This window comes from Paracoccus liaowanqingii (genome assembly GCF_004683865.2).
In the GTDB taxonomy this organism is placed as follows: domain Bacteria; phylum Pseudomonadota; class Alphaproteobacteria; order Rhodobacterales; family Rhodobacteraceae; genus Paracoccus; species Paracoccus liaowanqingii.
This window is the reverse complement of record NZ_CP038439.1, coordinates 2110001-2166926: the sequence shown is the minus strand read 5'-3', so window position 1 is coordinate 2166926 and position 56926 is coordinate 2110001. Positions and strand designations below refer to the sequence as shown.

The following is a 56926-nucleotide window of genomic DNA, read 5'->3' as shown; positions in this document are numbered from 1 at the left end:
TCTTGTAACGCACCAGCGCCTGCGAGCTGACCCGGCCAGTGGCCTGATCGCAGGCTTCGAACGGTGCGGCCGGCTGGTCGGACATCGCAGCCAGATCCCGCCCAAGGCGCTGGCCGATCGTCTCGGACTGGCCGCGCAGGACATCCCCCTGACGCCTGCGGCATTGCGCCTCCAGATGGGCGTTGAACGCGTCCCAAGTCGCAAACTGCGGGATCGGCACCATGAAGTTGCGGCGAGAGTAGCCAACCAAGCCCTCAGCGTTACCTTTGTCGTTCCCCTTGCCCGGGCGGCCGTAGCGGTCGCGGAACAGGTAATGCGACAGGAACCCGTTGAAGAGCGTGGCTCGCTGGCGCGCCCCGTCCGGCAGGATCTTCGCAACCAGGCAGCGGTCGTTGTCGTAGAGGACCGATGCGGGCACCTTGCCGAAGAATGCGAAGGCCTGGACGTGACCGTCAACCCAGGCTTCCGCGGTCGCCGCTGGATAGGCCCTGACATAACAGGCATCGCCGTGCGGAAGGTCCATGACGAAGAAATGCGCCTTCTGCTCGACACTGTCGATGATGGCCACCGCCTCGCCGAAGTCGGCCTGGGCATGTCCGGGCGGGTGTGCCAGCGGCACGAACATCTCGCGGCCGCGCCGTTCGCGCTCCCGCATGTAGTCCTTCACGATCGTGTAGCCGCCGGCGAACCCGTGCTCATCGCGAAGCCGCTCGAACACCCGCTTCGCCGTATGCCTCTGCTTGCGATGGACCTCCCGATCGCCCTCCAGCCAGCCGTCGATGATCCCGGTGTAGGCATCCAGCTTCGGCCGCTTCACAGGGGCCGTCCGCCGATATCCGGGCGGAACCGAGAACGTCATCATCTTGGCTACGCTGTCGCGCGCGATGTTGAAATGACGCGCTGCCTCGCGCTGGCTCATCCCCTCGGCACAGGCCAATCGCACTCTACGATACAAGTCCACGGTGAAAATCCTCCCGCCCTCCCTGTCGCCAGAAAGGGTAAAGGCGGACGACTTTTACGCCGCCCGCAGCAGGGTCATCCCGCCGCTACCGTGGCCGATTTTTGCACCGCCGTTCTCAGGTCAAGCAGAGGAGGCCTTCTATGCAAACTTGAACGCTGTCGAAAAAGTAGCCTGATCCTTGAACCAGAAACTCTCCGACAAACCCGGGGCGGTTCATCTCGCTGCCGGTCCATACTCCTTCGCTGCGTCGCGCGGGTAGTCCCCCCGCTTTTCACGGGACGTGATCGTATTTTCGCAGCCGTTTTCAATTTCATCGCGGGCGTTATGCCGTCAATGCTCGTGTTCGAGCGGTCGTTGTTGCAAGTCCATGACCACTCCGTGGCAAAGCCCGCGATCTTGAGATAGATCGCGGCATGGTCCAGCCGCCGCAGGACAGGGCTCCAGGCATCCGGATGCTTCATGTTGTAGAGCGCCGAGCACAGGATCATCCCGATCAGCGTCGCGCCATAGACCGACACGCCCACGAGGGCCGATGCCTCGCCGCCCAGGGACCATGTCCGCGAGATGAGGATCGGGACCGCCAGCAGGGCCGCGCCCAAGCCGATCGCGTGCACGAGAAGGTCCGAGACGGTCTCGGAGCGGCTGTAGCCGATGCGCCGGGGCAGCAACAGTGTCATCTTCCCATCCTTCAGCCGCCGGGGACCGTCCATTCCGCCTCGCGGATCGCCAGCTTGGCCATGCGGGAGTACAATGTGGTGGCCGGAATGCCCAGCAGGATGGCCGCGCCCCCGGCACCTGCGACCTTTCCCCGCGTCTCGCGCAGGGCGTTCAGGATGTTGGCCCGCGCCATGGCCTGCACCTCGGCCTCGGTCAGCACCGCGCGCCCCGTTGCGGGCAGGGGCGCGGCCTCCTCACCCATGTCCAGGACCAGCTTGTCATGGCCGGTGGACAGGATCACCGCGCGTTCGATGACATTGCCCAGTTCGCGGACATTGCCGGGCCAGTCATAGGCCAGCAGACGCTGCATCGTGCGGGTCGAGACGAGGGGGCAGGGGCGGTTCATCCGCTTGCAGGCCAGACCAAGCAGGTGATCGGTCAGGGGCGGGATGTCCTCGGGGCGGTCGCGCAGCGGGCGGCACTGGATGGGAAAGACGTTGAGGAACAGCGCCAGATCGTCGCGCAGGCGGCCCGCGTCGATCTCGACCTCGGGGGGGCGGGTCAGGGCGGCGATCGCGCGGATGTCCAATGGCCGCGCGCGCAGATCGCCAAGCCGGGTGACCTGCGCGGTCTGCAGCGCATGCAGCAGGCGGCCCTGCAGCTCCAGCGGCATCTCGGCCAGATCGTCCAGGAACAGCGTGCCGCCATGGGCCAGCTCCAGCTTGCCGGGGCGGTCGCGCTGCGTGCCCAGCTGATGGCTGCGCATCTGGCCGAACAGCTCGGCCTCGATCATGTCGGGGGCATGGGCGCTGCACTTGAAGGCGATCAGCGGTCGGCGCTGGCGGGGGCTGTCCTTGTGGATCGCGGTGGCCACCAGCGCCTTGCCCGTGCCCGCCTCGCCGGTGATCATGACCGGCGCATCGGTCGGCGCCACCAGCGCGATGCGGGTCAGCACCTGCCGTGTCGCCCCCGACCCGCCGATGATGTCATGATGCGCGCGCTCGCTGGTGATCGCTTCCTGCAGATAGGCGTTCTCCTGCTCCAGCCGGTCGCGCAGCGCATCGACCTGATCCAGCGCCTCGCGCAGCCGCCGTTCGTTCTCGTAGCGTTCGGTGATGTCGCGAAAGATCACCACTGCGCCCGCCAGCACCTTGTGGTCGTAGATGGGCGTCGAGACATATTCGACCCGGATCGGGCGGCCGTCCTTGCGCCAGAAGACCTCGTCCTCGATCCGGTGGATCTGCTCGAAACGGAAGCTGCGATAGATCGGGCAGTCATGGGCGGGATAATGGTCGCCGTTCAGGTGATGGTGATGGATCACCGAATGGATGTCGCGACCCAGCAGGTCGGCGGCGGTCCAGCCCAGCATTTCCTGCGCGGCGCGGTTCAGGAAGGTGGTCTTGCCCTCGGCATTGACGCCATAGATCCCCTCGCCTGCGGCATTCAGGATCAGCTGGTTCTGGCGTTCCAGATCGGCGAAGAAGGCCTGCGCGTGCTTCCATTCCATCAGGCCGGACCGGAAGGTCTGCGCCGCCTCGGCGGCTTCGGCCCGCAGGTCCAATTCGCGCAGATCCAGCAGCGTCAGCAGCAGATGTCCGGGCCGGCCGGGCAGGGGGGTGGCGCGCAGCTCGACCGTCAGGGGCTGGTCCCGGGCGTCCGACAGGGGGATGTCGCGCGCCCAGGCCTGACCCCGATGCGCGACCTCGTCGGCGAAGACGATGAATTTCGGCAGCGCCCGGCCCAGAAGGGTCGAGAAGCGGGCACCGGAAGGGCGGGACAGGGTCAGAAGCTGCGCGGCCGCCCTGTTAGCCCACGCGATCCGATCCTGCTGCGTGTCCAGGATTAGCGCGGCAAGGGGCAGGTGGCCGAGGAGGGAATCAATGTCGTCATCCATGCGGCATGACTGCCCGCCAGGTTAACAAAGCGCAAACGAAATATCGTATTTTATGAAAATTCGTAACGCAACGGTTGGTTCGCTGCAACCTAAGTATATATTTTATAACAGTAAAATAAAACCGTCACGAGCCTGTCCCGACCGTTTTCCCCTCACCTGCTCCACGTCAAACTGGATCCAACACAATCAGAGAGGTCCGACATGACGATCAGAGCCCTGGGTGATCCCTTCTCGGCACAGACCGACCTGCGCCATGGGGCCGGATGCGCCTGCACCGGCTGCCGCGCGACCCCGCAGTCCCTGCCCGCATCCCCCGAGGCAATGATCGAGCGGGCGGTCGAAAGCGCGATCGTGCGGTCGATGTTCGGACACAGCGACGTGTCGCGCCGGTCCTTCATGGGGATGCTGGGGGGCGGCACGATGGCCGCCGCGCTGGCTTCGGTCCTGCCGCTGGATCAGGCCAAGGCGGCGGTGCTGGAAAGCCTGGGGCCCTTGGAAAAGACGGACCTGGCCATCGGCTTCGTGCCGATCACCTGCGCCACGCCGATCATCATGGCCGAGCCGATGGGCTTCTATTCCCGCTATGGGCTGAACGTGTCGGTCATCAAGACGGCGGGCTGGGCGGTGGCGCGCGACAAGTCGCTGTCGGGAGAATACGACGCCAGTCACATGCTGACGCCGATGCCCTTGGCGATGACGATGGGGGCGGGGTCGACGGCGCAGCCCTTCATCATGCCGGCGGTGGAAAACATCAACGGCCAAGCCATCGTGCTGTCGAACGAGCATCTGGACAAGCGCGACCCCGCGCAATGGAAGGGCCTGACCTTCGGCGTGCCCTTCGAATACTCGATGCACAACTTCCTGCTGCGCTATTACGTGGCCGAACACGGGCTGGACCCCGATCAGGACATCCAGATCCGCGTGGTGCCGCCGCCGGACATGGTGGCCAACCTGCGCGCCGGAAACCTCGACGGCTTCCTGTCGCCCGATCCGTTCAACCAGCGCGCCGTGTGGGAGGGGATCGGCTTCATCCACCTGCTGACCAAGGAGCTGTGGGAGGGTCATCCCTGCTGCGCCTTCGCCGCGCCTGCGCGCTTTGCAACCGAGATGCCCAACACCTATGGCGCCCTCTTGCGCGCGATCATCGACGCCACGCAATATGCCAGCGATCCGTCCAACCGGACCGAGATCGCCGCCGCCATCGCGCCCGCCAACTATCTGAACCAACCTGTCCCGGTGATCGAGCAGGTGCTGACCGGCACATTCGCCGACGGGTTGGGCGAGGTGCGCCAGGTGCCCGACCGGATCGATTTCGACCCCTTCCCGTGGCAATCCATGGGCGTCTGGATCCTGACCCAGATGAAGCGGTGGGGCTATATCGAGGGCGACGTCGATTACCGCGGCATCGCCGAGCAGGTCTATCTGGCCGCCGATGCGCGCACCGTCATGCAGGATCTGGGTTACGAGGCCCCGGCCGAGAATTACCGGACCCATGACATCATGGGCAAGACCTTCGACCCTGCCGATCCCGAGGGTTATCTGTCCAGCTTCGCCATCGGGCGCGGCGCATGACCAGCACCTGGTCCGACAACCGCCGCGCGGCCCTGCTGTCGGTGCTGATCCTGGCGGTGGCCCTGCTGGCATGGGAGATGGCGATCCCCGCCCAGCAGCTGGCCACCGAGATGACCGAATACGAGCGCCTGATGGGCGGCGGCTCGGCCCGCGCGGGCATTCCCGCCCCGTCCGAGGTCGCCGTCAAGGCGTGGGAACAGCTGAGCAACCCCTTCTATGACGCGGGCCCCAACGACAAGGGCATCGGCATCCAGATCGCCTATTCGCTTGGCCGGGTGCTGACCGGGTACGGCATGGCCGCGATCATCGCCATCCCGCTTGGCTTCCTGATCGGCATGTCGCCGGTGGCCTACAAGGCGCTGAACCCGTTCATCCAGGTGCTGCGCCCGATCTCTCCGCTGGCTTGGATGCCGCTGGCGCTGTTCATCATCCAGGACAGCGAAGCGAGCGCGATCTTCGTCATCTTCATCTGCTCGATCTGGCCGATGCTGCTGAACACCGCCTTCGGCGTGTCGGGTGTGCGGCAGGACTGGGTCAATGTCGCCCGCACCCACGAGTTGGGCAGCTTGCGCACCGCGCTGACCGTGATCCTGCCCGCCGCGGCGCCCACCATCATCACCGGCATGCGCATCTCGATCGGCATCGCCTGGCTGGTCATCGTCGCGGCCGAGATGTTGGTCGGCGGAACCGGCATCGGATATTACGTCTGGAACGAGTGGAACAACCTGGACCTCGCCTCGGTCATCTTCTCGATCCTGCTGATCGGCGTCACCGGCATGCTTCTGGACAGCGTCTTCGCCGTCCTGCAGCGCCGCCTGACCTATGCGGAATGAAAAAGGACATCTCATGAGCAAACCCTTTGTCAGCGTCGAGCTGCTGTCGCAGCGCTTTCCCGACGGCAAGGGCGGCCAGATGACCGTCTTTGAAAATGCCAGCTTCGGGATCGAGAAGGGCGAGTTCGTCGTCATCCTGGGCCATTCCGGCTGCGGCAAGTCCACGATCATGAACATCCTCGCCGGGCTGGCCCAGCCCACATCGGGCGTGGTCACGATGGACGGGGCCGAGGTCAGCGGCCCCAGCCTCGATCGGGGCGTGGTCTTTCAGAACTATTCGCTGCTGCCGTGGCTGACCGCGCTTGGCAACGTGCGCTTCGGCGTGCGCGCCCGCCACCCGGACTGGACCCGGGCCCGGATCGACGAGGAATCGACGCGCTACCTGTCGATGGTCGGCCTGACAGGCGAGGCGATCCACCGCAAGCCCAGCCAGCTGTCGGGCGGCATGCGCCAGCGCGTCTCCATCGCGCGGGCCTTCGCCAACCATCCCAAGCTGCTGCTGCTGGACGAGCCCTTCGGCGCGCTGGACGCGCTGACGCGGGGCACCATCCAGGACGAGTTGCTGAAGATCTGGGGCGGCACGAACCAGACTGTCTTCATGATCACCCATGACATCGACGAGGCGATCCTGCTGGCCGACCGCATCCTGCTGATGACCAACGGTCCCTTCGCCCGCGTGGCGGAATCGGTGCAGATCACCATCCCCCGGCCCCGCACGCGGACCGAGATCGTCGAGCATCCGAACTATTACGCGATCCGCAACCATCTGGTGCAGTTCCTGGGCAAGCGGTCCAAGGACCTGGCGGGGCAGGCCTCGGGCGGCGAGGCGCAGCGCCCCGAGACGGTGCGCATCGACCTGACGCAGCCCACGACTCCGGCCCCCGCCCATCTGCGCGCGATTGCCGAATGACCCGGCCTCCGGTCCCGCCGTTCACGCATGACGCCGCCGTTACCAAGGTCCGCATGGCCGAGGATGCCTGGAACAGCCGCGACCCGGACCGGGTGGCGCTGGCCTATACGCCCGACACGGTCTGGCGGAACCGGTCCGAATTCCTGCGCGGCCGCGACCAGGTCCGCGCCTTCCTGACCCGCAAATGGCAGGCCGAGCACGAGTATCGCCTGATCAAGGAGATCTGGTGCCACGCCCCCGACCGCATCGCCGTACGCTTCTGCTATGAATGGCACGATGCGGACGGCCAGTGGTTCCGCGCCTATGGCAACGAGAACTGGCAGTTCGACGCCGAGGGGCTGATGGCCGTACGCCACGCCTCGATCAACGATCTGCCGATCGCGGAGCCCGACCGCCTGTTTCACTGGCCCCAGGGCCCGCGCCCCGACGACCATCCCGGCCTGACCGGGCTTGGCCTGTAACCCCTTCGACAACCCGAGGAGACCCCCATGAAAGACCAGACCCAGATCGCCCCCGCCCTGACCCGCGAGGATGTCACCGCCCTGATCCTGACCGCCAAGAAGGCGGGCGGCCTGTCCTGGGAGGGCATCGCCGAGATGATCGGCATGTCCCCCGTCTTCACCCATTCGGCCTGCATGGGCATGAACGCCTTTCCCGCCGAGAAAGCGCAGGCGCTGGTCGCGGCGCTGGACCTGCCCTCGGAGGCCACCGACCTTCTGTCCGAACCCCCCACCAAGATCTGGAGCCAAGCCGTCCCCACCGACCCCTGCATCTATCGCCTCTACGAGATCGTCGGCGTCTATGGCCCGACCATCAAGGCGCTGATCGAGGAGAAGTTCGGCACCGGCATCATGTCCGCCATCGATTTCGAGATGACCCTGTCGCGCGAGCCGAACCCCAAGGGCGACCGCGTCAAGCTGGAGATGTCGGGCAAGTACTTGGGCTACAACGCCTGGTGATGACGCCCGCGCCCCTGATCCGGTCGGGGGCGCGGGGACTTGCCTGGCCTGCGCGTCTGATACTTGGAGAAGCAAACCGCAGGTCTTTGCTAATTCGCGGATCGGCGCGACCGGCCAAGCAATCGGTCGAAGAACCCCGGTTCCGCGTTTGCGCCGTCGGGTGCATCTTACGCCACCAGTTGCATCTTCGTGGTGCCTATCTGGAAGACTTGGTCAAGCGGCAGTGGGGTCCAGTGCTCGCTGGAGATGCGTCCATCATGAACGAAGGTCCCGTTGGCCGAGGGATGCCCTGGCTCTGCCCCATCGCGGATCTCAACCTGCTGTCCCTGCACACGCAGCAAGCAATGCCGGGCTGAAACCTTGGGATCGTTCAGCACAATGTTCGCCCACCCCTCGCCCCGTCCGATCCGAAGGGTTTTCTGGTCTGAAAACCCGGGTATCCGCAGGAGCTGGATCGAGCGTCCTGCATAGGTTCCATTGATGAATTTCAAGCGCCACTGCTCGGGGGGCGTCAGGGGAACGCGCGACATCGCCGACAGCCAGACCGTGCCTGTTGCACGATCGTATCCTGCAAGCCGCCCGACACGCAGTCCCGACAGTCCCAGTGTGCTCAGCTTGCCCAGCAGACGCATGCTGCGACGCGCGACGGACAGGGATCCGCCGCTCTTGTGCGCCATCTCGAGGCCCATGGACAAGCGACCTGGCGAGGTTCCGGGCAGAAGCAGGTCGCAGATGATCCACATGATGGGAACCAGCAAGGCAAAGATCACGATTTCGGCGTAATCCACGCGCAGGGCCGGGATCTCGTCTTGCAGCAGCGGCGCAAGGGATCTTGCGGCCACAAAGACGATCATCAGGTCTAGAAGGCCCGCGGCCATCAGCAGCCGTGCTGCGACGTGTTCCTTCAGGATACCGCGCAGGCTCATGTCAGGCCCAGTTCGACAAGGACGTTGATGAGGGCAACAGCAATGACAAAGGTCAGCAGGACGCTGGCGCGGTCCAGCATCTGCCGCGCGCTGCGTTGGCCGCGCCCCGTTTCGAACTGATAGCCGAAGAGGCGGCAGGTCACCATGGCGCCGATCAAGCTCATGACGAGCGTCTGCGATGTTCCGCCAGATGCGCGACCCGCGCCGACAAGCCAGTCGCAGGTTCCAGCCATCAGTCCGGCAAACAACACAGCCAGAAGATTGGACAACAGAGATTGGAACTCTCGCGGCAGCCGGGCCGCGAGGCCGACAAGAACACCGAGCGCCCAGCCAAGCCCGGCCGTACGCTTTGCATGATTTACGCCCTGCAAGGGGCCTGAAAGATGAGCATGCTTTTGGCCGACGAACGCGCAATCCTCCCGCCTTCAGCCCTTCTTCCTGAAAAGCAACGGCCAGTTCCGTGTCGATGACCGGCATTTTTTGCGGCATGATCTTCATCAAACGCAAGGCCTTGCGCTGATGTGATGCCTTCAGGAACGGGCGACCTCGCGGCGGCGCGGCGACGGGGCCGACCCTGCGCCCTGAGGTCCGCCCGGGGGATCACGCCATCGCGGTCGAGCGTTCGGTGATCATGGCCAGGAAGTTGCGCAGTTCCAGCGTCCGCCGCGCGGCATCCGTCACCTCGGCGTCCAGTCCCAGCTGCCAGGCAAGGTCGCGGCGGTGGGGGTCGTCGTTCAGCGCCTCCAGCCGGGCGGCGTGATCCTCGATCGCGGCGCTGTCGCGCGCCAGACCCTCGTCGACCAGGTCCTGCGCCTGTCGGCGCAGCGAGGCGGCGATCTCGGCCAAGGTGATCTCGGGGTGGTACTGCACGCCCCAGAACAGACCCGCGCCATGCCGGATCTCGACCGCCTCGACCGGGGTGTCGGCGTTGCGCGCCAGAAGGACGGCGCCGGGGGGCAGGGTCGTCACCACGCTGGAATGCATGGCCGGGGCGGACCAGACCGCAGGGCGGCCCTGCAGCAGCGGATGGGTCCGGCCGGCATCCGTCATGGTGATGTTGCGCGCGAAGGCGGCCTCGGTCCCGCTGGTGCGGGGCCCGGTCGCGCCCCCCGCCGCCACCGCCGCGATCTGCAGGCCCGCGCAGGATCCGAAGGACGGCACCCCGGCCTGGAACACCCCCGCCATGAAGCGCGCCGCCGCCCGCGTCTCGGGCGTGTCCTCGTGCATCTGGATCGGCGATCCGGCGAAGAAGACGCCGTCGTAGCGGGACAGATCGGGCAGCTCGGCATCGCCGCCGTCGACGCAGGACAGGCTGTCCACCGACAGGTCGTCCCGCAGCCCGCGCAGGGTCCGGGCATAGCTTTCGTCCGAGGAGGTGCCCGCGGATCGGCGCCGGGTGCTGCGTTGGGAGGGGGTCTCGCTGGCGACGATCAGGACGCGAAGGGGCACGTTGAACAGGTCCGTGGCTGGGGAATGGGCAGGGGTAACGGGGCGGGCGCCCTTCCGTTCGCACACGATCCCGACATCCCGGGCGCGGGGGGCCGCGCGCAGGACCGGCTTGCACGGCGCGGATGCGCATGATCCAGATGGAGCGATGACACGGGGCCGGCCGGATGGCGGCCCGAGCGGACAGGGGCGCCCGAGGCGCGGAACGGAGGGTGACATGGTCGATCTTCAGGGAAAGGTGGTGCTGATCACCGGGGCAAGCCGCGGCATCGGCGCCGCCGCAGCCCGCGCCTTCGCCGCGGCGGGCGCCCATGTCGGCGCCATGGCGCGGACCGAGGCGGCGGTGTCGGACCTGGCCCATGAGATCGGCGGCACGGCGATCTGCGGCGATGTGGCGCGGGCCTTGGACCTGGAGCGCGCGGTGGCCGTCCTGCACGACCGCTTCGGGCGGCTGGACGTGCTGGTGAACAATGCGGGCCTGATCGGACCCATCGCGGATCTGGCGGCCGTCGATCCCGAGGCGTGGGGGCAGGCCATCGACGTCAACCTCAAGGGCGTCTTTCACGGGATGCGCGCGGCGCTGCCGGTCATGCGGGCGGGCGGGGGCGGGACGATCCTGACCGTGGGTTCGGGCGCGGCCCATGCCCCGCAGATCGGGTGGAGCGCCTACTGCGCCGGCAAGGCGGGCGCCCTGATGCTGACCCGCGCGCTGGACCACGAGGCGCGCGCCGAGGGCATCCGCGCCATCAGCCTGTCGCCCGGTACGGTGGCCACCGACATGCAGCGGACGATCCGCGCCAGCGGCATCAACCCGGTCAGCCAGATCGACTGGTCGGTCCACATCCCGCCCGAATGGCCCGCGCGCACGCTGGTCTGGATGTGCACCCCTGCGGCGGACAGCTTCCTCGGCTCCGAGATCTCCCTGCGCGACGAAGCGATCCGCCGGAAGGTGGGGCTGGGGTGATGGCCTTGCACCGGCGCCTGCGCGGTCCGGCCAAACCCCATCGACGGGCCTCTCCCGCGCACCCCCGACATTGACCTCGGGGCCTCGGCCATATCAAGTGGCGCGCAGAAAACAGAGGAGAATCTTCCGCCATGGCCGATACCGACACCCCGCAGATCATCTATACCAAGGTGGACGAGGCGCCCGAACTGGCCTCGGCCTCGCTGCTGCCGATCATCCGCCGCTTCGCCTCGGCTGCGGGGATCTCGGTCGCCACGCGCGACATCTCGCTGGCCGGGCGCATCATCGCGGCCTTTCCCGAACGCCTGACGGAGGCCCAGCAGCAGGATGACGATCTGGCGGGCCTGGGCGCATGGGTGAAGACGCCGGAGGCCAATGTCATCAAGCTGCCCAACGTGTCGGCCTCGGTGCCGCAGCTGGTGGGCGCGATCACCGAATTGCAGGCGCAGGGTTTCGATCTGCCCGACTATCCCGTCGATCCCGCGACCGAGGCCGAGCGCCAGATCCGCACCCGCTATGACGCGCTGAAGGGCTCCGCCGTGAACCCGGTCCTGCGCGAGGGCAATTCCGACCGCCGAGCGGCAAAGGCCGTCAAGAACTATGCCATGGCGCATCCCCATTCGATGGGCACCTGGTCGGCGGACAGCAAGACCCGCGTGGCGTCCATGTCCACCGGCGATTTCCGCCGCAACGAGACCTCGGTGACGCTGAGCGCCGCGCAGGCCGGTCCGGTGCGCATCCTGCTGACCGGGGCCGACGGCGCCGAGACGGTCCTGAAGTCCGGCCCCGACCTGCCCGAGGGCACGGTCGTCGATGCCAGCTTCCTGTCGGTGGCCGAGCTGACCCGCTTCATCGCGGACGAGATCGAGAAGACGCAGGCCGATGGCACGCTGTTCTCGGTCCACCTCAAGGCCACGATGATGAAGGTCTCGGACCCAATCATCTTCGGCCATGTGGTCCGCACCTGGCTGGCCCCGGTCTTCGAGCGCCATGGCGCGGCCCTGGCCGCGGCGGGAGCCGATCCGAATGGCGGTCTGGGCACCGTGCTGGCCCGCGTGGCCGAGATGCCGGACGGCGCCGCCATCCGGGCCGAGATCGACGCGGTCATGGCCGAGCGCCCGCCGCTGTACATGGTGAACTCCGACAAGGGTATCACCAACCTGCACGTCCCCTCGGACGTGATCATCGACGCCTCGCTGCCGGCGCTGCTGCGCGCGGGCGGGAAAAGCTGGGGCCCCGACGGGGCCGAGGTCGACACGACCTGCATCATCCCCGACACCTCCTATGCCGATGTCTATGACGAGAGCGTGCGGTACTTCAAGGAAACCGGCGCGCTGGATCCGCGCACGGCGGGCACGGTGCAGAACGTCGGTCTGATGGCCCAGAAGGCCGAGGAATACGGATCGCACCCCACCACCTTCGAGATCCCCCATGCCGGCACCGTGACCGTCATCGCCGCCAATGGCGACGAGCTGCACCGCCACACGGTCGAGGCGGGCGACATCTGGCGCCTGTGTTCGACGCGGCGCGCCGCGATCGAGGACTGGGTGCGCCTGGCCATCGACCGCCAGCGGCTGGAAGGCTGCCAAGCGGTCTTCTGGCTGGACGAGACCCGCGCCCATGACCGGGAACTGCTGGCTTATGTCCGCCCGATCCTGGCCGATGCTGGCGCCACCGACAGCTTCACCGTGCTGGCCCCGCGCGACGCGACGCGGCTGTCCTTCGAGACGATCCGCGCCGGCCGGGACAGCATCGCCGTCACCGGCAACGTGCTGCGCGACTATCTGACCGACCTCTTCCCGATCCTCGAGCTGGGCACCTCGGCCAAGATGCTGTCCATCGTCAAGCTGATGCAGGGCGGCGGCATGTTCGAGACCGGGGCCGGCGGATCGGCCCCCAAGCATGTCCAGCAGCTGGTGCAGGAGAACCATCTGCGGTGGGACAGCCTGGGCGAGTTCTGCGCCCTTGGCGAAAGCCTGAACTTCCTGGCCGAGGCGACCGGCAACGACAAGGCCCGCACCCTGGCCGCCGCCGTCGAGGCCGCGACGCAGGGGGTGCTGGATCACGAGCGCTCTCCGGGCCGCAAGGCCGGCCAGCCCGACAACCGCGACAGCCACTATTACTTCGCGCTGTACTGGGCGCAGGCGCTGGCCGCGCAGGACTCGGATGCCGCCCTGGCGCAGGAGTTCGCCCCCATCGCGCAGCAGCTGACCGATCTGGAGGATCAGATCCTGACCGAGCTGCGCGCCGACAGGGGCCAGGCGGTCGATCTGGGGGGATACTATCACACCGACCCCCTGAAGGTCGCGACGATCATGCGCCCGTCGAAGACCCTGAACAGCATCCTGGGCTGACGGGGCGCCCCGGCCTCTTGGCCGACGGGATACCGATTGACCGGCCCCCCATCGGGGGCCGGTTTTAGGACTGACGCCTGGCGGGCCAAGGTGCCGTCATGGGCGTCAGCCGAAAGGGCGACGCATTCCACCCGCAAGCCGTGCCGTCAGGCGCGTGCCGCGACATGCGTGGCGACGGCGGTGTAGAAGACGGCGCTCGCGACGACGACGAAGAGATGCCAGATCGTGCGGTGGAACCGCAGGCGCGGCGACACGAAGAAGGCGAAGCCCGCGGTGTAGAGGATCCCTCCGCCCAGGATCAGCGCGAAGACCCGCGACGACATCTCGCCAAAGAGCGCGCCGCCCGCGACGGCGCCCGACCATCCCATGACGAGATAGAGCCCGATCGCCATGCCGCGCCAGCGGTCCGGCGCGATGGTGCGAAGTCCGACGCCCAGGGCCGCGCAGCTCCAGATCCAGACGAGGAACCAGCCGGTCGGATAGGGCGAGAGAAGCGCGAAGGCCGTGTAGGTGCCCGCGATCTTGAGATAGATCGCGGCATGGTCCAGCCGCCGCAGGACCGGGCTCCAGGCGTCCGGATGCCGCATGTTGTAGAGCGCCGAGCACAGGATCATCCCAATCAGCGTCGCGCCATAGACCGACACGCCCACGAGGGCCGATGCCTCGCCGCCCAGGGACCATGTCCGCGAGATGAGGATCGGGACCGCCAGCAGGGCCGCGCCCAAGCCGATCGCGTGCACGAGAAGGTCCGAGACGGTCTCGGAGCGGCTGTAGCCGATGCGCCGGGGCAGCAACAGTGTCATCTTCCCATCCTTCAGCCGCCGGGGACCGTCCATTCCGCCTCGCGGATCGCCAGCTTGGCCATGCGGGAGTACAATGTGGTGGCCGGAATGCCCAGCAGGATGGCCGCGCCCCCGGCACCTGCGACCTTTCCCCGCGTCTCGCGCAGGGCGTTCAGGATGTTGGCCCGCGCCATGGCCTGCACCTCGGCCTCGGTCAGCACCTGCCGCGTGGCGCCAATGACACGGACAGGGTCTCTGGCGCCAGCGCTTCGCGGTCGGCAGCTCTCCGAAGTCTATGTGGATCGCGCCACTGCCCGCCTCTGGTCCCCGCAGCGGGACTTTCCCCTGCAGGTCCCGTCCGAAAACGGCTTGGACCCCACCTGGCGGATGGCGGGATGGACACCAAGCGCGAACAATTGGCGTTACCCCCGTGACCTCGGGCCCAAATTAGATTACGCGCGTCGAAACGACGTAAGGAAGGCAGGGACTGCGTGACCATATCCTCGGAACTTAGGGCTGCCCATTTCCCTGCATCCTTCTCTGCGACGGGCACGGCCGCGCGCGTGCTGCGTCAGGAGGGTGAGGCGCTTAGTCGCTTCGCCGAATCCCTGCCCGTCGATTTCGACGCGGCCGTCGAGAAGATCCTGGCCACGACCGGCCGCATCATCGTGTCGGGTATGGGCAAGTCCGGCCATATCGGACGCAAGATCGCGGCGACGCTGGCCTCGACCGGGACGCCGTCCTTCTTCGTCCATCCGGCAGAGGCCAGCCATGGCGACCTTGGCATGGTCACGCCAAGCGACATCTGCATCCTGATCTCGAACTCGGGCGAAACGGCAGAGCTGTCGGACCTCATCGCCCATTGCGCCCGCTTCAGCGTGACCCTGATCGGGATCTCGAAGCGTCCGGACAGCACGCTGATGCGGGCCGCGGACCTGCGCCTGACCTTGCCCGACCTTCCCGAGGTCTGCTCGATCGGCATGGCGCCCACCACCTCGACCACCCTGACGCTTGGCCTGGGCGATGCGCTGGCCGTGGCGCTGATGGAGGCGCGGGGGTTCCAGTCCGACGAATTCCACGTCTTTCACCCCGGCGGCAAGCTGGGCGCAAGACTGTCGCGCGTCATCCAGCTGATGCACGGTCCGGCCAAGCTGCCGCTGGCCCGCATCGACACGCCGATGAGCGAGGCGATCCTGGAAATGAGCGCCCATGGCTTCGGCATCGTCGGCGTCACCGATGCCGCCGGCAGACTGCACGGCGTGATCTCGGATGGCGACCTGCGGCGCAACATGGTCGGGCTGATCGAACGTCAGGCCGGTCAGGTCTGCACCCGCCAGCCTGTGACCGTGACCCCGGAGACGCTTGCCGCCGAGGCGCTGGCGATCATGAACGCGCACAAGATCAGCGCGCTTTTCGCCGTGGATCACGACGAAAGGCCCGTGGGCATTCTGCATATCCACGATTGCCTGCGGGCCGGGATCGCCTGAAGTCGCGAGGCCTGGCGCGGCGGTTATCCTGTGATCGGAGGGTCCCCTAGGGGGAAACCATCCGATCGGGGATCTGCGGCCTTCTGGCAGTCGGGTCGCGCCAGGGTTGATCCGGCCGCCATTCCATGGTCGGTATCGAGCGGGCGATTGTCGCCACCGGCCGATGCGGGATTGCCATGATCCGGCGACATGCCGGATCGCATTGCACAAGGTCCGGGATGTCTCTGATCAGTCTGAATGTCTCACATCGCCCATCGGGTCCGCTTGCGCCTGTTCGTGACGCGCCTCCCGTGGTGGTCATCGGGGGATCGAACTCGCTGTTGCGCGACGGGTGGGTGGATCAGCTGAAGCAGCTGCATCCGGATCCGGCGGGGGTCCTCAATCTGAGCATCGGGGCCGCCACCACGGCAATGGGGCTTTTCCGGCTGCTTGGCGCCTCCGATCTGCCGCCCGGCTCCGTCATCTTCTGGGAATATTCGCTGAACGAATCGAATTACCTGGCGCATGGTCAGACGGCAGAGCTGCTGATGCACCATACGTCCTGGCTGTTCGAGATCTGCGCCCGGCGCCAGATCCGGGTGCTTCCCGTCCTGCTGTACAACCGGGCCGAGGCCGCCGGGGACGAAGAGAGTCCCTATCGCGCGCTGCTGGCCGATCTGCTGGCCCGGCGCGGGCTTGCCGCCCTGGATGCGCAGGCGCTGTGGAAACGCGACTTCGCGCATCTGCCGGTCGCGCAGCTGTACCGCGACAACCCCCACTATGCGACCGATACCGGATTTCCGGCGGCCCTGGCCCGGGCCGCACTGACCCATGCGGCATCCGCCCGGGTGCCGCGTCCCGATCCTTCGACCTTCGCGGGCAAGGACCTGCGGATCGTCGCCCCGCAGAACGTCGCGCCGGTGCCGTTCGCCAACCGCATCCTGTCCTGCGACATGTTTCCGCTGCGACAGGACCTGCATGTGCCCCTGACGGGCCGGCTTCTGGCCTGCTTCCTGATCTCGTCCCCGTCCGGTCCCGCCATTTCCTTCCGGGCGGGCAGGGACAGTCGCGGCCCTTATTCCACCCGGATCAGTTCCCGCGAAAGCGGCCCCCCTCGGCAGCTCAAGCATCTGCTGCTCTGGTCGCCCCAGTCACCGCCGCTGGTCGCCACGGGCGATCTGGTCGTCACGCTTCACGCCAGCGTCCGGGGAAGGCCGATCGTTCAGCACACGATGGCCTGGAGCAGGCGGGACGAGGATGCGGAGGCCTCCTCGCCTGCGGGGCCGGGAGGATTGATCGGCGTGCTGACGGAAACCGACGATCAGGGCGGCCCACCGGGACTACCGTCCTGACAGTGTTTCGCCTATAGATCCGTCGAAACAGCAGCAGCATCCGCTCATCTCCTGCGCCAGTGTCGGAAGGAGATCGCGGCAAAAGGTGGCCATGCCCATGACGACGACGCCGAAGGACAGCCGGAAGACCCTGCGCGGGATGCCCAAGGCGACCCCCGTGGGAGGAGAGCTTCACCGTCAGTTCCTGCAGCTGCTGGACCGATCCCATCCCGACGGGGCGGAAGGGGCAGAGGCCGATTTCCGTCAGTCGCTCTGGGCCCGTCGCGAACGGCCCCACCGGATCGGCTTTCAGCGCAGCAACCTGCAGACGGCGTTTTCGGCCAACCTGTCGCGCGTCTTCCCGAACCTGATCGCCATCGACGATCCCGAGATCGACGGCGATGCGCCGGTGCTGATGTACGGGGCGGTTCTGGATGACCTGTCCAAATCCCATGACAGCACCAAGGCCCTGCTGCCCCATGTCCGGCCGACCGATTCGGTCACGTTCTTCGAGATGGGCTTTCTCGCCTCGACCACCAGCTGGTCCGAAGCGCTGGCGTCGCGCAGCCCGCAGCAGGCCTGCCTGGGCTACATCTTCGACGACCGCGCGCAATACTACATGTCGGATTACGAAACCCGGCTGGACGAGAAGCTGAATGGCGATTTCGAACTGTCGCCGGCCGAACGCGACCGGGCCGAACGTGCCATGCGCCGGATCGTCGAGGCCGGCATCTCGAAATACAATTCCCAGCCCTTCTACCGGCCTGCCGTGTCGCCCGGCTATGCCCGCCGCGTGCTGGTCGTGGACCAGAACTTCTCGGATGCGTCGACCTTCTACGGGCGCGCCAGCGAGACGGACTTTCAGGCGATGCTGCAGGCAGCCATCGCCGAGAATCCCGATGCCGAGATCCTGGTCAAGACGCATCCCGACCTGAACTGGGTCAAGGGGGGCACCCGGCGGGGCTACTTCGACCGGATGACGTCCTCGGGGCGGGTGCGGATGGTCCGCGACAGCGTCAACCCGTTCGAACTGTTCGATCTGGTCGACAAGGTCTATGTCGGCACCTCCGGCATGGGGCTCGAGGCGCTTCTGGCTGGCAAGCAGGTGGTCTGCTTCGGTGCGCCGTCCTATGCGGGCTGGGGTCTGACGGATGACCGGACCGAGGTGCCTCACCGTCATCGCAGGCGCGATCTGGCCGAACTGTTCCACGCATTCTACATCTGGTACACGATCTATCACCTGCCCGAGGGTCCGGTGCCGGCCCGGATCGAGGATGTGCTGGACTTCATCGAGCAGCATCGCCCCGTCCGCCCTATCCCCAGGGTCGTTTCGGCCGAGCCGGCCATCTCGATCATCATTCCGGTCCACGGGGTCGAGAACTATCTGGCCGAATGCCTCATCTCGATTCAGAAGCAGACATTCCAGGATTTCGAGGTGATCCTGATCGATGATGTCAGCCCGGACCGCTCGGCCGAGATCGCCGAAGGCTACGCCGCGCGGGATCCGCGCATCCGGCTGATCCGGCGCACCGAGAATATCGGACCCGGCTTCGCCCGCAATCAGGGCGTGGAGGTTGCGCGCGGGCGCTATGTCCTGTTCATCGATCCCGACGACTACATGCCCGATGCCGACCATCTGGGGCGGATCGTGACCATGGCCGACGAGGACCAGGCCGACATGGTCCGCTATCGCAAGCGCCGCGAGCAGGTCGAGGATGCGGACGGCGTCCTGCTGCAGATGCGCCCGGATGCGACCGAAGCCTTCTTCCCGGACGAGATGCGCGGCGTCAGCGTGGCCAGCCATCCGCAGATCGCCCATTCCCGGCATTTCTGGAACTGGCTCTATCGCCGCGATTTCCTGGCCCGACATGACGTCCGCTTCCTGACCACCTATCGCGAGGAACGCGCCTTCCTGCTGCAGGCCTACATGGCGGATCCGCGGATCTCGATCTGCGACAGCGACGGCGTCGTCTACCGCATTCGTCAGGACAGCGCGGTCCGGCGCGCGCAGACCATGACGGATGTCGACGACCAGCTGCACAATTTCGATCTGGTCATCACCCATCTGCAGCAGCATGGCGCGCTGGACCCCGCCTCGCCGCATGCGTGGCTGGCCCGGTTCCAGGTCTCGCAGTTCATGCACTACCTGTATTTCGGCTTCGCCTGGAAAACGGCGAAGGCAGAGAAGGGGACGGCGCGGTTCCTCGACAGGCTGGCTGCCACGCTGGAGCGCAGCGACATGGGGCCGCGCGACCTGATCCCCGATCCCTCGCAGCTGTCGCGCCCGCATCTTCAGGCCGGCGCCTATGGTCTTCTTCTGGCGGCCACCCGACTGCAGCGGGCCGACCTGATCGAGACTGCCCTGGCCCTGGAGCCGATCGCCGCCGCCGATCTTTATGCCGAATATCTGCGTCTGCCCGAAACCCCTGCCCAGCAGCATCTGCAGGAGGCGCTGAACGTCTATGCCCGTAACGAGCGGGTCGCGGCGGACCCGTCGCCGGAGGCCATGGCAACCCCCGCGACGCGCCCGCGCCTGATCATCCATCTGGGGGCGACCAAGACCGGCAGCACCGCGCTGCAGCATCTGCTGGAGGACAATCGTCCCGCCCTGCTGCGCGACGGGGTCTGGTATCCCGAGGTCGGGCTGTTCTGGCAACTCAACCGGCCCCACAAGCAGGCCGGGCATTCCCGCTTCATGGCCGAAGCCATGAAGAACGGGCAGAGCCTGCGCCAGCATCTGCTGCAGGGGCTGGCGTTGATGCCGGGGCGGATCCATACGATCGTCCTGTCGTCGGAGGCCTTCTTCCTCAGCCGGAATTCCGCGGCACTGGCCACGCATTTCAGCGGTTTCGATGTCGAGATGGTCGTCTATCTGCGACGCCAGGACGAATGGGCCAATTCGCAATATGCCGAATTCGTGGCGGGCGGCGCCATCAATTCCACGTCGCAATCCTTTGACAAATGGCTGGGAACGCCCGAGACCAAGACATTCCTCGACTATGACAAGCTGATCCGCAGCTGGGAGCAGCTTCTGCCTCGACAGTCGATCCATGTGCGCCGCTATCTTCGCCAACCCGGATCGGACTGGGAGATCGTCCGGGATTTCGCAAGCGCGACGGGACTGGCGCAGATCACGGCTCTGCCGGCGCCGTCCCGCATCAAGGCCAACGAGGCGCGGCTCTCGGGCACCCATGTCGAGCTGATCCGCCTGTTCAACAAGCGGAAGTTTCCAAGCAAGAACGCCTATCTGAGCTTCGTCGAGACGGCAGCCTCGCGGCTGACCGAATGGCGGCACGCGAACGGCCTGCCCATGCCGGCCCCCTGGCTGCTGTCGGAAGAGACCGCCGACCGGATCATGGACAGGGCCGCCTCGGGGAACGGCCGGATCGCGCGGGACTATTTCGGCCTGGACGCCGGCAGCCTGTTCCTGCCGCGCGCGCAGCCGCCTGCCGAATGTCCGCTGCACCTGTCCGAGTTCCGCATCGTCGAGACCGCCTATGCCGATGCCGTCCAGCAACAGCCCAAATCGAAGGCGCGGCGCCTGGCCAATTACGGCCCCTTGAACTGGCGGCTGTGGTCCTCGATCCCGCTCCTGGCAAAGGCCTACCGCCTGCGCGGCAGACCGGATCTGGCCAATGACCTGCGCAGCGATCCGACCGCGTTTGCCCGCGCGCATTGGACGGGGCGCCATCCGAAGCTGCGGTGGCTGGCCTATTCGACCGCCAAACCGGGTGGTCCGCGCAGGATCCTGAAGACGTATCTACGCGGTCTGGCGCCGCTGGTGCGGCGCGGATAGCGGGACATGGGCACTGGCGGGTCGGGCAGGCGGCGAGTGATCCTGGAGGTTCCCGAAGCCTGGTTCGCCAATCCGAGCGATGGCGACCGGCACCGGATGTTCTATACCTCGACGCTGGCGGCTCTGGCGGAACTGGGGCTTCTGATCGACCCGGTCTGGCTGCCGCGGGGGGCCGAACGCGCGCCGCGCCCCGGCGCCGACCGGTCGGACCTGATCATCAGCTTCCACTCTTACGGCGATGCGGCGGGGAACCTGCTCCGCTGCAAGGAATCCTATATCCCGCCCTTCTACAGCCTCGACCCGATGGGCTATGCCTGCTTTTCGCAGCTTGCGACGCAGCCCGAGCTGTTCCAGGCGGCGATCGCCGCAAAAGATCAGGGGGCGGCGACCCGCTTCCGCGAGACCCTCTCGCAGGACCTTCGCCGTCACAACCGATCCAAATATCCCCAGCCCGATCCGGTGGACGCGCCCGAAGAGGCCGGCTACGTCTTCGTACCCCTGCAGGTGCTGAACGACTCGGTTGCAAAGGGGGCCTTCCTCGACCCGGGCGAGGCTCTGCTCACGGTGATCCGTGCCGCCTCCGCTTGCGGATTGCGCACCGTCATCAAGCGCCACCCACGCTGCACCAGCGCCCGCATGGCCAGCCTGCTGGAGGACCTGTCGCGTCGACCGCAGGTCGCCGTCTCGACCCGATCGATCCATCGCCTGATCGAGGGGGCGGCACTGGTGGTGGGTGCCAATTCCGGCGTCCTTTTCGAGGCTTTGGTCCAGGGCAAGCCGGTCGTCAGCTATGCGGCATCGGATTTCGCCCCGGTCACGCAGCAGGTGCGGAACCATGCCGATCTGGCCCGGGCCATTGCCGCACCCGCGCCGCCGGATGCAGGGTGGCGCGACCGCTTCCTGTTCTGGTATCTGACGGACTACTGTCTCCGCGCCGACGATGTCCCCGCCATCCGGCGCCGCATCGCGGCCGCGCTGGATTGGACCGATGCAGGGCATGATGCGACGGACCTGCGGCGCCCCGGCTATCAGCGCGGGCTTTACCTGTATTCGCTGATCGACCGCATCAAGCGGCGCCTCTTCTAGAGGGCCGGCCGCACGCAAATGCGGTCCCGGCAGCGCCGTTTCGGCGTGATCGGCTTGACCTGTCCTGCAACCCCACCGATAGAGGCAGCCGACCCGGTCCGCTGCGGCCCTCTCACATGACTGCAAGGATGAAGCGCATGTCCCATATCGTAAACATCGGCGATCTCCGCATCGGAGGCGCGAACCCCATCTCGCTGATCCTCGGGCCGTGCCAGCTGGAAAGCCGCGACCATGCCCGGATGATGGTCGAGAAGATCGCCGAAGCCTGCGCACCGACCGGCACCCGCTTCATCTTCAAGGCAAGCTACGACAAGGCCAACCGGTCCTCGCTCTCGGGCCAGCGCGGGCTTGGCGTGGAAAAGGGTCTGCAGATCCTGGGCGACATCAAGGCCGAGTTCGGCGTGCCGGTGTTGACCGACGTCCACGAGGCCGCCCACTGCGCCGTGGCCGCCGAGGTCTGCGACGTGCTGCAGATTCCGGCCTTCCTGTGCCGGCAGACCGATCTTCTGCTTGCGGCGGGGGAAACGGGACGGGCGATCAACGTCAAGAAGGGGCAGTTCCTGGCCCCCTGGGACATGGTGCATGTCGCGGCCAAGCTCGAATCGACCGGCAACCGCAACATCATGCTGTGCGAGCGCGGCACCTCGTTCGGATACAACACCCTGGTGACCGATTTCCGGGGTCTGCCCACGATGGCGCGGACCGGCTGGCCCGTGGTTTTCGACGCCACACATTCGGTGCAGCAGCCCGGCGGCCTGGGCGGCTCGTCGGGCGGCCAGCGGGAATTCGCACCGGTGCTTGCCCGTGCCGCCTGTGCGGTCGGTGTCTCGGCGCTGTTCATCGAGACCCACGAGGACCCCGACCGCGCGCCCTCGGACGGCCCCAACATGATCCCCATCGAGCAGATGGCGGCGCTGATCGCCGATCTGCGGGCCTTCGATGCCCTCGCCAAGGACCGGCTGGCGGCATGAGCCTTGGCCGCATCCTCCTCCGCCACTTCGAGGCCTGAACCGGAACCGGCGACAGCTGGGCAATGACGACTTCGCAAGATGCGCTTGTTTCCCCGGTGAGGCAAGAGTTCGTCGCCAAGCGGATGCAGTCACGCCAGCAGGTCATCGGTCCCTTGCCGATGGCACGGGAGGTGAAAACGGCCGCTGCTGACGCGGGCACCAAGTGGTCTGACCTGAGTACCTGCGTTTCCCGCGAACATAGTTCTAGGCGTTCCTGATGCGCACACGGGGCAGGCTGTTGCACTTTTCCAGCAAAAGGGCCTCGCCGCCGCGACGCAGGCCCTCTCGAAAATACAGTTGGAGGGAGTGCCGGACCCGAGGCCATGCTTCACTTTCTTTTAGAAGAACTCTGAACGGATGCGTGGCCCGGGCATGCGGACATCCGTGCCCGGACGTGCCGCGCATTTTTAGCCAATGCCGAAATCCATCGGACGATTGTACGCTGAGGGATGATCTATCCCTTGGAAGACATCATGAAAGCAGTGATCTAAGGTGGGATGCTGGCGGAGGCGGTGGGATTCGAACCCACGGTGGGCTTGCACCCACGTCGGTTTTCAAGACCGGTGCATTCAACCACTCTGCCACGCCTCCGACCTCGCTCGATTAGCGCGGGGGCGGGGGCGGTGCAAGGCTTAGCGGCGCAGGGTCACCGTGCCGCCGGCGCCGGCGATCTCGATGGCCGAGATCTGCGACAGCTGCACGAAGCTCAACGGCAGGGCCACCGTGATCGTGTCGGTGGCGGGGCTGGCGGGCAGGGCGGCGGCCGGGCTGCCCGCCGCGGGCGGCACCGCGACGAAGCGCAGGCGCAGGACGCCGTCGGCATCGGGGGCCAGGGCGTCTCCGGGCTGGGGGCGGGCGGTGACGAGGGCCGCCGAGTGATAGCCCTTGACCGGGCCGAAGCCGCGCAGGACCAGCAGACGCCCCTCGGGCAGGGGCTGCCAGTCGGCGCCGAGGATCTGGGGGACCGCGGGGCGCAGGTCGGCGCTTGCGGCATAGCCGCCCTCGGGGATGATGGATTGCGGCGCGGTGGTGGTGCCGGGGCCCCAGCCGAGCGGGTTCCAGCCGCTGTCCCCGAACCGCCCGCAGCCCGACAGGATCAGGGCGCCGATCAGCAGCGGCAGGGTCAGTCTGGTCATGGCGCGTCCCTTCGGCGGTCTTTTCCCGGTGATAGGCGATCCGGGCCGCGCGGAAAAGCCTCTTTGACCTCGGCCCGCCCCCGGGCTAGGTCCGGAGGCGGTCACAGGAGAACGCCATGCCCACCCCCGCCTTCGAGGATATCGCCCAGACCTTCGACTTTCTGGATGACTGGGAAGAGCGGTATCGCCACCTGATCGAGCTGGGCCGCGCGATGCCGCCGCTGGACCCGGCCTTCCAGGTGCCCGCCACCAAGGTCGATGGCTGCGCCAGCCAGGTCTGGATCCTGCCCCGGCTGGAGGAGGACCGCTTCGACTTCCAGGGCGAAAGCGACGCGATGATCGTGCGCGGGCTGATCGCGGTGCTGCATGCGCTCTATGCGGGGCTGCCGCCGGACCAGGTGGGGCAGGTCGACGCCCAGGCCGCGCTGGCGCGGTTGGGCCTGGACGAGCATCTGTCCGCGCAGCGCTCGAACGGGGTGCGCGCGATGATCGGCCGGATCAGGCAGCTGGCCGCCGACGCAGGCTGATCCAGCCGCCGCCCAGCACGCGGGTGCCTTGGGCCTCGTAGAAGACGCAGGCCTGGCCGGGGCTGACGCCGTCCTCGGGGTCCAGCAGCTCGACCTCAGCGCGGCGGCCGGGTAGGGGCCGCAGGACCGCCGGGCGCGGCGGCCGGGTCGAGCGGATGCGCACCAGGCAGGGGATCTCGCCCGCGAAGGGCTGGTCGCCCAGCCAGTTCACCTCGGTCACGGCGACGGTCTTCGTCGACAGCGCCTCGCGCGGTCCGACGACGACGCGGCGCGTCTCGGGCTCCAGCCGCAGCACATACAGGGGATCGCCGCCGCCGATGCCCAGGCCCCGCCGCTGGCCGATCGTGTAGTGGATCACGCCCCGGTGGCGGCCCAGCACATGGCCCTGCTGGTCGACGATCTCGCCCGGATCGGCGGCGCCGGGGCGCAGCTTCTCGATCACGGCGGCATAGTCGCCATTGGGGACGAAGCAGATGTCCTGGCTGTCGGGCTTGTCCGCGACGCCCAGGCCGTACGTGCTTGCCAAGGCCCGGGTTTCCGCCTTGCTGACCAGATGGCCCAAGGGGAAGCGCAGGAAGTCCAGCTGCTCCTGCGTGGTCGAGAACAGGAAATAGCTCTGGTCGCGGGCCGGGTCGGCGGCCATGTGCAGTTCCGCCCGATGGGGGCCGGGCTTGCGCTGGATGTAATGGCCCGTCGCCATGCAGTCGGCGTCCAGATCGCGCGCCGTCTGCAGCAGGTCGCGGAACTTGACCCGCTCGTTGCAGCGGATGCAGGGGACCGGTGTCGCGCCCGCCAGATAGGCGTCGGCGAATTCGTCGATCACCGATTCGCGGAACTTGTTCTCGTAATCCAGCACGTAATGGGGAAAGCCCATGCGCTCGGCCACGCGGCGCGCATCGTGGATGTCCTGGCCCGCGCAGCAGGCGCCTTTCTTGGCCAGCGCCGCGCCGTGATCGTAAAGCTGCAGCGTGACGCCGATGACGTCATAGCCCTCGGCCTTCAGCTGCGCCGCCACGACGGAACTGTCGACGCCCCCCGACATCGCCACGACGACCCGCGTCTGGGCGGGCGGCTTTGCGAAACCCAGGCTGTTCAGCTCCGCCGTCGGGGCGGGCGCAGGGGCGGTGGCGATCAGGGTCATTGGCGGTCTTTCGGCCCGGCGGGCATGTCGAAGGGGGCGGGCATCTGCGAACTGCATCGAAATATAGGCAAATGCTTGGGATTCTCAACCCCGGGCCGGGCCTTGCGGCCGTTCTGGCTAACCCCGCCTTAAAGTGTCTGGGGCAAGCATGGGGCCATGTCGAGAAAGGATGCTGGCCCATGTTCGTGAAGAAGACATCCGGTCCGCGGATCGTGACCCTGGCGGACGGGCGCATCCTCTCGGTGGCGGACCTGCCGCCTCCGGACACGCGATGGGTCGCCAACCGCAAGCAGACGGTGGTCCTGGCCGTGACCCACGGGCTGATCGCGCGAGAGGAGGCGTTGCGCCGCTATGGCCTGTCCGACGAGGAATTCGACGGCTGGTGCAGGGCCGTTGCCCGGCACGGAACGGCGGGACTAAAGGTCGCATCGGCACAAAAATATAGACAACTTTAGATTGCGTGGGTCAGAAGGGCCGGACTGATAACCTCATCTTAACCAGTTCGCGGGATTGTCGGTGTGATGACGAGTGACGATTCGGGGGAAAGACGGACCAATGCGAATTCTTCTGGTGGAGGACGATCCCAGCACCGCGCGGGCGATCGAACTGATGCTGACGGCGGCCAGCTACAACGTGTTCCGGACCGACATGGGCGAGGAAGGCATCGATCTGGCCAAGCTGTACGACTATGACCTGATCCTGCTGGACCTGGACCTGCCCGACATGCACGGGATGGAGGTGCTGCGGCATCTGCGCCTGGCCCGGATCGACACGCCCATCCTGATCCTGACCGGGTCGGACGACACCGAAAGCAAGCTGCGCGGCTTCGGCTTCGGCGCCGACGACTACATGACCAAGCCCTTCAACCGCGAGGAACTGCAGGCCCGGATCCAGGCGATCATCCGCCGCTCCAAGGGGCACAGCCAGGCGCTGATCCGGACCGGAGAGATCGTGGTGAACCTGGACGCGCGCTCGGTCGAGGTGCGGGGCAAGCCGGTGAACCTGACCGGCAAGGAATACCAGATCCTGGAACTTCTGAGCCTGCGCAAGGGCACGACCCTGACCAAGGAGATGTTTCTCAACCATCTCTATGGCGGCATGGACGAGCCCGAGCTGAAGATCATCGACGTCTTCATCTGCAAGCTGCGCAAGAAGCTGACCGAGGCGCTGGGCGGCGACAGCCTGATCGAGACGGTCTGGGGCCGGGGCTATGTGCTGCGCGATCCGGGCCCCAGCCACGAGGAGCGCTTGGCCGTCAGCGCCTGACCGGGATGCTGGCGGCCCCTTGCGATGCCGGCACCAATGCCGGTCTGGACGATTCCGCCCCCTTGGGCGATACCCTCGGCTGACGGGACCGGCGCGATCCGGCCGGGATCAGGGCAAGAGGGCAGAGATGGCGGAGAACATGGCCGACCGGCAGCCGGTCACGGAACTGGACGACGAGACCGCCGCCGCCGAGATCGCCGACCTGTCCGCCCGGGTCGCGGCGGCGAACGCGGCCTATCACCAGCAGGACGCGCCGCAGATCGCGGATGCCGAGTACGATGCGCTCAAGGCGCGGCTGGCGGCACTGGAAAAGGGCTTCCCCCATCTGGCCCTGCCCGACAGTCCGACGGGGCAGGTGGGCGCCGCCCCCGCCGAGGGTTTCGGCAAGGTCACCCATGCGCAGCGCATGATGTCCCTGGGCAATGCCTTCACCGCCGAGGAGGTCGCGGATTTCGCGACCCGCATCCGCGCCTTCCTGGCCCTGCCGGCGGACAGCGCGCTGGACATGACGGCCGAGCCCAAGATCGACGGGCTGTCCCTGTCCCTGCGCTATGAGAAGGGCCGTCTGGTCCAGGCGGCCACGCGCGGCGACGGGCACGTGGGCGAGAACGTGACCGCCAATGCCCGCACCATCGCCGACATCCCGCAGATCCTGACCGCCGATCCCCCCGCCATCCTCGAGGTGCGGGGCGAGGTCTACATGAGCCACGCAGACTTCGAGACGCTGAACGCCTCGGAGGCCGGGCGGGTCTTCGCCAATCCCCGGAACGCCGCGGCGGGATCCCTGCGCCAGATCGACCCGGCGGTGACCGCCCGCCGCCCGCTGCGCTTCTTCGCCTATGGCTGGGGCGAGGTCTCGGCCCCGCTGGCGCCCACGCAGATGCAATCGGTGGAGCGGCTGCGGGACCTGGGCTTCCAGACCAACCCGCTGACCCGCCTCTGCCGCACCCCCGAGGAGATGATCGCGACCTGGGCGGCGATCGAGCAGCAGCGCGCGACCCTGGGCTATGACATCGATGGGGTCGTCTACAAGGTGAACGACCTAGGCTTTCAGGGGCGGCTCGGCTTCCGCTCGACCACGCCGCGATGGGCGCTGGCCCACAAGTTCCCGGCCGAGACCGCCTGGACGCGGCTGGACCGGATCGAGATCCAGGTGGGCCGCACCGGCGCCCTGTCGCCCGTCGCCCGGCTGGAGCCGGTGACCGTGGGCGGGGTGGTCGTCTCGAACGCCACGCTGCACAACGAGGATTACATCGCCGGGCGCGACAACACCGGTGCGCCGATCCGCGAGGGGCGCGACATCCGCGAGGGCGACTGGGTCAAGGTCTATCGCGCCGGCGACGTGATCCCCAAGATCGCCGATATCGACCTGTTGCGGCGTCCCGAGGGCAGCGTGCCCTATGTCTATCCGGTCCTCTGCCCCGAATGCGGGTCCGAGGCGATCCGCGAGCCGGGCGACAGCGTGCGTCGCTGCACCGGCGGGCTGATCTGCCCCGCGCAGGCGGTCGAGAAGCTGAAGCATTTCGTCAGCCGGGCCGCCTTCGACATCGAGGGCCTGGGCGCCAGGCAGGTCGAGATGTTCTTCGCCGACCCGGACCTGCCCATCCGCGAACCCGCCGACATCTTCACTTTGGCGGCGCGCGACGCGAGGAACCTGGGCCGTCTGAAGAACCGCGACGGGTTCGGCGCAAGGTCCGCCGACAAGCTGTTCGCGGCCATCGAGGAAAAGCGTGCCATCCCCTTGGCGCGGCTGGTCTTTGCATTGGGCATCCGGCATGTGGGCGAGGTCGCCTCGGCCACGCTGGCGCGCCATTTCGGCACCTGGGAGGCGCTGGTCGCCGCCATCGACGGGGCGGCGCGCGAGCCAGCCTTCGCCGCGCCCGACGACAAGGCCCGGCGCGCGACGCTGCCCGATAGCCCCCACTGGGCCGAGCTGACCGGCATCGACGGGATCGGCGCGGTGCTGGTCCATTCGCTGGTCACGACCTTCGCGCAGGCTTCGGAACGGCAGGGGATCGACCGGCTGGTGGCGCAGCTGGACGTGCTGCCGGCCCAGGATCCCGGTGCGGCGGTGACCGAGATCTCGGGCAAGACGCTGGTCTTCACCGGCACGCTGGAACGGATGACCCGGGCCGAGGCCAAGGCCCGGGCCGAGGCGATGGGCGCCAAGGTCGCGGGCTCGGTCAGTGCCAAGACCGATCTGCTGATCGCGGGGCCGGGGGCGGGGTCCAAGGCCGCGAAGGCCACCGATCTGGGCGTCACCGTCATCGACGAGGACGAATGGCTGCGCATCGCGGGCGCGCAATGACCGAAGTCAAAGGTCGCCCTCCGGCGCTGTTTCCGCTGTTCGCCAGCATCGACACGCTGCCCGGCATCGGCCCCAAGGGCCGCGCCGCGCTGGAGCAGATGGGCATCGACAAGCCCCGCGACCTGATCCTGACCCTGCCCGCCAGCGGGGTGACGCGCCGCCGCATCGCCCGGATCGCGGATGCGCGCGCCCCCGAGGTCGTCACCGTCACCGTGACCGTCACGCGCCATCACCCGCCACAGGCCAAGGGCCGCCCGTGGCGCGTGCATTGCAGCGACGGCGCGGGCGATCTGACGCTGATCTTCTTCCGCCCCCGCGCCGAATGGCTTGAGGGGCAGCTGCCCCCCGGCGCCCGCCGCACCATCAGCGGCAAGCTGGAGCTGTTCGACGGGCTGGCGCAGATGGTCCATCCCGACCATATCCAGCCCGAGGGCGACGCCCCGCCCGCCGAGTTCGAGCCGGTCTATCCCCTCTCGGCCGGGCTGACCCAGAAGGGCATGGCCAAGGCGGTCGAGGCCGCGCTGACGCGCCTGCCCGAGGCCGCCGAATGGATCGACCCGCATCTGCTGGCCACGCGCGGCTGGCCGGGCTTTGCGCAGGCGCTGCACGATGCCCATACGCCGCGCGCGGCGGCGGACCTGTCGCCCGACACGCCCGCGCGGGCGCGGCTGGCCTATGACGAGTTCCTGGCCCACCAGATGACCCTGGCGCTGGTGCGGCGCGAGAAGCGGCGCCAGAAGGGCCGCGCCAGCGCGGGCGACGGGCGGTTGCGGGCGCGGGTGCTGGACAGCCTGCCCTGGCCGCCGACCGTAGCGCAGACCCGCACCGCCGCCGAGATCGCCGCCGACATGGCCTCGGACCAGCGGATGAACCGGCTGCTGCAGGGGGATGTGGGTGCGGGCAAGACGCTGGTGGCGATGCTGTCGGCGCTGGCTGCGGTCGAGGCGGGGGGCCAGGCCGTCCTGATGGCGCCCACCGAGATCCTGGCGCGCCAGCATGCCCGCGCGCTGGAGCCTCTGGCGCAGGCGGCGGGCGTGCGGCTGGCCGCCCTGACGGGCCGCGACAAGCGCGAGCTGCGCGGGCAGATCCTGGAGGATCTGGCCCACGGGCGCATCGACATCCTGGTGGGCACCCATGCAGTCTTCCAGAAGGATGTGCAGTTCCGCGATCTGCGGCTGGCGATCATCGACGAGCAGCACCGCTTCGGCGTGGCCCAACGGTTGCAGCTGTCGGCCAAGGGCGAGGTGCCGCCCGACATGCTGATCATGACGGCGACCCCCATCCCCCGGTCGCTGGCGCTGTCCCATTACGGCGATCTGGACCTGTCGGTGCTGGACGAGAAGCCTCCGGGCCGCCAGCCGATCACCACCGTCATGATCGCCGACCAGCGCATCGATCAGGTGACCGAGCGGCTGCGCGCTGCCATGGCGCAGGGGGCGCGGGCCTATTGGGTCTGCCCGCTGGTCGACGAGAGCGAGGTCAGCGACCTGACCGCCGCCGAGGGGCGCTTCACCCATCTGCGGGCGATCTTCGGCGAGGCGGTGCGGCTGGTCCACGGCCAGATGCCGCCCGATCAGCGCGACATGGCGATGGCGGATTTCGCCTCGGGGCGGGCGCAGCTGCTGGTGGCAACGACGGTGATCGAGGTGGGGGTCGACGTGCCGCAGGCCACGATCATGGTGATCGAGCGCGCCGAAAGCTTCGGCCTGGCGCAGCTGCACCAGCTGCGTGGGCGCGTGGGGCGGGGGACGGGCGCCTCGACCTGCCTCCTGATGTATCATCCGCCCCTGAACGAGACCGGCGCGCGGCGCCTGACCACCCTGCGCGACACCGAGGACGGGTTCCGCATCGCCGAGGTCGATCTGGAGATGCGCGGTGCGGGCGATGTCATCGGCACGGCGCAGTCGGGCCTGCCGCGGTTCCGCATCGCCGATCTGGAACACCAGTCCGGCCTGATGGCGGTGGCGCGGCAGGATGCCCGTGCGCTGCTGGAACGTGACCCCGGGCTGGACAGCCCGCGCGGGCAGGCGCTGCGGCTGCTGATGTGGCTGATGCAGCAGGATCAGGCGATCCGGCTGATTCAGGTCGGCTGACCCCGGATGTTCTCATAAAGTTCTTTACGAATCGGTAAAATTGTAAGAACAAAGGAGCAACAGAGAGAGGAGTTGCCCCGTGACCCGTGAACTTGCCACCGATATGCTCGGCGCCGCCGCCTTGGCCCTGACCACCATTGTCCTGCTGTGGATGCCCGCATTCCTTCAGGTCTGACCGCCTGCCCCGCGTTGCCCGACCGGCGCCCGCCTGTGCGTCTGTCCCGTCCCGGCACGCGCACCTGGACCGACCCTGGCAGGGGTCGGTCCCTTTTTTTCGCCTGAAGGGTCGGGTCGGTCAGGCGGCGGCCTTGTCCATCGCCTCCAGCGTGGCGTCCCAAGCCAGCAGGATCGAGGCGTGGCGGTTGGGATAGGCCCGGGCCGGGGTCAGCGCCTCGAGATCGCCGAAGGGGGCATCGGGGGCGGGGGCGTCCCGGGTCAGCATGTCGCGCAGCTGGTCGCGCGCCGTCGACAGGGCCGCCCGGTCCAGCCCGATGACCGCTTGGCCCAGCACCGAGGCCGAGGCCTGGCCTAAGGCGCAGGCCCGCACCTCCTGTGCGAATTCGCTGATCCGGTCGCCCTGCAGCGACAGATGCACCGTGACCGAAGATCCGCATTGCGGCGAGCGGCGCTGGACGCTCGCCTGCGGGGCGGTCAGTATGCCCTGATGCGGGATGGCCGTCGTCAGGGCCAGGATGCGGCGCGAGTAGAGCTGCAGAAGATCGCTGTCGGACATCATTCCTCCGGTCGGGCTTTCCCGCGGCATCGTCCCGGATTAGATAGGGACGCTCCCCGCGAAAGGAAACCCGATGTTCGATCCCCTCAGCTTGAAATATGACGCGGCGGGGCTGATCCCGGCCATCGCGCAGGATGCGGGCACGGGCGAGGTGCTGATGATGGCCTGGATGAACGCCGATGCCGTGGCGCGCACGCTGGAGACGGGGCGGGTGACCTATTGGTCGCGCTCGCGCCAGGCCTTCTGGGTCAAGGGCGAAAGCTCGGGTCATGTGCAGGCGCTGGTCGAGATGCGGCTGGATTGCGACCGCGACTGCCTGCTGCTGCGGGTCGATCAGACGGGGCCGGCCTGCCACACGAACCGGCGGAGCTGCTTCTACAGGGCGGTGCGTGACGGGGCCGAGGTCGAGATCATGGCACCGATGGGGTGAGGGGGGCGCTGCCCCCGTCCTGCGGACTCCCCCCGGGATATTTCCCGCCAAGATGAAGGGTCAGAGGCCGATCATCTGGCGGATGTCGGCGGGGGTGGCGCCCTCGTCGCGGTAGTGGCGGATGGCGCGGGCGTCGTCGCGCTTGGCCAGGCGGCGGCCGGCGTCGTCGCGGATCAGGCGGTGGTGCAGGTAGGCGGGCGTCGGCAGGTCCAGCAGGCGCTGCAGCAGGACATGGATGTAGGTCGCGTCGAACAGGTCCTTGCCGCGCGTGACCAGCGTGATGCCTTGGGCCGCGTCGTCCACCACCACCGCCAGGTGATAGGACGTGCCCATGCCGCGCCGGGACAGGATCACGTCGCCGATGCCCTGCGCGACCTGGTCGCGGGTCAGGACGTGGTCGTGATCGGGCAGGACCCTGCGGTCGCGAAAGCCGATCCGGTCGAGGCCGAGCGCCTCGAAGGCGCGGGCGGTGTCGAGGCGGATCACGTCGTCGGGGCCGGCATCGCGCAGGTCCCGGCCCCGGCAGGTGCCGGGATAGACGAGGCCGTCGGGACCGGCCGGCAGGGCACCTTCCTGCGGGGCCGACAGGGCGGCGCGGATGTCGCCGCGGCGGCAGCGGCAGGGATAGCTCAGCGGCGCCAGCCGATCGAGCGCGGCCCGGTAGGCGGGCAGGCGGTCGGATTGCCGCATCACCGGCTGCGGCCAGTCGAGGCCCAGCCAATGCAGGTCGTCATGGATCGCCGCCTCGAATTCGGGGCGGCAGCGGTCGCGGTCGATATCCTCGATGCGCAGATGGAAGGCGCCCTGGGCGGCGGCGGTCAGGGCCGAGAAGGCATGGCCCAGATGCAGCAGCCCGGTGGGCGAGGGGGCGAAGCGCGTGACCTCGCCCGGGCCTATTGCGCGGCCAGCCATGCGGCGAAGTCATCCTTGGCGCGCTGCGTGTAGGCCGGATAGCGGTCCTTGCGGCCCCGGCGCCCGCTGCGCGCCTCGGGCAGGGGCGGGAAGAGGCCGAAATTCACGTTCATCGGCTGGAAGGTCTTGGCCTCGGCCCCGCCGGTGATGTGATGGATCAGCGCGCCCATCGCGGTGGTGACGGGCGGCGGCGGCAGGTCGCGGCCCAGGGCTTGGGCGGCGGCCATGCGGCCCGCCAGCAGGCCCATCGCGGCGCTTTCGACATAGCCCTCGACCCCGGTCACCTGGCCCGCGAAGCGCAGGTTCGGGCGCAGGCGCAGCCGCATGCGGTCGTCCAGCAGCGTGGGCGAATTGAGAAAGCTGTTCCTGTGGATGCCGCCGAGGCGCGCGAAGCTGGCCTCCTGCAGGCCGGGGATCATGCGGAAGACCTGGATCTGCGCGCCGTACTTCATCTTGGTCTGGAAGCCCACGATATTGTAGAGCGTTCCCAAGGCATTGTCGCGGCGCAGCTGGACCACGGCATAGGCCTTTTCGTCCGGCTTGTGCGGATTGGTCAGGCCCACGGGCTTCATGGGGCCGAAGCGCAGCGTCTCGCGGCCACGCTCGGCCATGACCTCGATGGGCAGGCAGCCGTCGAAATAGCCCGCCGTCTCGCCTTCGTGGAACTCGGTCTTCTCGGCGGCCAGAAGGGCGTCGATGAAGGCCTCGTAGTCGGGCTTGGTCATCGGGCAGTTGATATAGGCCTTCTGCTCGGCCAGCGTCTCGCCCTTGTCGTAGCGGCTCTGTTCCCAAGCCACGCTCATGTCGATCGTGTCGGCATGCACGATGGGCGCGATGGCGTCGAAGAAGGCCAGCGCCTCGGTGCCGGTCACGCCGCGGATGGCAGAGGCCAGCGCGTCCGAGGTCAGCGGGCCCGTCGCCACGATCCAGTTGCCGTCCGAGGGCAGGTCGGTCACCTCGCCCGGCGCGAAGGTGATCAGCGGCTCGGCCCGCAGCGCCTGCGTGACCGAGGCGGCAAAGGCCTCGCGGTCGACGGCCAGCGCGCCGCCGGCGGGCAGGCGGTGGCGGGCGGCCATGGCCATGATCAGCCCGTCCGCGGCCCGCATCTCCCAATGCAGCTGGCCCACGGCGTTCATCACGTCGTCATCCGAGCGGAAGCTGTTCGAGCAGACCATCTCGGCGCAGTCGCCGGACTTGTGGGCGAAGGTCGCCACCTGCGGGCGCATCTCGTGCAGCACCACGGGGATGCCCGCGCGGGTGATCTGCCAGGCGGCCTCGGATCCGGCCAGGCCGGCGCCGACGATGTGAACGGGGTCCATGCGTGTCTCCATGCGGGTGGGGCTAGCAAAGCGGCCCGGAATTGGAAAGGGGCGGCGCCGATGGCACCGCCCCCAGGGTCATGCGACCGATGCGCGCGGAGATCAGTCCGCGGCGACCTCGGCCTCGGCCTCGCCGCCTTCGCTGTCTTCCGAGCGCAGCGCCGAGGGCGCGGCCAGGTTGGCGATGACGAAGTCGCGGTCGATCGTGGCCTTGGCGCCCGAGGGCAGCGTGATGTCGCTGATATGGATGGTGTCGCCGATCTCGCGGCCCGCCAGATCCACGGTCAGGTGATCGGGAATGTCACCCGCGGTGACGATCAGCTCGACCTCGTTGCGCACGGTGACCAGCGTTCCGCCCTTCTTCAGGCCGGGGCAGGTGTCCTCGTTGATGAACTCGACCGGGATGAACAGGTTCACCTTGGACGTGCGGCGCAGGCGCATGAAGTCGATGTGGATCGGCAGATCCTTCACGACGTCGCGCTGCACGCCGCGGCAGATGACGCGGACGTCGTCCTGGCCCTCGACCTGCAGGTTCCACAGGGTGGACATGAACCGTCCGGCCCGCAGCTTGGTCAGCAGCTTGTTGAAGTCGAACGCGATGGAGACGGGATCCTTGTTGTCACCATACACGATACCGGGCACCTTGCCGTCACGGCGAGCCTGGCGGGCGGCCCCCTTGCCTGACCCCGCGCGTGCCTCGGCCACCAGATTCGGAATCTCTTTGGCCATTGCTTTAATCCTTAACCGTTGTTGAGGGCACCACCCTCCAAGGGTGCGTGGCGCCAAGCGGTGCCCTTAGCGCAATGGCGCGCGGATGTGAAGCCGGAAACGCAGGGCGCCGTGCGGGCGGCCGCCGCCAAAGATGACGTGATTTGACCTGCGCTTGCGCGGCCTTCTATGCCCGGCCTTGGGTCGGCCCGTCCAGGGACCGGGCGCGCGGGGGGCAGCAGTGGATCAGGGGCAGGCACGGGTGATGTCGGTGGATTACCTGCGGGTGATCCTGGCCTGTTACGTGGTGCTGGCCCATTCGGGCCTGGCGCGCGACAGCCTGCGCGAGGCGGGGCAGGTCGGCCTGTGGGGGCTGGCGGCCGGCAACGGCATCCTGCGGGTGGCCGTGCCGGTCTTCACGCTGATCGCGGGATACTATCTGGCCTCGACCCTGCGCCGGGGGCGCCTGTCGGGCTGGGTGGGGCATCTGCTGCTGCTCTATGCGGTCTGGTCGGCGGTCTACCTGCTGTTTCTGTGGCCCTACTACACCACCCGGCCCGTCGGGCTGACCGCGACCGAGCTTGTTTTGGGCTTCATGCATCTGTGGTTCCTGCAGGGGCTTGCGGTGTCCGGCGTCATCCTGGGCCTGATGCTGAGGCTGGGGCAGGGGGCGGTGATCGGCTCGGCCGTGCTGCTGGGCCTGATCGGGCTGGCGCTGCAATATGCCCGGATGAGCGGGATGTCCGAGGTGCCGGTCGAGCATTATCGCAACGGGCCGCTGTACCTGTACCCCTATCTGGTCATGGGCTGGCTGATCGCGCGCCACCCGCCGCGGCTGTCCACCCCCGCGCTCTGGGCGCTGATGATCCTCGGGCTGGCCCTGACCCTGGCCGAGAACATCGCCTGGCTTGGCCGCATCGGAGAGGAGCCGCTGCTGGAGATCCCGCTTGGCCACCTGATCCTGTGCCCGGCGCTGCTGCTGTGGGTCCTGCGCCTGCCCGCGCCCGCGACCGCGCTGCCGCTGGGCCGGGCGGCGGCGGGGATCTACGTGATGCATGTGATCGTGCTGCAGGGGCTGCCCCGGATCGGGCTGCCCGACCCGGCGCTTGGCACGGTGCTGGGCATCGTGCTGCCCTTTGCCTTGGTCTGGGCGATCGCCCGGTTGGGGCAGCGCCACCGCTGGCTGGCGCGGCTGGTCTAGGCGATCTGGTATTCGTCCAGGAAGCCGCGCGGGACCAGCAGGTTCTGCGGGCCGACATTGTCCAGATCGCGCTCGCCGCACAGCGCCATGCTGGTGTCCAGCTCCTTGCGGATGATCTCCAGCGCGCGGGTCACGCCCGCCTCGCCCATCGCGCCCAGTCCGTGCAGCCAGGCCCGCCCGATCCAGGTGCCATGCGCGCCAAGCGCCAGCGCCTTCAGCACGTCCTGACCCGACCGGATGCCGCCATCCATGTGCACCTCCACCCGGTCGCCCACGGCCTCGACGATATGGGGCAGCATGCGGATCGAGGACAGCGCCCCGTCCAGCTGGCGCCCGCCATGGTTGCTGACCACGATCGCATCGGCGCCGAAATCCGCCGCGATCCGCGCATCCTCGGGATCCAGGATGCCCTTGAGGATCAGCTTGCCGCCCCACATGTCGCGGATGGCCGCGATCTTGTCCCAGTCCAGCCGTTCGTCGAACTGCTCGGCGATCCAGCTCATCAGGCTGCCGGTGTCGCCCACGCCCTTGGCATGGCCGACGATGTTGCCGAAGGCGCGGCGCTTGGTGCCCAGCATCCCCATGCCCCACCGCCAGCGCGTCGCCAGGTCCAGCATCGTGGGCAGGGTCATCTTGGGCGGCGCGGACAGCCCGTTCTTCAGATCCTTGTGCCGCTGCCCCAGGATCTGCAGGTCCAGCGTCAGCACCAGCGCGCTGCACTTCGCGGCCTTGGCACGCTCGATGATGGCGGCCAGGAACTCCTGGTCCTTCATCACGTACAGCTGGAACATGAAGGGCGAGGTGGTATGCGCCGCCACGTCCTCGATGGAGCAGATGGACATGGTGGATAGGCAGAAGGGCACGCCGAACCGCTCGGCCGCGCGGGCGGCGTGGATCTCGCCATCCGCATGCTGCATGCCGGTCAGCCCGACCGGGGCCAGCGCCACCGGCATGCTGACCGGCAGGTCGACCATCCGGCGCGCCAGACGGCGGTCGGACATGTCCACGGCCACCTTCTGGCGCAGCTTGAGGCGCGCGAAGTCGGTCGAGTTGTCGCGAAAGGTCTGTTCGGTATAGCTGCCCGATTCCGCATAGTCGTAGAACATCCTGGGGGTTCGGGCGCGGTGCAGGCGCTTGAGGTCGTCGATGCAGGTGATGACGGGCATGGCTGGGCCTTTCGCAAGCTGGTCAAAAAGACTTACCAGTGCCGCGACCGTCTGGCAATCACCTGCCCGCGCGGGCCCGCAGCGCGGGATCGACCACCGGCCGCTGCAGGGCGGCGGCGCGGGCCTGCAGCGCCTCGGCCCGCGCCAAGGTCGCGGCCTCCAGCGGCGCCGGATCGGCGCGCGCCGCGACCGCATGGGCGGGCAGGGCGGGCTCGGCCAGCAGCCGGTCGGTGGGCAGCAGGGCGGGAAACTCGCCGCCCTCGCTGCAGGCGGCGATCAGCAGGACCAGGGTCAGGGCGGCGGGGGCCAGGGCGGCGGAGGCATGTCTCATGCGGGCGACGCTACGCCCTTGCCGCGGCCCGGGCAACGCCTTCGCGCCTTCCCCCCGGGCAGGCCCCGCGCTAGACAGGCGCCATGGCCCGCACCACTGGTTCCCGCGCAACGATCACCGGCCCGCTGATCCGCGACAAGGCCCGGCGCCTCTTCGCGCGGCAGGGCTATGCGGCGGTCTCGATGCGCCAGATCGCGGCGGCGGTGGGGGTGCAGGCCGGGACGCTCTACAGCTACACGCCCGACAAGCAGGCGCTGCTGGCCGACCTGCTGGAAAGCCACATGCAGGACCTGCTGGCCGCCTGGTCCGACGATGCGCAGGCCGACCCGCTGGCCCGGCTGGAACGCTTCGTACGCTTCCACATCGCCTTCAGCCTGGACCATTCCGACGCGGTCTTCCTGTCCTACATGGAGCTGCGCAACCTGACGCCCGGGAACTTCGCCCGCATCGCCGACCTGCGCGGCCGCTACGAGGCCGCGCTGGAGGACATCCTGCGCGACGGCATCGCGGCGGGCCGGATGCGGATCGAGGATCCCAAGCTGACCACGCTCGCGCTCATCGCCATGCTGACCGGCGTGACCAACTGGTACCGCGAGGGCGGGCGGCTGGACCGCGCCCGCATCGCCCAGATCTACTGGGGCCTAGCGCAGGGTGCCGTCGGCGCCGCCTGAGCCCTTTCTTCTTCACTCAAATATCCAAATCCCGCGCTTGCCGCCCCGCGCCCCATCCGGGATAATCGCGCCCATGTCCCTGCCCCCCGGCTTCCTCGACGAGATTCGCAATCGCGTCCCGATCAGTCGCGTGATCGGGAAGAAGGTCGTGTGGGATCTGCGCAAGTCCAATCAGGCGCGGGGCGACTGGTGGGCGCCATGCCCCTTCCACCAGGAAAAATCCGCCAGCTTCCACTGCGACGACCAGAAGGGCTATTATTACTGCTTCGGCTGTCAGGCCAAGGGCGACGCGATCGGCTTTCTGCGCGACCATGACGGGATGGAGTTCATCGAGGCCGTCAAACTGCTGGCGGCCGAGGCCGGGCTGACCATGCCCGAACCCGATCCCCGCGCCCGCGAGAAGACCGACAGGCGCACCAAGCTGCTGGAGGTGACCGAGGCCGCCAGCCGCTGGTTCCGCCTGCAGCTGCAGACCGGGGCGGCGGCCGCCGCGCGCGACTACCTGACCCGGCGCGGGCTGGACGGCCCGGCGCTCGAGCGGTTCGAGATCGGCTTCGCCCCCGACAGCCGCAGCGCCCTGACCTCCGCCCTGCGCGAGAAGGGCTTCGCCGAGGACCAGATCGTCGAGGCCGGCATGTCCGCCCGTCCCGAGGGCGGCGGCGCGGCCTATGACCGCTTCCGGGGCCGCATCGTCTTTCCGATCCGCGACGGGCAGAACCGCTGCATCGGCTTCGGCGGCCGGGCGATGGATCCCGAGGCGCGGGCCAAGTATCTCAACAGCCCCGAAACGCCCCTCTTCGACAAGGGGCGCAACCTCTACAACCTCGGGCCGGCCCGGGCCGCGGTGGCCAAGGGCGCGCGGCTGATCGTGGCCGAGGGCTACATGGACGTGATCGCCCTGGTCCGCGCGGGTTTCGAGGGCGCCGTGGCGCCCCTGGGCACCGCCATCACCGAGGAGCAGTTGCGCCTGATGTGGCGCGTGGCACCCGAGCCGGTGATCGCGCTGGACGGCGATGCGGCGGGCCAGCGCGCGGCGCAGCGCCTGATCGACCTGGCGCTGCCCCTGACCGGGCCGGGGCAGGCGCTGCGCTTCGTGGTGCTGCCGGGCGGTCAGGACCCGGACGACCTGATCAAGGCGGCGGGGCCGGGCGCGATGTCGGCGCTGCTGGATCAGGCCTGCCCGCTTCTGGACCTGCTGTGGTCGCGCGAGACGCAGGGCCAGGTCTTCGACAGCCCCGAACGCCGCGCCGCGCTGGACCGCCGCCTGGCCGAGGCGGTGGCGCGCATCCCCGACGAGGTCACCCGCAAGCACTATGCCGAGGACATCCGGCGCAAGCAGTGGGCGCTGTTCAGCCCGGCCCGCCAGCGCCCGGGCGGCGCCTATCAGAAGGGCGGCGCCGCGCCGGGCAAGGGACGGCGCCCGGGGAACGGGCCGCCCGCGCGGGCGCTGGTGCCTTTCGTCTCGCCCCACATGCCCGAGCAGGGCAAGGACCTGCTGGAAGGCGCCGCGCTGCTGATCTGCGCGCTGCGCCCGGCCATGGTCGCGCAGGCCGAATCGCGGCTGGAACGGCTGCAGCCGCAGGATCCCGACCGGGCGGCGCTGCTGCACGATCTGCTGACCCAAGGCGACAGTCCCGCCGGGCGGCGCGGCCTTGAAACGCTGCGGCGCGATTCCCATCTGGGCCTGACGCCTGCCATCATCGAACGGAAGGATGACGAAGCTGCGGTCGTGATGCTGCTCGACCTTCTGGACAAGCTGGAGGTCGCGCGGGCCACCACCCACGAGGTGCCGCGCGCCGAGACCGAGATCCAGGGAGAGGCCGACGAGGGCCTGACCTGGCGCATCAGCCAGATCGCCCGCGCCCGCCACCGCGCCGAGAATCCCGAGATGGAGACGTCGGGAGACATGAACGAGGATCGCGATGCCATGGCCGCCCAGCTGTCGGACTGGCTGTCGGATCAGATCTGGCGAAAGCCGCCCCGGCGATGACCCCGAATCACGCCGGAACACCTGTACGAATCGGCGCGGCGCCCGGCCTTTGATTCGGTCGCGAACCGCGCTAGAACCAAGACGATTTGCGGCGATTCGGCTCTTGGGCGAATCATCCGCCCGAAGACCGCCTGCGAACACGACCGCCTCGAGAAGGAGCCCTGGATGGCCGCCAAGGACGACGAGCACGACAAGACCGACAAGGACGACAATGCCCACACGCTGGACATGAGCCAGGCGGCGGTCAAGAAGATGATCGCCGAGGCGCGCGAGCGGGGCTACATCACCTATGACCAGCTGAATGCCGTCCTGCCGCCCGAGCAGGTCAGCAGCGAGCAGATCGAGGACGTGATGTCGATGCTGTCCGAGATGGGCATCAATGTCATCGAGGACGACGACGCCGCCGAGGAGGCCGAGGGCGGCGCGCTGGTCGCGACCGGAACCGGATCGCGCGAGCTGGCCGTCTCGACCTCGGAAACCGAGAAGCTGGACCGCACCGACGATCCGGTGCGCATGTACCTGCGCGAGATGGGCTCGGTCGAGCTGCTGTCGCGCGAGGGCGAGATCGCCATCGCCAAGCGGATCGAGGCCGGCCGCAACACGATGATCGCGGGCCTGTGCGAGAGCCCGCTGACCTTCAAGGCCATCACGCTGTGGCGCGAGGAACTGCTGGACGAAGAGATCCTGCTGCGCGACGTGATCGACCTCGAGACGACCTTCGGCCAGGCCATGGACGGCGAGGAGGCCGAAGAGGTCGAGCTGACCGTCGAGGGCGAGACCGACACCGCAGCCACCAAGCGCGAAGAACTGGACGCCGACGGCAACCCCCTGCGCGTCGAGGATGACGACGACGAGGACGAGGGGGCCAACCTGTCGCTGGCCGCGATGGAGGCCAGCCTCAAGCCCAAGGTTCTGGAAACGCTGGAAGCCATCGCCAACAACTACGAGCGGCTGGCCGACATGCAGGACCAGCGCATGTCCGCGACGCTGAACGAGGACAACAGCTTCTCCGCCAATGCCGAGACCGACTATCAGGTCCTGCGGTCGGAGATCGTCGTTTTGGTGAATTCGCTGCACCTGAATAGCGGCCGGATCGAGGCGCTGGTCGACCAACTCTACGGCATCAACCGCCGCATCGTCACCATCGACAGCGGCATGGTCAAGCTGGCCGATGCCGCCCGCATCAACCGTCGCGAGTTCATCGACGCCTATCGCGGGTCGGAACTGGACCCGACCTGGGTGGACCGCATGTCCGCGCAGGCCGGTCGCGGCTGGCAGGCGCTGTTCGACCGCTCGCGCGACCCGGTGGAGAAGCTGCGCTCGGACATGGCCGAGGTCGGCCAGTATGTCGGCGTCGACATCGAGGAATTCCGCCGCATCGTCAGCCAGGTCCAGCGCGGTGAGAAGGAGGCCCGTCAGGCCAAGAAGGAAATGGTCGAGGCGAACCTGCGTCTGGTCATCTCGATTGCCAAGAAATACACGAACCGGGGCTTGCAATTCCTTGATCTTATTCAGGAAGGCAATATCGGCCTGATGAAGGCCGTGGACAAGTTCGAATACCGCCGGGGCTACAAGTTCTCGACCTATGCGACCTGGTGGATCCGTCAGGCGATAACGCGCAGCATCGCGGATCAGGCCCGCACGATCCGCATCCCGGTCCACATGATCGAGACGATCAACAAGCTGGTCCGCACCGGCCGCCAGATGCTGCACGAGATCGGCCGCGAGCCGACCCCAGAGGAACTGGCCGAGAAGCTCCAGATGCCGCTGGAGAAGGTCCGCAAGGTGATGAAAATCGCCAAGGAGCCGATCAGCCTCGAGACCCCGATCGGGGACGAGGAGGACAGCCAGCTTGGCGACTTCATCGAGGACAAGAACGCCGTCCTGCCGCTGGACAGCGCCATTCAGGAGAACCTGAAGGAGACGACGACGCGCGTCCTCTCCAGCCTGACCCCGCGCGAGGAACGGGTCCTGCGGATGCGCTTCGGCATCGGCATGAACACCGACCACACGCTGGAAGAAGTGGGCCAGCAGTTCAGCGTCACCCGCGAGCGCATCCGCCAGATCGAGGCGAAGGCGCTGCGCAAGCTGAAGCACCCGTCGCGCAGCCGCAAGCTGCGCTCGTTCCTTGACCAGTGACAGGTCCGTCCCGGACGATCTGAGCCGCATCGACGGGCTGGGTTTCGTGCTGTATCGCAGCACCGCCCGGCCCGGGCTGGAGAACGAGGACATGCGCGCGATCCTGAAGGCCGCGCGCAGCCGCAACCAGACGCTTGGCCTGACGGGCTGCCTGCATCACGAGGACGGGCTGTTCTTCCAGTGGCTGGAGGGACCCGGCGACGGGCTGGCGCGGATCATGGCCTCGCTGAAGGATGACGGGCGGCATGACGGGATCGTCGTGCTGGACCAGGGGCCGCTGGACCGTCGCCGCTTCCAGGACTGGCATATGCGGTTTTCCGACCGCGACCATGCCTCGCTGATGGACTGGTTCGCGCGCTCGGACACCTCGACCGTGCATCCGGCGGAATATGCGGGCGGCGTGGTGTCCTTCATGATGTCCATGGCCCGCTGACGCCGCCCCCTTGAAGTTCTGGCACAAAAAGTGAACACTGCCTTCCAAAAGACGGGAAGACGGTGCAGATGGGGCAGATCGAATTCGGGCCGGGCGACGCGTTGATGCTGGCCGCGGCGGCTGGCTGGCTGGCCGCGCTGGTGCTGGCGGTCCTGTGGGGCCGGGGACGCCGCGCGCGTACGGACCTGGCCGGGCAGTTGGTCGTGGCCCAGGCCGCGCTGCAGGCCGCCGTGCTGGACCAGACCCGCGGCGCCGCCCGGGTCGAGGCGCAGGCGGCCCGCGTTTCGGAACTGACCGAGGACCGCGACGGGCTGACCGACGCGCTGCACCACGCCCGCCACCAGCAATCCCAGCTCGAGACGCGGCTGGCCGAGGCGCGGCTGCGGGCCGAGAAGGACGCCGAGGCCAGCGCCCGCGAGATCGCCACCCTGCGCGAGCTGCGTGCCGAGATGACCCAGCAGTTCCGCCTTCTGTCCGCCGAGACCCTGCGCGCCCAGCAGGAGGATCTGCAGCGCAGCCAGAACGACCAGCTCTCGGCCCTGCTGACGCCCTTCCGCGACCAGGTGGACCGCTTCCAGACCGAGCTGCAGACCCGCAACAAGGTGCTGGACGAGGAATCCGCTCGGCTGCGCGAGCAGATCCTGTCGCTGCACAATCGCAGCGAACAGATCAGCCGCGAGGCCGTGAACCTGACCCGCGCGCTCAAGGGCGACAAGCAGCGGCAGGGCGCTTGGGGCGAGATGGTGCTGGAACGGATCCTGGAGGATTCGGGCCTGATGGCCGGCACGCATTACGACCTGCAATCCAGCTGGCGCGACGAGGACGGCAAGCTGTGGCGGCCCGATGTCGTGGTGAAGATGCCGCGCGGCAAGGTCATGGTCATCGACAGCAAGGTGTCGCTGAACGATTACGAGATGTCCGTCACCCACGAGGACCCGGCCCAGGCCGAGGCCGCCCTGCGCCGCCACGTGGCCGCGATCCGCGCCCATATCTCGACGCTGTCGGGCAAGGGCTATCAGCGGATGGACGACAATTCCGTGGATTACGTGCTGATGTTCATTCCGATCGAGGGCGCCTTCTCGGACGCGCTGCGGGCCGATCCGGGCCTCGCGGGATTCGCGATGGAACGCCGCGTGGGCCTGACGACCCCCACGACGCTGATGCTGACCCTGCGCACGGTCGAGCATATCTGGGCGGTCGAGCGGCGCGAGAGCAATGCGGTCGAGATCGCGCGCCGGGCCGGGCAGCTGTACGACAAGGTGGCCGGGCTGGTCGAGGCGATGGAGGGCGTGGGCCGCGCGCTGGATCAGGCCAACCGCGCGCAGGGGCAGGCGATGGACCGGCTGACGCGCGGCTCGGGCAACGTGATCCGGCAGGTCGAGATGCTGCGGTCTCTGGGCGCGCGGGCCAACAAGCAGATCGCGCTGGACCATGACCGGGGCGATGATCCCGACGCGCTGCCGAACCCGGAGGCGGCCGAGTGATCCACCACCTGACGATCCCGACCGACGGCCCCGCCTGCCACGAGATCACCGGCGATCTGTCCGCCTGGCTGCGCGACGTCGGCGCGGTGCAGGGGCTGCTGACGCTGATGATCCGCCATACCTCGGCCTCGCTGCTGATCCAAGAGAATGCCGATCCCGAGGTGCAGACCGATCTGCTGGCTTGGCTGGACCGGCTGGCGCCGCCCTCGGACCACCCCTCGATGGGCTGGATCACGCATACCTACGAGGGGCCGGACGACATGCCTGCCCATCTGAAGGCGGCGGTGCTGCCGACCAGCCTGCAGATCCCGGTCGAGGACGGGCGCATGGCCCTGGGCCGCTGGCAGGGCGTCTATCTGATGGAACACCGCCGCGAGCCTCACCAGCGACGCGTCGTGGCGATGTTCCAGCCGCTCTAGCTTTGCGGCATCAGGTAGATCTCGCGGATCGCCGCGCGTTCGGGCGCGGTGATCATGTGCAGGACCGCCGCCGCCACGTCGTCGGGCTGCAGCTTGTCCGGCGCGCCGTCGTCGAAGAAAGGCGTGTCAACCATGCCGGGCGCAACGACCGAACAGCGCCCGCCCCATTCCCGCATCTCCTCGGCCAGGTTTCCGGCATAGCCATGCACGAACCACTTGGTCGCGCCATAGATCGAGCCCGCGATATGGCGCCGCCCCGCCGCCGATCCGGTCAGGACCAGCGTGCCGCGCGTCTTGCGCAACTCGGGCAGGACGGCGCGGGCGGTCAGGACCACGCCCATCACGTTCAGATCGATCATGCCGCGGATGTCGTCCAGATCGCCCGCCTCGGTACCGGGCTTGGACAGCCCGCGCCCGGCATTGGCGAAGGCCGCGTCGATGCCGCCGAACCTGCCCGCGACCTCGGCCACCGCGCGTTCCAGATCCTCGATCCGGGTGGCGTCGCCGGTGGCGACATGGGCCGAGGCGCCCAGTTCGTCCGCCAGCACCTGCAGCTTGTCGGCCGATCGGGCGAAGAGGCCCACGGTCCAGCCGGCCGCGACGGCGGCCCGGGCGGTGGCGGCGCCGATGCCCGACGAGGCGCCGGTGATGAACAGGGTCTGTGTCATGGCGGCAATCCTTGATAATTCTGGGGAATTCTGCCCGCCAACGCGGCTTTCCAGCCACAGGTTCCGGGACCCGCATCTTGTGGGTTGTGGATAAGGCTACCCAAGCCCTGCCGTCCTGCCTATAGTTCCGGGGGATCGCCCCCAGACAGGGACAACCCCATGCGCTGCCCATTTTGCGGAAACCTCGACACGCAGGTCAAGGACTCGCGCCCGGCCGAGGATAACGTGGCGATCCGCCGCAGGCGGTTCTGCCCGTCCTGCAGCGGCCGCTTCACGACCTATGAACGGGTGCAGCTGCGCGACCTGGTCGTGGTCAAGACCAACGGCAAGCGCGAGGATTTCGACCGCGACAAGATGGCCCGGTCGATCCGCATCGCCATGCAGAAGCGCCCGGTCGAGCCCGAGCGGATCGAGCAGATGATCAGCGGCATCGTTCGCCGCCTGGAAAGCACCGGAGAGACCGACATCCCGTCCAAGGCCATCGGAGAGATCGTGATGGAGGCGCTGTCGCGCATCGACAACGTGGGCTATGTGCGCTTCGCCAGCGTCTACAAGAACTTCCAGGATGCCGACGACTTCGACAAGTTCGTGTCCGAACTGCGCCCCGGCGCCGCCACCGATTGACCCCTGAGCCGACAGAGGATGCCAGCCACATGGCCCATGCCCTGCGCCTTGCGCGGCGCGGCCTTGGCAATGTCTGGCCGAACCCCGCCGTGGGCTGCGTGCTGGTGCGCGGGGGCCGCGTGGTCGGGCGCGGCTGGACCCAGCCCGGCGGGCGCCCCCATGCCGAGCGCATGGCGCTGGATGCGGCGGGACCGCTGGCGCGGGGCGCCACAGCTTATGTGACGCTGGAGCCCTGCGCCCATCACGGCCGCACGCCGCCCTGCGCCTCGGGGATGGTCGAGGCGGGGGTGGCGCGGGTGGTGACGGCGCTGACGGATCCCGACCCCCGCGTGGCCGGGCGCGGGCATGCCATGCTGCGCGCCGCGGGCGTGGCTTTGACCCAAGGGGTGATGGCCGCCGAGGCCTCGGACCTGCAGGCGGGGTTCTTGCTGCGGATCACCCGGGGGCGGCCCTTCGTGACGCTGAAGCTGGCCAGCAGCCTGGACGGGCGGATCGCCATGGCCAGCGGGGAAAGCCGCTGGATCACCGGCCCCGCCGCCCGCGCCCATGTCCATGCGCTGCGCGCCCAGCATGACGCGATCATGGTGGGCGGGGCCACGGCACGGGCGGATCTGCCGCAGCTGAACGTGCGCGGCATCCACACGCCGCTGCAGCCGGTGCGCATCGTCGTCTCGGATCAGGCGCTGCCCGCCCTCGCGCCGCAGGGGCCGGATCACGGGCCCTTGTGGCGGGTGGCCGGAGAGCCCGCGCGGATCATGGCCGATCTGGCCGGGCGGGGGATCACCCGCGTCTTCTGCGAGGGGGGCGGTCGGCTGGCAGCCAGCCTGCTGGTCGCGGGGCTGGTCGACCAGCTGATCGGCTATACCGCCGGGCTGGCCCTGGGGGCCGAGGCGCGCCCCTTCCTGGGTCCGACCGGCTGGACGCATCTGGCCGAGGCGCCGCGCTTTGCCTTGGCCGAGACGCGGGCGATCGGGCCGGACCTGTTCCATCGCTGGCGTAGGATCTAGCGCCGCCAGATCCAGGCATGGCCCGCCAGTGCGCCCTGCGCCTTGGCCAGCAGCCGCAGCGCCGGGGGGTGGCTGACCTCGCCCGCCGCCAGACGCTCCAGCGCCAGCTCGACCGGGCAGGGCAGGCCCGTCACCGGGTCGCGATAGCGCGGATAGGCGATCAGGCAGGCATGCACCAGCGCCGCCAGATCGGGCCGCGCCCGCCGCCGCCCCGGGATCGGCCCCAGATCCCGAGTCAGCCCCCAGCCCGCATAGAAGGGCGCCCCCAGCACGGTCACCGGGGTGCCGCGCAGCAGCGCCTCGAACCCCAGGGTCGAGGTGATGGTCCAGACCTCGTCCACCGCCGCGATCAGTGCCACCGGATCGGCCTGCCCGGCCACGTGATCGGCCAGGCGCGACAGATCCCCGGCCGCGATCAGGCCGGGGCGCAGGCCCGCCTCCACATCGGGATGGGGCTTGTAGATCACGCAGGCGTCGGGATTGTCGGCACGCACGCGGGCCAGCAGGGCCAGGTTCGTCCGCTCGGCCCCCGCGCCCTTGCGGATCGAGGCGTCATCCTCGACCTGGCCCGGCACCAGGATGCGGCGGCGGCCGTCGCGGGGTGGCAGGTCGGCGGCGCCGCCAAGGTTGTACTTGGTCAGCCGCGCCGCGATCAGCGCCGCGATCAGCCGCTGCGCGCGGTCGCGCCCGCAGGGGGGCGGGCCAAGCGCGATCAGCTGTTCCAGCCGCGAGGGCGCGGTGGGGTCGAAGTAGATGCCCAGATCGTCCGCGACCACCGACAGCGGCGGGGTCAGCGCCGCTCCCAGCCCACGCGAGCGCAGGAACCCGTCCTCGACCCGGATCGCCTGCGGGGCGGCCTCGGCGGCGCTGGCCCAGGCCAGGGTGACCGCAGGCTCGGGCTTGGCGGCAAAGCGCAGGGGCTTGGAATCCCCGAACTCGCGCGACAGGAAGCGGCGCTTCCACAGCCGCATGCCAAGGGCCACATGGCCGTCGCGGTCCTGGCGAAAGACGCGGGTCTCGGCCTCCAGCTGGCCCAGCGCGCCCTCCAGATCGGTCAGCCGGTCGCGGCAGGGGTCGTACCAGACCGGCCCGGTGATGTGGCTGGCGGTGAACAGCGCCTCGCGCGTGGCCGTGCCCCGGCGGCCCGGGGGCAGGGGCACCTCGTCGTCGCTGAGGCCCCAGCCTGCGTAGAAGGGACGCCCGAAGAGGCGCGGGCGGTGCCCGGCCAGAAGCGCCTCGTAGCCCAGCTGAGAGCTGACGGCATAGACCGCCTCGGCCCCCTCGACCAGCCGCCAAGGCGAGACGGGGGTGTCGCTGAACCCGTCGCCGGGGCGCAGGTCGGCGGAGGTCAGATGGCCGGGGCGCAGCCCGGCGGCGGTCTCGGGATGGCTGCGGATCAGGATGGGGCGGCCCGGATGCTCGTCGCGCGCGGCCTCCAGCATGGTCAGGAAGCGCGCGCGCCCCTCGCCCTGCAGCGAGGCGTCACCGCGCGTCTGGTCGATGACCAGCACGTAGCCGGCGGGCGGGACCTCCCGCGCCGGGTCGTGCAGGTTGTACTTGGACAGATCCGCCGCCCGCATCCGCGCCAGCAGCCGCACGGCGCGTTCGGCCATGCCCGGCGGCAGGGGCTGGCCCGCCAGCCGTTCCAGCCGCGAGGGGCGGGTGGGGTCGAAATGCAGCCCGTCGGGGTCGATCAGCAGGCCCAGGGGACCGCGCGTGGCCAGACGGCCCGGCGCCCGGCCCGGCAGGACCGAGCGCAGGAAGGTATCCTCGACGGTGACGAGGGGGCTGCCGCGCCGCGCGGCGATGGCCTGGCCGCGCCAGGCAGTCGGGCTGGCACCCCAGATCCCCACCGCGTCGCCCGGGCGGGGCAGGGCCAGGACGGGCCGATATCCGGCCAGCGTCAGGATGCGCGCGATGCGCGGCCGCCTGAGGAATCCGAGGTTGAATATGCAAAGCCGCCGGGGGGTCCCGGCGGCTGAGAGGTCATTGGCCTGCATCCAGGAATTACTCGGCGATGCTGGTCAGGCTGTCTGCGGTCGCGGCGCTGCCGGTGACGGCACCCAGGGTCTTCTGCCACTGGACGTAGGGCGCTTCGGTCACATAGACGGTGTCGCCGTCGCGGATCACGAAGTCCCGGGCCAGGAACAGGCCGTTCGGGCGTGTCAGGTCCAGCACGTAGGCGAATCGCTGCGATCCGATGACCGGCTTGCCCAGCACGCGCGAGGCGACCGATTCGGGTTCGTCGCGCAGCACGAAGACGCCCGTGGGGTCGGCCAGAAGGCTGGTCAGACCGCCGACCATCGCGATGGCCTCGGCGGCACTGATGACCTCGTTGCCCAGGGGCACGCGGGTCTGCCCGCCAAGCGCACCGAGCGCGGTGAAGGTGCGCTGATCTTCCTCGACGAGGATCAGGTCGCCCGGGCGCAGCGCGATGTCGTTGCCAGGGCTGCTGTACAGATCGGCCAGCCAGATGCGGCCGCTGTCATTACCGCGCTTGACGGTGACGACGGCAACCTCGGGCTCGATCGCCACGCCGCCGGCGCGCGCCAGCATCGCGGACAGCGACCGGGTCGGACGCTCGATCGGATAGACGCCCTGGGCGCCCACGCGGCCCACGACCGACACGGTCGCGCCGTCGCCGGCGACACGCTGGACGGTCACCTGGGGATCGGGGGTCTGCGCGCTCAGGCGCTCGGTGATCTGCAGGCGCAGCTGGTCGGGGGTGTTGCCCGCCGCCCGGACGCGACCGGCATAGGGCACGAAGATGAAGCCTTCGCTGTCGACCTGGATCTCGGTCAGAGCGGTCGAGCTGTCGCCAAGCGAGGTCAGCAGGCCGTCATCGACGTTTTCCCAGATTGACAGGCCCAGCACGTCGCCCGCGCGGATCTCGTCGGCGCCCACCTGTCCCGCGTTGCGGAAGCTGTTGGAGAAGCCATAGGACGGCGCAAAGGCAGAGGCGCGGGTCACGTGGTCGTTGACATAGATAACCTGGGTGTTGCCGCCGCGCTCGACGGCACCGTCGAAGATTTCGGACTTGTTGGGGCCGGATCGCGGCAGCCCGCAGGCTGCCAGCAGGCTCAGGGCGGCCATCATGCACACCCGCAGGGGGGCCGCCGACCGAATGGAAACTGTCACCTCTTATACTCCTGTTTTATTTGGTTCCGACGTCGTGGGCCGGTTCTCGCGCCGTTTTAAACTGGTCTGCCCACTCGCGCCAAGAAGTACTTGCAGGCAGGTTTCAATGATCTCGGTCCGCAAGCTGTTGACGGGGCAGGATTGGCCCCGACGCCAGCGCGTCGTAAGGGTCGTGTTCCGACAAAAGCATGTCGGCCACCAGACGCAGCGCATGGGCGCGCGACCGGCTGGCATAGAAGCCGCCGGGGATCTGGCTAGTCTGCAGCAGGTAGTTCCGGAAGACCCGGTAGGCCTGCGGGTCCGGCGCCTCGGGGGCGGCGAAGAAGTCGTCCAGGCTTTGCCCCGAGACCAGCCCGGGCTTTTCATAGACCGCCCGGCCCAGGGTCTTGACCGGGATGCCGCGCCACAGCGCCTGCTGGGCCGCGGTCGAATTGACGGTGACGACCGCGCGGGCATGCGACAGGATCTCGGCCAGCTTGCCGCCGCGGACGTAATGCACGCGGTCGCCGATGCCGTGCCTGGCGGCCGCGGCCTGGATGGCGGGGCGGTTGCCCGCGCGCCCGTCTTCCAGCGGATGGGCCTTGAAGACCAGGTGGTGGTGGCGCGGGGCCGAGCGGGCGAAGCCCTCGACCACCAGGTCGACGAACTGGGCATTCTTGGTGAAGGGCGAGTGGCCCAGGAAGTTCGAATCGTGTTCCAGTTGCATCAGCACAAGGCTGTAGGGCCAGCCCGACAGACGCAGCCGCCGCCATTGTGCTGCGCGGGCCACATTGTAGACCGGTGCCAGCAGGAAGCGGCGCAGGTTCAGCCGGAACTCCTGCATGACCGGGATCGCGCGATGGCCGCTATAGGCGCGATAGCGGCGGTTCGCGATCAGGATCAGGAAGTGGTAGAAGGCGCCGTAGAACTTGTGCTGGCGCATGTCGCCCCAATGGGCGGGGGGGCGGCGCACCTCGCTGATCTGCTCGCGCAGCGCCGCGCGCATCTGCGCCAGCGGGATGCGCAGCAGCACCGAGTTGCCGTTCGAGCCCTGGCGTTCGTAGCTGATCCAGTAGGGGCGCAGATAGCCTTCCTCGAAGACGTGGACGCGCAGGCCGCGCGCGTCGGCCAGCCTGCGGGCGGTGGCGTGGATCGCGCGCACGTCGCCGTAAAGGACGATGTCGGTGACACCCTTGTCGGCCAGGATCGCCTCCAGCCGCTCGGGCCAGTCCAGCACGTTGCCCTCGTGGCGCAGGAAGCTGGCCTTGTCGGACCAGAAGAACTCGTCCCCCGCGTTGAAGCCGCAGCGCCAGACGGTCGCGCCCGCGGCCCGCAAGAGCCGGGCCAGACGGTCGAAGAACGGCCCGTGCGGCCCCTGCAGCATCAGGAAGACCCGCGGCGCGGCAGGTGCGGGATCGGCCGCCCTGGACGGGCGCGGTGCGGTCTGCAGCGGAAGGGGGCCGTGATGGGACATGGGCAACTTGCAAGACGGATCCGCCGGAAGCGGCGGGCCTTGCCCTCGACATGCCATGTCTGAACGCTTGGTTCCAGAAATTTGTGCATCAGGGTTAACCTGCCTTCGGTGGCTTGGTGCTTGAACGGGCAGGGGGGATGGCCTAGTTCGGACCCAACGGCAGGAAAGGCTGGGCATGTTCACGGGCATCATCACGGATATCGGCACGGTCCGCGGCGTCGAGATGCGCGGCGACATGCGCGCGCGGATCGGCTGCGGCTATGACATGGCGGGCGTGGACCTGGGCGCCTCGATCGCCTGCGACGGCGTCTGCCTGACGGTGATCGCCAAGGGCGAGGACTGGTTCGAGGTCGACATCTCGGCCGAGACCCTGTCCAAGACCAGCATCGGATCGGCCGGCTGGTCGGTGGGCCAGCGCCTGAACCTGGAACGCGCGCTGCGCGTGGGTGACGAGCTGGGCGGCCATATCGTCAGCGGCCATGTCGACGGCGTGGCCCGCATCGTCAGCGCCGCGCGCGAGGGCGACAGCCTGCGCTTGGTCTTCGAGGCCCCGGCCGAGCTGGCGCGCTTCGTGGCCCCCAAGGGGTCGGTGGCGCTGAACGGCACCTCGCTGACCGTGAACGAGGTCGAGGGCCGCCGCTTCGGCATCAACCTGATCCCGCACACCCAGACCGTCACCACCTGGGGCGACGCCGCCGAGGGCGATGCCGTCAATCTGGAGATCGACACCCTGGCCCGCTATGTGGCGCGGCTGGCCGAGGCCGGCGCGGTCTGAGTGATGCAGATCGGCCACAATCGCGGACCCGCGTTGGACGGCACCGGCTGGCGCCGCCATTGCTGGACCCGCGCGCGCCGCGATCTGCTGCCTATTCTACCCATCGAGGTCGTGCGCTTGCGAGTGCGCCGCGCGCAGGCCCTGGGGCTGGACTACAAGACCTATGCCGGGGTCCGCGCCACCACCGGGCGCGACCTGATCGCCTTTCTGTTCTCGTCGAACGCGCTTGGCGTGTTCCGGGACGGGCAGGACCCGGCACCCGGGCGCGGCGCGCGCCTGACCCGGCTGGAGGCCTCCCGCCATCTGGGCGCGGGGCCGGGGCTGGACATGGCCGCGCTGGCCGGGCGCATTGACGCGGCCTCGGCCCTGCGGCTGCCCGACTTCGGCACGCCCTGGTCGGGGATGCGCGACCGGATGAAGGGCTGGCTTGCCACCCATCGCCTGCCCGGCGACGCGGTGCTGATGGTGGGCGAGACTGACCACGAACGCGATATCATGGCGGCAGCCGGGCTGGCGGGATTTGTCAGCGGCCAGCGCTATTTCGAAGGACAGAGTCATGAAGTTTGAAGAACCCGGCCCCGTCGAGCGCGATCTGGCGCAGGCCATCTCTCCGATCGAGGAGATCATCGAGGAGGCCCGCAACGGCCGCATGTTCATCCTGGTCGATCACGAGGACCGCGAGAACGAGGGCGATCTGGTGATCCCCGCGCAGATGGCCACGCCGGACGCGGTGAACTTCATGGCGACGCACGGGCGCGGGCTGATCTGCCTGTCCCTGACCGCCGCCCGGATCGAGGCCCTGGGCCTGACCCTGATGAGCCCCAAGAACTCCAGCCGCCACGAGACCGCCTTCACCTCGTCCATCGAGGCGCGCGAGGGCGTGACCACCGGCATCAGCGCCCATGACCGCGCGCGGACCATCAGCGTGGCCATCGACCCGATGCGGGGCGCCTCCGACATCGCGACGCCCGGCCACATCTTTCCGCTGCGCGCCCGCGATGGCGGCGTGCTGGTCCGCGCCGGCCATACCGAGGCGGCGGTCGACATCTCGCGGCTGGCCGGGCTGAACCCCTCGGGCGTGATCTGCGAGATCATGAACGAGGACGGCAGCATGGCGCGTCTGCCCGACCTGGTGGATTTCGCGCAGCGCCACGGGCTGAAGATCGGCACGATCAGCGACCTGATCCGCTATCGCCGCCGCCATGACAACCTGATTGCCGAGCGCGCGCAAAGCCGGGTGACCTCGGCCCATGGCGGCGACTGGATGATGCGCATCTTCGCCGACGAGACGCAGGGGATCGAGCATATCGTGCTGACCCAGGGCGACCTGACCACCGATGCGCCGGTCCTCGTGCGCATGCACGCGCTGGATCCGCTGCACGACGTGCTGGGCATCGGGCGCACGGATGCGGGCAGCCTGCCCGCCGCCATGCGCGAGATCGCGGCCGAGGGGCGCGGCGTCGTGGTGCTGATCCGCGACCTGTCCGAAGCCGTCGGCGATCCGGGCGAGGTGGGCCCCCATACCCTGCGCCAATACGGGCTGGGGGCGCAGATCCTGTCGGCGCTCGGCCTGTCCGACCTGATCCTGCTGACCAATTCCGCGCCCGTGAAGGTGGTGGGTCTTGACGCCTACGGGCTTTCGATCCATTCCACCCGGCCTATTCCCAAGGACTGAGAGATGGCCTCGAACACGCAACATCACGAACTGGCGCTGCCGCGTCTGGAGGCACCGACCCGTCTGCTGGCGGTCGTGGCCCCCTATTACAAGGACGTCACCGACGGTTTGCTGGCCGGGGCGCAGGCTACCGCGCAGGCCGCCGGCGCCAGCCTGGATGTCGTCGAGGTTCCCGGCGCGCTGGAGATCCCGACCGCCATCGGCATGGCCGCCCGCAGCGGACGCTATGACGGCTTCGTGGCCTTGGGCTGCGTGATCCGGGGCGAGACGACGCATTACGACACGGTCTGCAACGACAGCTCGCGCGCGCTGACCCTTCTGGGGCTGCAAGGCGTCTGCATCGGCAACGGCATCCTGACGGTCGAGGTTCTGGCGCAGGCCGAGGTTCGCGCCGATCCGGCGGGACAGAACAAGGGCGGCGGCGCGGCCGCGGCGGCGCTGCACCTGATCGCGCTGTCCCGGTCCTGGACCGAAACGCGCAAGGGCGGCCAGCCGCCCCCGCATGACGTCATCCGCCTGGCGGGCGAGCTGGAAGGGCAGGGCAAGGCATGAGCAGTTCCGATCAGGACAAGCGGCCCGACCGGCGCACGCTGTCCGCCGCCGCCCGCATGTATGCCGTCCAGGCGCTGTTCCAGATGGAGGCCGCCGGCCAGTCCGCGGATCGCGTGACGCGCGAGTTCCAGGATTTCCGCATCGACTTCGAGGACCGCGACGGACCCACGGCCGAGGCGGATGAGGCGCTGTTCTCGCGCATCGTCGACGACGTGGTGATGTGGCAGTCTCGCATCGACCAGGCGACCGACCGGGGGCTGGTGGCCAAGTGGCCCATCGACCGGATCGACCCGGTCCTGCGCGCCGTCTTCCGCGCCGCCGGGGCCGAGCTGGTCACCGAACGCGCCCCGGCCAAGGTGGTCATCACCGAATATGTCCGCCTGACGCAGGCCTTCTTCCCGGACGGCCGCGAGGCACGTTTCGTCAATGCCGTGCTGGACCACATGGCCCGCGATCTGCGCCCCGATTCTCTGGCCTGACCTCCATCGCCATCGCCGCCCGACAAGGCCCGGACCCTCAGGTCTGGGCCTTTTCAATGAAGACCCCCGGTTGACATGCCGAACGGGGCTTTTTCACAGGGGCAAACCGTGTGGTTCCGGTTCGATCTGCGTGGCATCTGTGCAACAACTTTTGTGCCGGACAGGCCATGGAATGCTGCCTTCATTATGAGCAGTCACGTTCGTGTTTCAAAACCTCCATGCTCAGAAGGGAATGCCGACTTTGTATAGTCGGTGCAAAAAGTGACCTTGCGCATGGGCTTGGCGCAAACGGCAAATGGTTGCATCAAGATTGGTTTCACCCCGATTTCGGCCGACATCCGCTGGTTTTCGTCAAGACCCGAGGGGCGTCACATTTTTGCGATATGACCAAGAAATGCGCTGCTCTTTGAACCCGAGGGGCATCAGGCTAATTGAGGTGGCAGCAGAGATGCTCTGATGCCCGACACGGGGTCAGGACAATCCTACTCAGCTTATGAGGACGAACACATGAAAAAAGTTACCCTGCTGTCCAGCACCGCCGCGATCCTGGCCGCCCTGTCGGTCCCGGCCTTCGCGCAGTCCGAAATCTCGACCGGTGCCGACGCTGCCGGTATTTCGGCCATCGACGACCGCATCACCGACATCGAAGACGATGTGACCGACCGCTTTGACCGCGACAACGATGCCGACCGCTTCGGTCCCGCAGACCGCCGTCAGGGCCTGTTCGGCACCATGTCGCTGAGCTACACCGGCCGGACCGGCAACACCGAGAACCAGGACTTGGCCATCGGCGGCCGCGTCAACTACAACCAGGGCGTGTTCGCCCAGAGCGTTGGCCTGTCGATCGAGTTTGGCGAAGATGACTTCGGCAACAAGGATCAGGAAGACATCAACGCGATCTATGACGCGCAGTACTACTTCAACGACCAGTTCTATGCCTTCGCTCTGGGTCGTGTCAGCCAGAACGGTCTGGTCGACGGCGTGCGCAACAGCCCGTCGCAGACGGACGAAGACTTTGCCGCCGAGTTCGACGATTTCCGCACCGACGCTTTCCTGGGCTTTGGTCCGGGCTACCGCATCCTGAACAGCGCAGACACCACCTGGCGTGTGCAGGCCGGCGTCGGCGTCCGTTACACCAAGACCGGCGCGCAGGAACTGGGCACCAACTTCGACGGCACCCCCGCCGGTTCGTCGAACACCG

52 protein-coding genes, 1 tRNA gene and 1 pseudogene (2 of these 54 cut by a window edge) are annotated in these 56926 nt (G+C 68.3%); 33 read left to right on the top strand and 21 right to left on the bottom strand.

Annotation, left to right across the window (positions count from 1 at the left end; genetic code table 11):
* The 3 genes and pseudogenes from istA to E4191_RS10480 all read right to left on the bottom strand — a co-directional run.
* Positions 1-961, bottom strand: partial view of an IS21 family transposase gene (gene istA / locus E4191_RS10490; protein WP_176562690.1) — the 5' portion only. 527 nt of this gene lie to the left of the window's left edge; the window shows 961 of its 1488 coding nt (coding positions 1-961); it begins with the start codon at positions 959-961; its stop codon lies off the left edge, out of view.
* Between the two features lie 293 nt (positions 962-1254).
* Positions 1255-1638 (bottom strand): annotated as a pseudogene (locus E4191_RS24165) (hemolysin III family protein); the annotation flags it as partial.
* Between the two features lie 11 nt (positions 1639-1649).
* Positions 1650-3512: a sigma 54-interacting transcriptional regulator gene (locus E4191_RS10480; RefSeq protein ID WP_135313366.1), complete on the bottom strand. Its 1863-nt coding sequence runs from the start codon at positions 3510-3512 to the stop codon at positions 1650-1652.
* 201 nt (positions 3513-3713) lie between these two features.
* Here E4191_RS10480 and E4191_RS10475 point away from each other — a divergent pair, with 201 nt between their 5' ends.
* The 5 genes from E4191_RS10475 to cynS are packed head-to-tail and all read left to right on the top strand — an operon-like array spanning position 3714 to position 7786.
* On the top strand, positions 3714-5084 hold the full coding sequence (locus E4191_RS10475) for a CmpA/NrtA family ABC transporter substrate-binding protein (protein ID WP_135313365.1): 1371 nt from the start codon (positions 3714-3716) through the stop codon (positions 5082-5084).
* Positions 5081-5917 carry a nitrate ABC transporter permease gene (ntrB, locus tag E4191_RS10470; protein WP_135313364.1) on the top strand — a complete coding sequence of 279 codons (837 nt, stop codon included), beginning with the start codon at positions 5081-5083 and terminating at the stop codon, positions 5915-5917. The genes E4191_RS10475 and ntrB overlap by 4 nt, the downstream gene beginning before the upstream one ends.
* 13 nt (positions 5918-5930) lie before the next feature.
* Positions 5931-6827 (top strand): ABC transporter ATP-binding protein, encoded by an 897-nt coding sequence (locus tag E4191_RS10465; RefSeq protein WP_135313363.1) that lies wholly within the window; start codon positions 5931-5933, stop codon positions 6825-6827.
* Positions 6824-7288, top strand: a complete 465-nt coding sequence (locus E4191_RS10460) for a nuclear transport factor 2 family protein (protein WP_135313362.1) — start codon at positions 6824-6826, stop codon at positions 7286-7288. Before E4191_RS10465 ends, E4191_RS10460 begins: the two co-directional genes overlap by 4 nt.
* Positions 7289-7315: 27 nt before the next feature.
* A complete protein-coding gene (gene cynS, locus E4191_RS10455) occupies positions 7316-7786 on the top strand; it encodes a cyanase (protein ID WP_135313361.1) in 471 nt (156 codons plus the stop codon).
* 167 nt (positions 7787-7953) lie between these two features.
* On the opposite strand, the gene E4191_RS10450 is transcribed toward cynS, so the two are convergent.
* From E4191_RS10450 to E4191_RS10440, 3 genes are all read right to left on the bottom strand, one after another.
* Entirely contained in the window at positions 7954-8712 is a 759-nt protein-coding gene (locus E4191_RS10450) for an FHA domain-containing protein (RefSeq protein WP_135313360.1), read from the bottom strand.
* The gene (locus E4191_RS10445; RefSeq protein ID WP_135313359.1) at positions 8709-9083 is read right to left on the bottom strand and encodes a hypothetical protein; all 375 of its coding nucleotides are present in this window, start codon (positions 9081-9083) and stop codon (positions 8709-8711) included. The genes E4191_RS10450 and E4191_RS10445 overlap by 4 nt, the downstream gene beginning before the upstream one ends.
* A gap of 229 nt (positions 9084-9312) precedes the next feature.
* Positions 9313-10161 carry a glutamine amidotransferase-related protein gene (locus tag E4191_RS10440; RefSeq protein ID WP_228461230.1) on the bottom strand — a complete coding sequence of 283 codons (849 nt, stop codon included), beginning with the start codon at positions 10159-10161 and terminating at the stop codon, positions 9313-9315.
* 214 nt (positions 10162-10375) lie between these two features.
* On the opposite strand from E4191_RS10440, the gene E4191_RS10435 reads away from it, so the two are divergent.
* Positions 10376-11122: an SDR family oxidoreductase gene (locus E4191_RS10435; RefSeq protein ID WP_135312237.1), complete on the top strand. Its 747-nt coding sequence runs from the start codon at positions 10376-10378 to the stop codon at positions 11120-11122.
* Between the two features lie 131 nt (positions 11123-11253).
* Positions 11254-13476 (top strand): NADP-dependent isocitrate dehydrogenase, encoded by a 2223-nt coding sequence (locus tag E4191_RS10430; protein WP_135313357.1) that lies wholly within the window; start codon positions 11254-11256, stop codon positions 13474-13476.
* A gap of 146 nt (positions 13477-13622) precedes the next feature.
* Here E4191_RS10430 and trhA read toward each other — a convergent pair whose 3' ends face one another.
* Together trhA and E4191_RS10420 are read right to left on the bottom strand one after the other, a co-directional pair.
* Positions 13623-14279, bottom strand: coding sequence for a PAQR family membrane homeostasis protein TrhA (gene trhA, locus E4191_RS10425; protein ID WP_135313356.1), 657 nt, complete (start codon positions 14277-14279; stop codon positions 13623-13625).
* An 11-nt stretch (positions 14280-14290) separates the two neighbouring features.
* Entirely contained in the window at positions 14291-14479 is a 189-nt protein-coding gene (locus tag E4191_RS10420) for a hypothetical protein (RefSeq protein ID WP_135313355.1), read from the bottom strand.
* Positions 14480-14755: 276 nt separating this feature from the next.
* On the opposite strand from E4191_RS10420, the gene E4191_RS10415 reads away from it, so the two are divergent.
* The 5 genes from E4191_RS10415 (at position 14756) to kdsA (ending at position 22908) form a co-directional block, all read left to right on the top strand.
* Entirely contained in the window at positions 14756-15745 is a 990-nt protein-coding gene (locus tag E4191_RS10415; RefSeq protein ID WP_135314430.1) for a KpsF/GutQ family sugar-phosphate isomerase, read from the top strand.
* A gap of 290 nt (positions 15746-16035) precedes the next feature.
* The gene (locus tag E4191_RS10410) at positions 16036-17076 is read left to right on the top strand and encodes a hypothetical protein (protein WP_135313354.1); all 1041 of its coding nucleotides are present in this window, start codon (positions 16036-16038) and stop codon (positions 17074-17076) included.
* Positions 17077-17173: 97 nt separating this feature from the next.
* Entirely contained in the window at positions 17174-20851 is a 3678-nt protein-coding gene (locus E4191_RS10405) for a glycosyltransferase (RefSeq protein ID WP_176562688.1), read from the top strand.
* Positions 20852-20887: 36 nt separating this feature from the next.
* On the top strand, positions 20888-21937 hold the full coding sequence (locus tag E4191_RS10400) for a capsular polysaccharide export protein, LipB/KpsS family (RefSeq protein WP_176562687.1): 1050 nt from the start codon (positions 20888-20890) through the stop codon (positions 21935-21937).
* 137 nt (positions 21938-22074) lie between these two features.
* The gene (gene kdsA / locus E4191_RS10395) at positions 22075-22908 is read left to right on the top strand and encodes a 3-deoxy-8-phosphooctulonate synthase (RefSeq protein ID WP_176562686.1); all 834 of its coding nucleotides are present in this window, start codon (positions 22075-22077) and stop codon (positions 22906-22908) included.
* Between the two features lie 540 nt (positions 22909-23448).
* Here the strand turns inward: kdsA and E4191_RS10390 are convergent.
* Positions 23449-23538 (bottom strand) — tRNA-Ser (locus E4191_RS10390).
* 41 nt (positions 23539-23579) lie between these two features.
* Positions 23580-24083: a hypothetical protein gene (locus E4191_RS10385; protein ID WP_135313350.1), complete on the bottom strand. Its 504-nt coding sequence runs from the start codon at positions 24081-24083 to the stop codon at positions 23580-23582.
* A 116-nt stretch (positions 24084-24199) separates the two neighbouring features.
* On the opposite strand from E4191_RS10385, the gene E4191_RS10380 reads away from it, so the two are divergent.
* Entirely contained in the window at positions 24200-24610 is a 411-nt protein-coding gene (locus E4191_RS10380; RefSeq protein WP_135313349.1) for a SufE family protein, read from the top strand.
* On the opposite strand, the gene mnmA is transcribed toward E4191_RS10380, so the two are convergent.
* Positions 24582-25751 carry a tRNA 2-thiouridine(34) synthase MnmA gene (mnmA, locus tag E4191_RS10375; RefSeq protein ID WP_135313348.1) on the bottom strand — a complete coding sequence of 390 codons (1170 nt, stop codon included), beginning with the start codon at positions 25749-25751 and terminating at the stop codon, positions 24582-24584. The genes E4191_RS10380 and mnmA overlap by 29 nt on opposite strands.
* A 179-nt stretch (positions 25752-25930) precedes the next feature.
* Between mnmA and sciP the strand changes: the two genes are divergently transcribed.
* From sciP to recG, 4 genes are all read left to right on the top strand, one after another.
* Positions 25931-26206 carry a CtrA inhibitor SciP gene (gene sciP / locus E4191_RS10370; RefSeq protein WP_135313347.1) on the top strand — a complete coding sequence of 92 codons (276 nt, stop codon included), beginning with the start codon at positions 25931-25933 and terminating at the stop codon, positions 26204-26206.
* Between the two features lie 100 nt (positions 26207-26306).
* The gene (gene ctrA, locus E4191_RS10365; RefSeq protein WP_135313346.1) at positions 26307-27017 is read left to right on the top strand and encodes a response regulator transcription factor CtrA; all 711 of its coding nucleotides are present in this window, start codon (positions 26307-26309) and stop codon (positions 27015-27017) included.
* Between the two features lie 127 nt (positions 27018-27144).
* A complete protein-coding gene (gene ligA / locus E4191_RS10360) occupies positions 27145-29325 on the top strand; it encodes an NAD-dependent DNA ligase LigA (protein WP_407947017.1) in 2181 nt (726 codons plus the stop codon).
* Positions 29322-31418 (top strand): ATP-dependent DNA helicase RecG, encoded by a 2097-nt coding sequence (gene recG / locus E4191_RS10355; protein WP_135313345.1) that lies wholly within the window; start codon positions 29322-29324, stop codon positions 31416-31418. The genes ligA and recG overlap by 4 nt, the downstream gene beginning before the upstream one ends.
* Positions 31419-31713: 295 nt before the next feature.
* On the opposite strand, the gene E4191_RS10350 is transcribed toward recG, so the two are convergent.
* Positions 31714-32154 (bottom strand): iron-sulfur cluster assembly scaffold protein, encoded by a 441-nt coding sequence (locus E4191_RS10350; protein WP_135313344.1) that lies wholly within the window; start codon positions 32152-32154, stop codon positions 31714-31716.
* 70 nt (positions 32155-32224) lie between these two features.
* Between E4191_RS10350 and hisI the strand changes: the two genes are divergently transcribed.
* The gene (hisI, locus tag E4191_RS10345; protein WP_135313343.1) at positions 32225-32581 is read left to right on the top strand and encodes a phosphoribosyl-AMP cyclohydrolase; all 357 of its coding nucleotides are present in this window, start codon (positions 32225-32227) and stop codon (positions 32579-32581) included.
* A gap of 60 nt (positions 32582-32641) precedes the next feature.
* Here the strand turns inward: hisI and gluQRS are convergent, their stop codons facing one another.
* The 3 genes from gluQRS to E4191_RS10330 form a co-directional block, all read right to left on the bottom strand.
* The gene (gluQRS, locus tag E4191_RS10340) at positions 32642-33493 is read right to left on the bottom strand and encodes a tRNA glutamyl-Q(34) synthetase GluQRS (RefSeq protein ID WP_135313342.1); all 852 of its coding nucleotides are present in this window, start codon (positions 33491-33493) and stop codon (positions 32642-32644) included.
* On the bottom strand, positions 33475-34812 hold the full coding sequence (trmFO, locus tag E4191_RS10335; RefSeq protein ID WP_135313341.1) for a methylenetetrahydrofolate--tRNA-(uracil(54)-C(5))-methyltransferase (FADH(2)-oxidizing) TrmFO: 1338 nt from the start codon (positions 34810-34812) through the stop codon (positions 33475-33477). Before trmFO ends, gluQRS begins: the two co-directional genes overlap by 19 nt.
* 102 nt (positions 34813-34914) lie before the next feature.
* Entirely contained in the window at positions 34915-35541 is a 627-nt protein-coding gene (locus E4191_RS10330; protein WP_135313340.1) for a 50S ribosomal protein L25/general stress protein Ctc, read from the bottom strand.
* A 244-nt stretch (positions 35542-35785) separates the two neighbouring features.
* On the opposite strand from E4191_RS10330, the gene E4191_RS10325 reads away from it, so the two are divergent.
* Entirely contained in the window at positions 35786-36721 is a 936-nt protein-coding gene (locus tag E4191_RS10325; RefSeq protein WP_135313339.1) for an acyltransferase, read from the top strand.
* Here the strand turns inward: E4191_RS10325 and E4191_RS10320 are convergent.
* Together E4191_RS10320 and E4191_RS10315 are read right to left on the bottom strand one after the other, a co-directional pair.
* Positions 36718-37887, bottom strand: a complete 1170-nt coding sequence (locus tag E4191_RS10320) for an alpha-hydroxy acid oxidase (protein WP_135313338.1) — start codon at positions 37885-37887, stop codon at positions 36718-36720. The genes E4191_RS10325 and E4191_RS10320 overlap by 4 nt on opposite strands.
* Before the next feature lie 58 nt (positions 37888-37945).
* Positions 37946-38218 carry a hypothetical protein gene (locus tag E4191_RS10315; RefSeq protein ID WP_135313337.1) on the bottom strand — a complete coding sequence of 91 codons (273 nt, stop codon included), beginning with the start codon at positions 38216-38218 and terminating at the stop codon, positions 37946-37948.
* 83 nt (positions 38219-38301) lie between these two features.
* Here E4191_RS10315 and E4191_RS10310 point away from each other — a divergent pair, with 83 nt between their 5' ends.
* From E4191_RS10310 to E4191_RS10285, 6 genes are all read left to right on the top strand, one after another.
* Positions 38302-38889 (top strand): TetR/AcrR family transcriptional regulator, encoded by a 588-nt coding sequence (locus E4191_RS10310; RefSeq protein ID WP_135313336.1) that lies wholly within the window; start codon positions 38302-38304, stop codon positions 38887-38889.
* A gap of 73 nt (positions 38890-38962) precedes the next feature.
* The gene (gene dnaG / locus E4191_RS10305; RefSeq protein ID WP_135313335.1) at positions 38963-40879 is read left to right on the top strand and encodes a DNA primase; all 1917 of its coding nucleotides are present in this window, start codon (positions 38963-38965) and stop codon (positions 40877-40879) included.
* A gap of 165 nt (positions 40880-41044) precedes the next feature.
* Positions 41045-43018: an RNA polymerase sigma factor RpoD gene (gene rpoD, locus E4191_RS10300; protein WP_135313334.1), complete on the top strand. Its 1974-nt coding sequence runs from the start codon at positions 41045-41047 to the stop codon at positions 43016-43018.
* The gene (locus E4191_RS10295) at positions 43008-43451 is read left to right on the top strand and encodes a BLUF domain-containing protein (protein WP_135313333.1); all 444 of its coding nucleotides are present in this window, start codon (positions 43008-43010) and stop codon (positions 43449-43451) included. The genes rpoD and E4191_RS10295 overlap by 11 nt, the downstream gene beginning before the upstream one ends.
* 68 nt (positions 43452-43519) lie before the next feature.
* Positions 43520-44935 (top strand): DNA recombination protein RmuC, encoded by a 1416-nt coding sequence (locus E4191_RS10290; RefSeq protein ID WP_135313332.1) that lies wholly within the window; start codon positions 43520-43522, stop codon positions 44933-44935.
* A complete protein-coding gene (locus E4191_RS10285; protein WP_135313331.1) occupies positions 44932-45354 on the top strand; it encodes a secondary thiamine-phosphate synthase enzyme YjbQ in 423 nt (140 codons plus the stop codon). The genes E4191_RS10290 and E4191_RS10285 overlap by 4 nt, the downstream gene beginning before the upstream one ends.
* Here the strand turns inward: E4191_RS10285 and E4191_RS10280 are convergent.
* A complete protein-coding gene (locus E4191_RS10280; RefSeq protein WP_135313330.1) occupies positions 45351-46022 on the bottom strand; it encodes an SDR family oxidoreductase in 672 nt (223 codons plus the stop codon). The two genes, E4191_RS10285 and E4191_RS10280, sit on opposite strands and share 4 nt — an antisense overlap.
* 159 nt (positions 46023-46181) lie before the next feature.
* Here E4191_RS10280 and nrdR point away from each other — a divergent pair, with 159 nt between their 5' ends.
* Positions 46182-46646: a transcriptional regulator NrdR gene (gene nrdR, locus E4191_RS10275; protein WP_135313329.1), complete on the top strand. Its 465-nt coding sequence runs from the start codon at positions 46182-46184 to the stop codon at positions 46644-46646.
* A complete protein-coding gene (gene ribD, locus E4191_RS10270; protein ID WP_269436649.1) occupies positions 46643-47653 on the top strand; it encodes a bifunctional diaminohydroxyphosphoribosylaminopyrimidine deaminase/5-amino-6-(5-phosphoribosylamino)uracil reductase RibD in 1011 nt (336 codons plus the stop codon). Before nrdR ends, ribD begins: the two co-directional genes overlap by 4 nt.
* Here the strand turns inward: ribD and E4191_RS10265 are convergent.
* The 3 genes from E4191_RS10265 to E4191_RS10255 all read right to left on the bottom strand — a co-directional run bounded on the left by E4191_RS10265 (position 47650) and on the right by E4191_RS10255 (position 52244).
* A complete protein-coding gene (locus tag E4191_RS10265) occupies positions 47650-49653 on the bottom strand; it encodes a capsular polysaccharide biosynthesis protein (RefSeq protein ID WP_135313327.1) in 2004 nt (667 codons plus the stop codon). The genes ribD and E4191_RS10265 overlap by 4 nt on opposite strands.
* 7 nt (positions 49654-49660) lie before the next feature.
* Positions 49661-50749: a polysaccharide biosynthesis/export family protein gene (locus tag E4191_RS10260; RefSeq protein ID WP_135313326.1), complete on the bottom strand. Its 1089-nt coding sequence runs from the start codon at positions 50747-50749 to the stop codon at positions 49661-49663.
* Positions 50750-50894: 145 nt separating this feature from the next.
* The gene (locus E4191_RS10255) at positions 50895-52244 is read right to left on the bottom strand and encodes a capsule biosynthesis protein (RefSeq protein WP_135313325.1); all 1350 of its coding nucleotides are present in this window, start codon (positions 52242-52244) and stop codon (positions 50895-50897) included.
* Positions 52245-52419: 175 nt separating this feature from the next.
* On the opposite strand from E4191_RS10255, the gene E4191_RS10250 reads away from it, so the two are divergent.
* The 6 genes from E4191_RS10250 to E4191_RS10225 all read left to right on the top strand — a co-directional run.
* On the top strand, positions 52420-53019 hold the full coding sequence (locus tag E4191_RS10250) for a riboflavin synthase (protein ID WP_135313324.1): 600 nt from the start codon (positions 52420-52422) through the stop codon (positions 53017-53019).
* Positions 53020-53022: 3 nt separating this feature from the next.
* Positions 53023-53586: a hypothetical protein gene (locus E4191_RS10245; RefSeq protein ID WP_228461228.1), complete on the top strand. Its 564-nt coding sequence runs from the start codon at positions 53023-53025 to the stop codon at positions 53584-53586.
* Positions 53576-54694: a 3,4-dihydroxy-2-butanone-4-phosphate synthase gene (gene ribB, locus E4191_RS10240; protein WP_135313322.1), complete on the top strand. Its 1119-nt coding sequence runs from the start codon at positions 53576-53578 to the stop codon at positions 54692-54694. The genes E4191_RS10245 and ribB overlap by 11 nt, the downstream gene beginning before the upstream one ends.
* A 3-nt stretch (positions 54695-54697) precedes the next feature.
* Positions 54698-55246 carry a 6,7-dimethyl-8-ribityllumazine synthase gene (locus E4191_RS10235; protein ID WP_135313321.1) on the top strand — a complete coding sequence of 183 codons (549 nt, stop codon included), beginning with the start codon at positions 54698-54700 and terminating at the stop codon, positions 55244-55246.
* Positions 55243-55725 (top strand): transcription antitermination factor NusB, encoded by a 483-nt coding sequence (gene nusB, locus E4191_RS10230; protein WP_135313320.1) that lies wholly within the window; start codon positions 55243-55245, stop codon positions 55723-55725. Before E4191_RS10235 ends, nusB begins: the two co-directional genes overlap by 4 nt.
* 507 nt (positions 55726-56232) lie before the next feature.
* Positions 56233-56926 carry the 5' portion of a DUF481 domain-containing protein gene (locus E4191_RS10225; RefSeq protein WP_135313319.1) on the top strand. It continues 242 nt past the right edge of the window, so only the first 694 of its 936 coding nucleotides appear in the window; its start codon is at positions 56233-56235; the stop codon falls past the right edge of the window.

Bases quoted from the DNA above. Each gene is read 5' to 3' on its own strand.
- E4191_RS10480 (WP_135313366.1), bottom strand. From the start codon at position 3,512: ATGGATGACGACATTGATTCCCTCCTCGGCCACCTGCCCCTTGCCGCG.
- E4191_RS10475 (WP_135313365.1), top strand. From the start codon at position 3,714: ATGACGATCAGAGCCCTGGGTGATCCCTTCTCGGCACAGACCGACCTG.
- ntrB (WP_135313364.1), top strand. From the start codon at position 5,081: ATGACCAGCACCTGGTCCGACAACCGCCGCGCGGCCCTGCTGTCGGTG.
- E4191_RS10465 (WP_135313363.1), top strand. From the start codon at position 5,931: ATGAGCAAACCCTTTGTCAGCGTCGAGCTGCTGTCGCAGCGCTTTCCC.
- E4191_RS10460 (WP_135313362.1), top strand. From the start codon at position 6,824: ATGACCCGGCCTCCGGTCCCGCCGTTCACGCATGACGCCGCCGTTACC.
- cynS (WP_135313361.1), top strand. From the start codon at position 7,316: ATGAAAGACCAGACCCAGATCGCCCCCGCCCTGACCCGCGAGGATGTC.
- E4191_RS10450 (WP_135313360.1), bottom strand. From the start codon at position 8,712: ATGAGCCTGCGCGGTATCCTGAAGGAACACGTCGCAGCACGGCTGCTG.
- E4191_RS10435 (WP_135312237.1), top strand. From the start codon at position 10,376: ATGGTCGATCTTCAGGGAAAGGTGGTGCTGATCACCGGGGCAAGCCGC.
- E4191_RS10430 (WP_135313357.1), top strand. From the start codon at position 11,254: ATGGCCGATACCGACACCCCGCAGATCATCTATACCAAGGTGGACGAG.
- trhA (WP_135313356.1), bottom strand. From the start codon at position 14,279: ATGACACTGTTGCTGCCCCGGCGCATCGGCTACAGCCGCTCCGAGACC.
- E4191_RS10405 (WP_176562688.1), top strand. From the start codon at position 17,174: ATGACGACGACGCCGAAGGACAGCCGGAAGACCCTGCGCGGGATGCCC.
- kdsA (WP_176562686.1), top strand. From the start codon at position 22,075: ATGTCCCATATCGTAAACATCGGCGATCTCCGCATCGGAGGCGCGAAC.
- E4191_RS10385 (WP_135313350.1), bottom strand. From the start codon at position 24,083: ATGACCAGACTGACCCTGCCGCTGCTGATCGGCGCCCTGATCCTGTCG.
- E4191_RS10380 (WP_135313349.1), top strand. From the start codon at position 24,200: ATGCCCACCCCCGCCTTCGAGGATATCGCCCAGACCTTCGACTTTCTG.
- mnmA (WP_135313348.1), bottom strand. From the start codon at position 25,751: ATGACCCTGATCGCCACCGCCCCTGCGCCCGCCCCGACGGCGGAGCTG.
- sciP (WP_135313347.1), top strand. From the start codon at position 25,931: ATGTTCGTGAAGAAGACATCCGGTCCGCGGATCGTGACCCTGGCGGAC.
- ctrA (WP_135313346.1), top strand. From the start codon at position 26,307: ATGCGAATTCTTCTGGTGGAGGACGATCCCAGCACCGCGCGGGCGATC.
- ligA (WP_407947017.1), top strand. From the start codon at position 27,145: ATGGCGGAGAACATGGCCGACCGGCAGCCGGTCACGGAACTGGACGAC.
- recG (WP_135313345.1), top strand. From the start codon at position 29,322: ATGACCGAAGTCAAAGGTCGCCCTCCGGCGCTGTTTCCGCTGTTCGCC.
- E4191_RS10350 (WP_135313344.1), bottom strand. From the start codon at position 32,154: ATGATGTCCGACAGCGATCTTCTGCAGCTCTACTCGCGCCGCATCCTG.
- hisI (WP_135313343.1), top strand. From the start codon at position 32,225: ATGTTCGATCCCCTCAGCTTGAAATATGACGCGGCGGGGCTGATCCCG.
- gluQRS (WP_135313342.1), bottom strand. From the start codon at position 33,493: ATGGCTGGCCGCGCAATAGGCCCGGGCGAGGTCACGCGCTTCGCCCCC.
- trmFO (WP_135313341.1), bottom strand. From the start codon at position 34,812: ATGGACCCCGTTCACATCGTCGGCGCCGGCCTGGCCGGATCCGAGGCC.
- E4191_RS10330 (WP_135313340.1), bottom strand. From the start codon at position 35,541: ATGGCCAAAGAGATTCCGAATCTGGTGGCCGAGGCACGCGCGGGGTCA.
- E4191_RS10325 (WP_135313339.1), top strand. From the start codon at position 35,786: ATGTCGGTGGATTACCTGCGGGTGATCCTGGCCTGTTACGTGGTGCTG.
- E4191_RS10320 (WP_135313338.1), bottom strand. From the start codon at position 37,887: ATGCCCGTCATCACCTGCATCGACGACCTCAAGCGCCTGCACCGCGCC.
- E4191_RS10315 (WP_135313337.1), bottom strand. From the start codon at position 38,218: ATGAGACATGCCTCCGCCGCCCTGGCCCCCGCCGCCCTGACCCTGGTC.
- E4191_RS10310 (WP_135313336.1), top strand. From the start codon at position 38,302: ATGGCCCGCACCACTGGTTCCCGCGCAACGATCACCGGCCCGCTGATC.
- dnaG (WP_135313335.1), top strand. From the start codon at position 38,963: ATGTCCCTGCCCCCCGGCTTCCTCGACGAGATTCGCAATCGCGTCCCG.
- rpoD (WP_135313334.1), top strand. From the start codon at position 41,045: ATGGCCGCCAAGGACGACGAGCACGACAAGACCGACAAGGACGACAAT.
- E4191_RS10290 (WP_135313332.1), top strand. From the start codon at position 43,520: ATGGGGCAGATCGAATTCGGGCCGGGCGACGCGTTGATGCTGGCCGCG.
- E4191_RS10280 (WP_135313330.1), bottom strand. From the start codon at position 46,022: ATGACACAGACCCTGTTCATCACCGGCGCCTCGTCGGGCATCGGCGCC.
- nrdR (WP_135313329.1), top strand. From the start codon at position 46,182: ATGCGCTGCCCATTTTGCGGAAACCTCGACACGCAGGTCAAGGACTCG.
- E4191_RS10265 (WP_135313327.1), bottom strand. From the start codon at position 49,653: ATGCAGGCCAATGACCTCTCAGCCGCCGGGACCCCCCGGCGGCTTTGC.
- E4191_RS10260 (WP_135313326.1), bottom strand. From the start codon at position 50,749: ATGATGGCCGCCCTGAGCCTGCTGGCAGCCTGCGGGCTGCCGCGATCC.
- E4191_RS10255 (WP_135313325.1), bottom strand. From the start codon at position 52,244: ATGTCCCATCACGGCCCCCTTCCGCTGCAGACCGCACCGCGCCCGTCC.
- E4191_RS10250 (WP_135313324.1), top strand. From the start codon at position 52,420: ATGTTCACGGGCATCATCACGGATATCGGCACGGTCCGCGGCGTCGAG.
- E4191_RS10245 (WP_228461228.1), top strand. From the start codon at position 53,023: ATGCAGATCGGCCACAATCGCGGACCCGCGTTGGACGGCACCGGCTGG.
- ribB (WP_135313322.1), top strand. From the start codon at position 53,576: ATGAAGTTTGAAGAACCCGGCCCCGTCGAGCGCGATCTGGCGCAGGCC.
- E4191_RS10235 (WP_135313321.1), top strand. From the start codon at position 54,698: ATGGCCTCGAACACGCAACATCACGAACTGGCGCTGCCGCGTCTGGAG.
- nusB (WP_135313320.1), top strand. From the start codon at position 55,243: ATGAGCAGTTCCGATCAGGACAAGCGGCCCGACCGGCGCACGCTGTCC.